45 protein-coding genes, 4 tRNA genes, 1 pseudogene and 1 riboswitch (1 of these 51 only partly in view) are annotated in these 57,671 nt (G+C 61.3%); of the genes and pseudogenes, 31 read left to right on the top strand and 19 right to left on the bottom strand.

Annotated elements, in window-relative coordinates; genetic code table 11:
* Positions 1–96 precede the first annotated feature (96 nt).
* The gene (locus tag NPX02_RS06055; protein WP_260292549.1) at positions 97–957 is read left to right on the top strand and encodes an HDOD domain-containing protein; all 861 of its coding nucleotides are present in this window, start codon (positions 97–99) and stop codon (positions 955–957) included.
* A 298-nt stretch (positions 958–1,255) separates the two neighbouring features.
* Here the strand turns inward: NPX02_RS06055 and NPX02_RS06050 are convergent.
* A tRNA-Gly gene (locus NPX02_RS06050) sits at positions 1,256–1,331 on the bottom strand.
* A gap of 242 nt (positions 1,332–1,573) precedes the next feature.
* A complete protein-coding gene (locus tag NPX02_RS06045) occupies positions 1,574–2,380 on the bottom strand; it encodes a TSUP family transporter (protein ID WP_305792765.1) in 807 nt (268 codons plus the stop codon).
* Between the two features lie 61 nt (positions 2,381–2,441).
* Here NPX02_RS06045 and NPX02_RS06040 point away from each other — a divergent pair, with 61 nt between their 5' ends.
* Positions 2,442–2,924, top strand: coding sequence for an asparaginase domain-containing protein (locus NPX02_RS06040; protein WP_260292548.1), 483 nt, complete (start codon positions 2,442–2,444; stop codon positions 2,922–2,924).
* A 283-nt stretch (positions 2,925–3,207) separates the two neighbouring features.
* Here NPX02_RS06040 and NPX02_RS06035 read toward each other — a convergent pair whose 3' ends face one another.
* The 5 genes from NPX02_RS06035 to phaZ all read right to left on the bottom strand — a co-directional run bounded on the left by NPX02_RS06035 (position 3,208) and on the right by phaZ (position 11,885).
* Complete coding sequence (locus tag NPX02_RS06035; protein ID WP_260292547.1) at positions 3,208–4,377, bottom strand: carboxylate-amine ligase; 1,170 nt, start codon at positions 4,375–4,377, stop codon at positions 3,208–3,210.
* 50 nt (positions 4,378–4,427) lie between these two features.
* Positions 4,428–5,231: an N-formylglutamate amidohydrolase gene (locus NPX02_RS06030; protein ID WP_260292546.1), complete on the bottom strand. Its 804-nt coding sequence runs from the start codon at positions 5,229–5,231 to the stop codon at positions 4,428–4,430.
* Between the two features lie 318 nt (positions 5,232–5,549).
* A complete protein-coding gene (locus NPX02_RS06025; protein ID WP_260292545.1) occupies positions 5,550–6,599 on the bottom strand; it encodes a Glu/Leu/Phe/Val dehydrogenase dimerization domain-containing protein in 1,050 nt (349 codons plus the stop codon).
* A gap of 31 nt (positions 6,600–6,630) precedes the next feature.
* Positions 6,631–10,083 carry an indolepyruvate ferredoxin oxidoreductase family protein gene (locus NPX02_RS06020; RefSeq protein ID WP_260292543.1) on the bottom strand — a complete coding sequence of 1,151 codons (3,453 nt, stop codon included), beginning with the start codon at positions 10,081–10,083 and terminating at the stop codon, positions 6,631–6,633.
* 641 nt (positions 10,084–10,724) lie between these two features.
* Positions 10,725–11,885 carry a polyhydroxyalkanoate depolymerase gene (gene phaZ, locus NPX02_RS06015; RefSeq protein ID WP_260292542.1) on the bottom strand — a complete coding sequence of 387 codons (1,161 nt, stop codon included), beginning with the start codon at positions 11,883–11,885 and terminating at the stop codon, positions 10,725–10,727.
* A 658-nt stretch (positions 11,886–12,543) separates the two neighbouring features.
* Here phaZ and msrB point away from each other — a divergent pair.
* The 6 genes from msrB to NPX02_RS05985 all read left to right on the top strand — a co-directional run bounded on the left by msrB (position 12,544) and on the right by NPX02_RS05985 (position 17,392).
* Positions 12,544–13,014: a peptide-methionine (R)-S-oxide reductase MsrB gene (msrB, locus tag NPX02_RS06010; RefSeq protein ID WP_260292541.1), complete on the top strand. Its 471-nt coding sequence runs from the start codon at positions 12,544–12,546 to the stop codon at positions 13,012–13,014.
* Positions 13,015–13,561: 547 nt separating this feature from the next.
* On the top strand, positions 13,562–14,746 hold the full coding sequence (locus NPX02_RS06005; RefSeq protein WP_260292540.1) for an O-succinylhomoserine sulfhydrylase: 1,185 nt from the start codon (positions 13,562–13,564) through the stop codon (positions 14,744–14,746).
* A gap of 4 nt (positions 14,747–14,750) precedes the next feature.
* Positions 14,751–15,329 (top strand): class I SAM-dependent methyltransferase, encoded by a 579-nt coding sequence (locus tag NPX02_RS06000; protein ID WP_260292539.1) that lies wholly within the window; start codon positions 14,751–14,753, stop codon positions 15,327–15,329.
* Between the two features lie 390 nt (positions 15,330–15,719).
* Positions 15,720–16,139: a CBS domain-containing protein gene (locus NPX02_RS05995; RefSeq protein WP_260292538.1), complete on the top strand. Its 420-nt coding sequence runs from the start codon at positions 15,720–15,722 to the stop codon at positions 16,137–16,139.
* Positions 16,140–16,149: 10 nt separating this feature from the next.
* Positions 16,150–16,368 (top strand): DUF2835 domain-containing protein, encoded by a 219-nt coding sequence (locus NPX02_RS05990; protein ID WP_260292537.1) that lies wholly within the window; start codon positions 16,150–16,152, stop codon positions 16,366–16,368.
* A gap of 40 nt (positions 16,369–16,408) precedes the next feature.
* On the top strand, positions 16,409–17,392 hold the full coding sequence (locus NPX02_RS05985; RefSeq protein ID WP_260292536.1) for a WD40 repeat domain-containing protein: 984 nt from the start codon (positions 16,409–16,411) through the stop codon (positions 17,390–17,392).
* 1,267 nt (positions 17,393–18,659) lie between these two features.
* Here NPX02_RS05985 and NPX02_RS21460 read toward each other — a convergent pair.
* Positions 18,660–19,550, bottom strand: a pseudogene (locus NPX02_RS21460) (ThiF family adenylyltransferase); the annotation flags it as partial.
* A 312-nt stretch (positions 19,551–19,862) separates the two neighbouring features.
* Positions 19,863–21,083, bottom strand: a complete 1,221-nt coding sequence (locus NPX02_RS05975; protein WP_260292534.1) for a cyclic nucleotide-binding domain-containing protein — start codon at positions 21,081–21,083, stop codon at positions 19,863–19,865.
* A gap of 702 nt (positions 21,084–21,785) precedes the next feature.
* On the opposite strand from NPX02_RS05975, the gene NPX02_RS05970 reads away from it, so the two are divergent.
* On the top strand, positions 21,786–23,027 hold the full coding sequence (locus NPX02_RS05970) for a PEP-CTERM sorting domain-containing protein (RefSeq protein ID WP_260292533.1): 1,242 nt from the start codon (positions 21,786–21,788) through the stop codon (positions 23,025–23,027).
* Positions 23,028–23,172: 145 nt separating this feature from the next.
* Here the strand turns inward: NPX02_RS05970 and NPX02_RS05965 are convergent.
* Together NPX02_RS05965 and NPX02_RS05960 are read right to left on the bottom strand one after the other, a co-directional pair.
* A tRNA-Asn gene (locus NPX02_RS05965) sits at positions 23,173–23,248 on the bottom strand.
* A gap of 120 nt (positions 23,249–23,368) precedes the next feature.
* A complete protein-coding gene (locus tag NPX02_RS05960; RefSeq protein ID WP_260292532.1) occupies positions 23,369–23,926 on the bottom strand; it encodes a GspH/FimT family pseudopilin in 558 nt (185 codons plus the stop codon).
* A 123-nt stretch (positions 23,927–24,049) separates the two neighbouring features.
* Between NPX02_RS05960 and uvrB the strand changes: the two genes are divergently transcribed.
* Positions 24,050–26,056: an excinuclease ABC subunit UvrB gene (gene uvrB / locus NPX02_RS05955; protein ID WP_260292531.1), complete on the top strand. Its 2,007-nt coding sequence runs from the start codon at positions 24,050–24,052 to the stop codon at positions 26,054–26,056.
* Positions 26,057–26,291: 235 nt separating this feature from the next.
* Here uvrB and NPX02_RS21455 read toward each other — a convergent pair whose 3' ends face one another.
* From NPX02_RS21455 to NPX02_RS05930, 5 genes are all read right to left on the bottom strand, one after another.
* Positions 26,292–27,062 carry a phosphatase PAP2 family protein gene (locus tag NPX02_RS21455; RefSeq protein WP_260292530.1) on the bottom strand — a complete coding sequence of 257 codons (771 nt, stop codon included), beginning with the start codon at positions 27,060–27,062 and terminating at the stop codon, positions 26,292–26,294.
* Positions 27,063–27,131: 69 nt separating this feature from the next.
* Positions 27,132–28,331 (bottom strand): ABC transporter permease, encoded by a 1,200-nt coding sequence (locus NPX02_RS05945; RefSeq protein WP_260292529.1) that lies wholly within the window; start codon positions 28,329–28,331, stop codon positions 27,132–27,134.
* A gap of 1 nt (position 28,332) precedes the next feature.
* Positions 28,333–29,538 carry an ABC transporter permease gene (locus tag NPX02_RS05940; protein WP_260292528.1) on the bottom strand — a complete coding sequence of 402 codons (1,206 nt, stop codon included), beginning with the start codon at positions 29,536–29,538 and terminating at the stop codon, positions 28,333–28,335.
* Entirely contained in the window at positions 29,538–30,224 is a 687-nt protein-coding gene (locus tag NPX02_RS05935) for an ABC transporter ATP-binding protein (protein WP_260292527.1), read from the bottom strand. Before NPX02_RS05935 ends, NPX02_RS05940 begins: the two co-directional genes overlap by 1 nt.
* Entirely contained in the window at positions 30,221–31,378 is a 1,158-nt protein-coding gene (locus NPX02_RS05930) for an efflux RND transporter periplasmic adaptor subunit (protein ID WP_260292526.1), read from the bottom strand. The genes NPX02_RS05935 and NPX02_RS05930 overlap by 4 nt, the downstream gene beginning before the upstream one ends.
* A gap of 181 nt (positions 31,379–31,559) precedes the next feature.
* Between NPX02_RS05930 and NPX02_RS05925 the strand changes: the two genes are divergently transcribed.
* The 18 genes from NPX02_RS05925 to NPX02_RS05840 all read left to right on the top strand — a co-directional run bounded on the left by NPX02_RS05925 (position 31,560) and on the right by NPX02_RS05840 (position 49,931).
* Positions 31,560–31,636 (top strand) — tRNA-Val (locus NPX02_RS05925).
* Positions 31,637–31,942: 306 nt separating this feature from the next.
* Positions 31,943–33,853, top strand: coding sequence for a threonine--tRNA ligase (gene thrS / locus NPX02_RS05920; RefSeq protein ID WP_260292525.1), 1,911 nt, complete (start codon positions 31,943–31,945; stop codon positions 33,851–33,853).
* Positions 33,854–34,130: 277 nt separating this feature from the next.
* Positions 34,131–34,622: a translation initiation factor IF-3 gene (gene infC / locus NPX02_RS05915; protein ID WP_260292524.1), complete on the top strand. Its 492-nt coding sequence runs from the start codon at positions 34,131–34,133 to the stop codon at positions 34,620–34,622.
* 283 nt (positions 34,623–34,905) lie between these two features.
* Positions 34,906–35,103, top strand: a complete 198-nt coding sequence (gene rpmI / locus NPX02_RS05910) for a 50S ribosomal protein L35 (protein ID WP_260292523.1) — start codon at positions 34,906–34,908, stop codon at positions 35,101–35,103.
* 21 nt (positions 35,104–35,124) lie between these two features.
* Positions 35,125–35,484, top strand: coding sequence for a 50S ribosomal protein L20 (gene rplT, locus NPX02_RS05905; RefSeq protein WP_260292522.1), 360 nt, complete (start codon positions 35,125–35,127; stop codon positions 35,482–35,484).
* A gap of 133 nt (positions 35,485–35,617) precedes the next feature.
* Positions 35,618–36,649, top strand: coding sequence for a phenylalanine--tRNA ligase subunit alpha (gene pheS, locus NPX02_RS05900; RefSeq protein ID WP_260292521.1), 1,032 nt, complete (start codon positions 35,618–35,620; stop codon positions 36,647–36,649).
* 59 nt (positions 36,650–36,708) lie between these two features.
* Complete coding sequence (gene pheT, locus NPX02_RS05895) at positions 36,709–39,126, top strand: phenylalanine--tRNA ligase subunit beta (RefSeq protein WP_418067318.1); 2,418 nt, start codon at positions 36,709–36,711, stop codon at positions 39,124–39,126.
* A 4-nt stretch (positions 39,127–39,130) separates the two neighbouring features.
* Positions 39,131–39,430 carry an integration host factor subunit alpha gene (gene ihfA, locus NPX02_RS05890; protein ID WP_260292519.1) on the top strand — a complete coding sequence of 100 codons (300 nt, stop codon included), beginning with the start codon at positions 39,131–39,133 and terminating at the stop codon, positions 39,428–39,430.
* Positions 39,411–39,770 (top strand): MerR family transcriptional regulator, encoded by a 360-nt coding sequence (locus tag NPX02_RS05885; protein WP_260292518.1) that lies wholly within the window; start codon positions 39,411–39,413, stop codon positions 39,768–39,770. Before ihfA ends, NPX02_RS05885 begins: the two co-directional genes overlap by 20 nt.
* Positions 39,771–39,835: 65 nt before the next feature.
* Positions 39,836–39,912 (top strand) — tRNA-Pro (locus NPX02_RS05880).
* A gap of 421 nt (positions 39,913–40,333) precedes the next feature.
* Positions 40,334–41,725: an aminodeoxychorismate synthase component I gene (gene pabB / locus NPX02_RS05875; RefSeq protein ID WP_260292517.1), complete on the top strand. Its 1,392-nt coding sequence runs from the start codon at positions 40,334–40,336 to the stop codon at positions 41,723–41,725.
* 221 nt (positions 41,726–41,946) lie between these two features.
* Positions 41,947–42,804, top strand: coding sequence for an energy transducer TonB (locus NPX02_RS05870; RefSeq protein ID WP_260292516.1), 858 nt, complete (start codon positions 41,947–41,949; stop codon positions 42,802–42,804).
* A 108-nt stretch (positions 42,805–42,912) separates the two neighbouring features.
* Positions 42,913–43,107, top strand: a riboswitch (cobalamin riboswitch).
* A 195-nt stretch (positions 43,108–43,302) separates the two neighbouring features.
* On the top strand, positions 43,303–45,138 hold the full coding sequence (locus tag NPX02_RS05865; protein ID WP_260292515.1) for a TonB-dependent receptor domain-containing protein: 1,836 nt from the start codon (positions 43,303–43,305) through the stop codon (positions 45,136–45,138).
* A 377-nt stretch (positions 45,139–45,515) separates the two neighbouring features.
* Positions 45,516–46,301, top strand: coding sequence for an ABC transporter substrate-binding protein (locus NPX02_RS05860; protein ID WP_260292514.1), 786 nt, complete (start codon positions 45,516–45,518; stop codon positions 46,299–46,301).
* A complete protein-coding gene (locus tag NPX02_RS05855) occupies positions 46,298–47,305 on the top strand; it encodes a FecCD family ABC transporter permease (RefSeq protein WP_260292513.1) in 1,008 nt (335 codons plus the stop codon). The genes NPX02_RS05860 and NPX02_RS05855 overlap by 4 nt, the downstream gene beginning before the upstream one ends.
* Positions 47,302–48,081, top strand: coding sequence for an ABC transporter ATP-binding protein (locus NPX02_RS05850; protein ID WP_260292512.1), 780 nt, complete (start codon positions 47,302–47,304; stop codon positions 48,079–48,081). Before NPX02_RS05855 ends, NPX02_RS05850 begins: the two co-directional genes overlap by 4 nt.
* 30 nt (positions 48,082–48,111) lie before the next feature.
* Positions 48,112–48,828, top strand: coding sequence for a 16S rRNA (uracil(1498)-N(3))-methyltransferase (locus NPX02_RS05845; protein WP_260292511.1), 717 nt, complete (start codon positions 48,112–48,114; stop codon positions 48,826–48,828).
* 464 nt (positions 48,829–49,292) lie between these two features.
* The gene (locus tag NPX02_RS05840) at positions 49,293–49,931 is read left to right on the top strand and encodes a LysE family translocator (RefSeq protein ID WP_260292509.1); all 639 of its coding nucleotides are present in this window, start codon (positions 49,293–49,295) and stop codon (positions 49,929–49,931) included.
* Between the two features lie 306 nt (positions 49,932–50,237).
* Here NPX02_RS05840 and NPX02_RS05835 read toward each other — a convergent pair whose 3' ends face one another.
* Positions 50,238–50,483 carry a hypothetical protein gene (locus tag NPX02_RS05835; protein ID WP_260292507.1) on the bottom strand — a complete coding sequence of 82 codons (246 nt, stop codon included), beginning with the start codon at positions 50,481–50,483 and terminating at the stop codon, positions 50,238–50,240.
* Between the two features lie 389 nt (positions 50,484–50,872).
* Between NPX02_RS05835 and NPX02_RS05830 the strand changes: the two genes are divergently transcribed.
* Complete coding sequence (locus NPX02_RS05830) at positions 50,873–52,822, top strand: methyl-accepting chemotaxis protein (RefSeq protein WP_260292506.1); 1,950 nt, start codon at positions 50,873–50,875, stop codon at positions 52,820–52,822.
* 36 nt (positions 52,823–52,858) lie between these two features.
* Here the strand turns inward: NPX02_RS05830 and NPX02_RS05825 are convergent, their stop codons facing one another.
* Both NPX02_RS05825 and NPX02_RS05820 read right to left on the bottom strand, forming a co-directional pair.
* Complete coding sequence (locus tag NPX02_RS05825) at positions 52,859–54,220, bottom strand: ATP-binding protein (RefSeq protein WP_260292505.1); 1,362 nt, start codon at positions 54,218–54,220, stop codon at positions 52,859–52,861.
* Entirely contained in the window at positions 54,213–54,887 is a 675-nt protein-coding gene (locus NPX02_RS05820; protein ID WP_260292504.1) for a response regulator, read from the bottom strand. The genes NPX02_RS05825 and NPX02_RS05820 overlap by 8 nt, the downstream gene beginning before the upstream one ends.
* A 129-nt stretch (positions 54,888–55,016) precedes the next feature.
* Between NPX02_RS05820 and NPX02_RS05815 the strand changes: the two genes are divergently transcribed.
* Both NPX02_RS05815 and NPX02_RS05810 read left to right on the top strand, forming a co-directional pair.
* Positions 55,017–56,948 (top strand): LTA synthase family protein, encoded by a 1,932-nt coding sequence (locus NPX02_RS05815; RefSeq protein ID WP_260292503.1) that lies wholly within the window; start codon positions 55,017–55,019, stop codon positions 56,946–56,948.
* Positions 56,945–57,671 carry the 5' portion of a phosphatase PAP2 family protein gene (locus NPX02_RS05810; RefSeq protein WP_260292502.1) on the top strand. 47 nt of this gene lie beyond the right edge of the window, so only the first 727 of its 774 coding nucleotides appear in the window; its start codon is at positions 56,945–56,947; its stop codon lies off the right edge, out of view. Before NPX02_RS05815 ends, NPX02_RS05810 begins: the two co-directional genes overlap by 4 nt.

Here is a 57,671-nt window from a genome sequence, read left to right as displayed (position 1 = left end):
GGGGCACTTTCCCGAAAGCGGAACCGTGTCATCGATCTGGCCGCGATCTACCGTTATAATCCACCGGTTGCAATTTCCACTCATTCTGGTTGCCGCATGAGTTCCAGTGACAGTCCCAAGTTCGATATGAAGGCCTTCGCCAATACCCTGGTGGGGGATATCGAAAGCAACCGCATCCGCCTCCCGACCCTGCCGGCGATCTCGCTGGAAGCCCTGCTGGTGGTGAACGACGCCTGCAGTTCCATGGCCGACGTGGCCCGGATCATCGGCAAGGACACCTCGATGGCGGCGCGCCTGGTCCGCTATGCCAACAGTCCCCTCTACCGGGGCGTAAACAGTGTCAGCTCCGTCAAGGCCGCCATCACCCGGATCGGTTTCGATGCGGTCAAAAACGCTATTCTCAGTCTGGCCATGCGGGATGTCTTCTCCACCGCCTTCAAACCGATCCAGTCGCGTATGGAACAGCTCTGGAAACACAGCGTGGATGTGGCTGCCAAGGCGACCCTGCTGGCGGCCCATTTTCCGCACCTGAACCGGGATGAGGCGATGCTGGCGGGTCTGATCCACGATGTCGGGGCGATCCCGGTGCTGATCAAGGCGGCCGAGTATCCGGTGTTGCTGGAGAAGGAGGAGAATCTCGACAAGGTGATCGACAAGCTGCACATGCCGGTAGGGAAATTCATGCTCTCCAAGTGGAACTTCGATCCCAGCCTGGTGGATGTCGCCGCCAGTCACGACAAGCTGGACCGAGTGCCGAAGGGTGACAAGGTTGACTATGTCGATATCACCCAGGTGGCCAATATCCTCAGCCACAGGGCAAATCGGAGTCGCTGGATGGATATGGACCTTAGCGAAAATCTGATCTGCAAACGGGTGGGGCTGGAGCTGATCGCGCGCCTGGAGAACCGTACCGAAGAAGATGATTCAGAGTCCGAACTGAGCAGCATGCTGAACTGAGCCGTTCCCCCCGATGCGAATCGCCTATCGTCGCAGGAGCGGCGCCTCGCCGCGATAATCAACCCAACGCGGGTGCCCCGGCCAATCGGCCCGGGGGCGGGCTTCCTACAGGTCGGGTGGGTGGCTCCCCGGCAGGAGGTGTTTTAGGAGTTGAAAAAGGTCGGAGTCAAGCCGCGGATTTTTACCGGTTGTCCCCGGAGACATGGACGGCCCGACTCCGACCCCGACCCCTCTTCCCACCTTTCGGCGATAACGCAAAAAAAGCCCGAAGCTTAACAGCTTCGGGCCTTTTCGTGTTTGGAGCGGGAAACGAGATTCGAACTCGCGACCCCAACCTTGGCAAGGTTGTGCTCTACCAGCTGAGCTATTCCCGCATCGATCGAAGGCCGGTATTCTATTGATTGTGGCTGTTATGTCAAGTGTTTCCTCCCGATTGGATCAAACCCCGAAAACTGCACCAGGGTCGGTTGTGCCGAACCGCCTCCCGGATTCCGCCGCCGTGGACGCACGTGGTTTATCCTGTTGGCACTGATCCGTAGGTTGGGGTGAGGAACGAACCCCAACATCATCGCGTACACCCAGGAAACCCCGTTGGGGTTCGCAGGATCACCCCAACCTACGGGCTATTGCTAAATGGTTTCAGCCAGTCAAGCAGTGCGGGATGGCTCTCCACTAGCAGCTTGAGGCTGATCAGCACGCAGATCAGCACGATCATGGGGCGGATCAGCCGCACTCCGCGCCGATGCACCAGGTGGGCGCCTGCGCGGCCACCGAGCAGCTGCCCCACGCCCATGATCAGGCCGATGGTCCAGACCACCTGGCCGCTGATAGCGAAAAAACAGAGCGAGGCGATATTGCTGGTCAGATTCAGCACCTTGGTGTGCGCCGTGGCCTTGGTCAGGCCGAAACCGAGCAGCCAGACAAAACCGATGGCGAAGAACGAGCCGGTCCCCGGCCCGAAGAAACCGTCATAAAAGCCGATGCCGAAACCGATGCTCAGGGAGAACAGCGGGGCGGAGATCCGGGGGCGGCGGTGGTCGTCGCTGATGGTGGGCGAGAGCAGGAAATAGAGTGCGATGCCGATCATTAGCAATGGAATGATACCGGCCAGCAACTGGGTGTCCACACCCTGTACGATCAGGGTGCCCGCGGCCGCTCCGACGAAGGTGCAGCCGATCATGAACTTGAGTTCACCGAGCCGGATCAGGTCGTTATGGATGAAATAGAGGCTCGAAGAGAAGGTGCCGAAGGTGCCCTGCAGTTTGTTGGTGGCCAGCGCCTGGGTGGGCGGTAGCCCGATCGACAGCAGTACCGGCAGGGCGATCAGTCCACCACCACCGGCCATCGCGTCCACCATACCGGCCAGCAGCCCGGTAAAAAACAGGAGTGCTAGAATATCCGGTGACAGCTCAATACCGGGCATGGTTGGCCACAGGTAACGATTCTTCGCTCATTTTTATCTCCCATAAAGGATGTACTTGTTTATGAAACTCAAGATTTATACCACCGGCGGCACCATCGACAAGATCTATTTCGATCAGAAGAGCGAGTTTCAAGTGGGGGAGCCACAGATTTCGGAGCTGCTGCGCGAGGCCAATATCACCTTCGAGTTCGAGGTCGAGTCGCTGATGCGCAAGGACAGCCTGGATATGGGGGATGCGGACCGGGCGTTGATCGCCGAACGTATCCGCAACGACCTCAACGAGCGCATCCTGTTGACCCACGGCACCGACACCATGGTGGAGACGGCACGGGCGCTGGTGGGTATCAAGGACAAGACCATCGTCCTGGTCGGCTCCATGCAGCCGGCGCGGCTGCGCTACAGCGATGCCGTGTTCAACATCGGCTACGCCGTCGCCACGGCGCAGATGATGCCGCCCGGCATCTATGTGGCGATGAACGGCCAGGTGTTCGACCCGCTACATGCGCGCAAGAATGTGGCCTGTCACCGGTTTGAGGTGGCTTGAATCCGAAACCTGGCGGTTTAAGATGGGCTACCTGTAGGATGGGTGGAGGCGCATAACTTCCGTTGTTGGAGATGCTCCGCAACCTGGGCGCGCCGTAACCCATATTCGGATAAGTGCGGGCGATGGCTGACATGCCGGAGGGTGCCGCTGGACCAATTGATGGGTTACGTCGTTCCTCCTCCACCCATCCTACAGGAGCGGTTTTTATAGCTCCGTAGCTCCGTAGGGTGGGCACGCTGTTTGTGCCCACGCGGATACACGGGGAGTTATTTTTGCGCGAGCCCTAAGCCTTGCGGCGGCGGCCGGTCGGCACCTTGCGCGGCTCGGTGCCGATCAGCGTCTCCTCGATCAGCAGATCCACCACGGCACGCAGCGCCTCCTCGTGGGCCATGCCCTCGGCCAGGGCCTGTTCATAGACCCTGACCTGGCGGTGCGCGCTGGTGCCTTCCCGGATAATGGTGCGCATGTGCCCCAGCTCCTGTTCACAGCCGAAGAATTCGGCGTCCTCCCGAAGCAGTTCCAGGATCTCTTCGACCAGCTCCTCAAAGCGGGTGATCTCCCCCAGGCCGAAATCCAGTAGTCCCTCGTCAATGCCGTAACGGTGGGCGCGCCAGCGGTTTTCGTTGATCAGGAACAGCGTGTAGCGGCGCCAGCGCTGGTTGGTGCGGCGCAAGCGGTAGAGCATGCGCAGCCAGCAGCGGTAGAAGGCGGCTACGCAGAGGGCATCGTCCAGCCGGGTACAGACATCGGAGATACGCATCTCCAGGGTCGGGTAGCGGGTGCTGGGGCGTATGTCCCACCAGATCTTGGTGGCGTCCTCGATCACGCCCGCCTTGACCAGTACGTCGATATGGCGCTGATACTCCCCGTAGCTGTCGAAGTACTCCGGCAGGCCGGTACGCGGCATGCCGTCCCACAGGGAGATGCGGTAGGACTTGAGCCCGGTATTGCGGCCGCGCCAGAACGGGGAAGAGGTGGTGAGCGCCAGGATATGCGGCAGGATGTAGGTGGTCTGGGCCATCAGGTCGGTGCGCAGGTCGTCATCCTCGATGCCGACATGGATGTGCATGCCGCTGATCACCAGCTGCCGCACCACCTCCTGCAGATCGTCGGCCAACTGGTCATAGCGCGCCTTGTGGGTGTGCTCCAGCTGGCTCGGCTTGCCGAACGGGTGGGTGGAGACCGCCACCACCGCCAGGTTGTGCCGCGCGGCTACGCTGGCCACAGTGCGGCGCAGGTAGGCGAGATCGTCCCGCGCCTCGCCCAGGGTGTCGCAGATCCGCGTACCGACCTCGATCTGGCACTGCAGGAATTCCGGTGACACCTGCCCCTGGAGCAGGGCCTCGCACTCTGCCAGCATGGTTTCGGGGGCATGGCTGATCAGATTCCGCGAATCCTTGTCGACCAGCATGTACTCCTCTTCGATACCGATGGTAAATGTCGGTTCCTTCATCATCGTTTCGGGTCACCCGTCTGTGGTTATCCTGTTCAGGCCTATTCTGTTCAGGGAAGCGTCACCCGGGCCAGTACCTGCCGCAGGTGGGTATGAATAATCCCGGCCCACTCGGCCACGCCGTCGTCGTGGCCGATCAGATCCTGGCGGATCTCCAGCAGCAGGTGGGGATAGCCGTTTTTCTCACCATGCACATCCATGGTGTAGCCGACCGGATTGCGCGCGTGGTACGGCTCGTTGTCGCCGACGCAATATTGCCGGGTGGTATTCAGGCTCTCCAGTAGCGGGGTGGAGAGCCGATGATCCCGGTCCCACAGTACGCCAATATGCCAGGGGCGCTGAAAGCCCCTGAATACCGGGGTGAAACTGTGAATGGAGCAGAGTATCGGGGTCTGACCGCGGCTGCAGATTCTGCCCAGGATCTGCTCGATCCGGTTATGGTAGGGCCAGAACAGGGCCGCTTCACGCTGTCGGATCTGTTCGGGCGTCAGGGCGTGGTTTCCCGGAATCTCGATGGAGTCGCTCACCTCCGGGATCGATGAGCCGTCGCCCGGATGGCGGTTGAGATCGATCACCAGGCGGGAATAGTGGGCCAGCAGCGCCGTGGCGTTGAACTGCTGGGAGAGCAGGCGGGTCAGTTTTTCACAGCCGATGTCATAGGCCACATGCAAGCCGAACACATTCAGGTCGAGACCGAGATGGCCCAGCTTGAGCGGCACCCGGTTGCTGGCATGGTCACACACCAGCAGCAGGGGCGAGGGGCTGTCGCTGTTCAGCTCCTCCCAGGCCGGCGGCTCTCCGGGTGAAAAGAGGCTCCGGGCGATCGAGTCGGGTGCTGTGTACGGTCGATCCAAGAGGGTTGTCCCAAGGCGATGGCGATTAACCGGAGTATATCCGATGGTGGATACCCGGGCCATCGGGCCCGCCCGAATTCAGGACTCGTAGACAGGTGCTTCGCCCCCGCTTATGACTGGTGCGGTTCGCAAGCTCACCGGCACCCTACGTCCGAGGAAATCATGATACGCGGAGTCAGATCCCGGGCCGGAACGCGTAGGATGCGGTGAGTGGAACGAACCGCATCAAGGCGGCGCACGGCGCTTCCTGCGGGGGCGGGTTCGGAACGGTCCGCGTATGCCAACTTGGAGTCAGATGGCGTCGTCTGTCACACCGACTCAGGCAAAGCGCTCCTCGGCCAGTCGGTCCGCCACCGCATCGGTGGGTTGGCGCTGGCGCTCGGCACGGTCGAAGATCTCCTCCAGGGTGTCGCCGATCGCATCCACTTTCTGCACGATCAGTTCCTGATCCCCGGCGCTGCGCTCGTAACAGACATCGATCACACCGCCGGCGTTGATCACATAGTCAGGGGCGTAGAGGATGCCCCGTTTCATCAACGCCAGGCCGTGCTGTTTTTCCGCCAGTTGGTTGTTGGCGGAACCGGCCACGATGCACGCCCGCAGGCGCGGAATGGTCTGGTCATTGAGAATGGCACCCAGGGCGCAGGGCGCGAACACATCCACCTCCTGATCGTAGATCGCCTCGTTGGCCACGGCGCTGGCCCCCAACTCGTCGACCAGGCGTTGCACCGCCGCGCGGTTGATGTCGCAGACCCAGAGCCGGGCGCCGGCGTCGTGCAGTTGTTGGGCCAGGTGGTGCCCCACATTGCCCACGCCCTGGATGGCCACCCGCACGCCCTCCAGGCCCTCCCGGCCCAGGCGGTGACGCACCGCCGCGCGAATCCCGACGAAGGTGCCGCGCGCGGTCATCGGGGAGGGGTCGCCGCTGCGCGGGTTGCCCTCGGCATCGAATTTTTCCGCGATACCCGAGACGTGCGGGGTGACCTCGCCGATCAGCTGCATGTTGGCGACGCCGGTGCCGGAATCCTCTGCCACGATATAGCGCCCGCCGAGGCGCTCCACCGCCTGGCCCATGGCGCGGATCAGGGCCGGGGTCTTGTCATGGCGCGGGTCGCCGATGATCACCGACTTGCCGCCGCCCAGGGGCAGGTTGGCGATGGCGGATTTGTAGGTCATGCCCCGGGAGAGCCGCAGCACATCGGTCAGTGCCTCCGCGTCACTGGCATAGGGATACATGCGGCAGCCGCCCAGGGCCGGTCCGCGGTGGGTGTTGTGAATGGCGATGATGGCCTTCAGCCCGGACGCCTTGTCATGGCAGAAGACCACCTGTTCGTGATGGTCGAATTCATGATGGGTAAACAGTTTCATGGTTTTTATCCTGCTTTGGTCACGGTTGAAGTCATGCCGCGCGGGTCTCGTCGACCGACGGTTGCAGGAGCTGCGCCAGCAGTTCCCGTTGTCTGGGGGCCGCCTGTTCGGCCGCCGCCTGCTTGATCTGGCCGAAGCCGCGGATCTCGCCGGGCAGCCGCGCCAGGGCGATGGCGGTCTCGATGTTGTCGCTGTTCAGGTGGGCCAGGATGGTCTCCAGGGTCGTTTCGTAATCGCTGATCAGGGTCCGTTCCAGGCGACGGTCGGGGTTGTTTCTGAACGGGTCCAGGCGGCTGCCGCGCAGCCCCTTGCAGCGGCTGAGCAGCCCCAGCATGCGCAGCATCCAGGGGCCGAAGCGACGCTTGCGGCGACGGCCGGTTTCGGCATCGGCCTTGGACAGGAACGGCGGATCGAAGTGGAACTCCAGGTGGAAGTCGCCCTCGAACTGGCTGGCGATCTGCTCGCGGAAGGCCGGGTCGCTGTAGAGCCGGGCCACCTCGTACTCATCCTTGTAGGCCAGCAGGCGTGCATAGTGGTCCGCCACCGCTTCGCCCAGTCCCCGCAGACCCAGGGCCTGCTCGCGCTCCCGGGTGAGCGTCACCAGCCGCAGATAGCGCGAGGCGTAGGCGTCATCCTGATAGGCACGCAGGTGAGCGCTACGATGGGCGATCAGCTGGTCCAGTGTCTTGGGTGTCGCCTCCGGGGTCCGGTCGGGCGCGGCCAGTCGCTGGACTGCCGCCAGATCCACGGCGGCACGGCGTCCCCAGAGCAGGGCGCGCAGGTTGTTCTCGATGGAGACATCGTTCAGTTCGATCGCCTTCTGCAGCGCCTCCAGAGAGAGCGGCAGATAGCCTTTCTGCCAGGCAAAGCCCACCATGAACAGGTTGGCGCCGATGGCGTCCCCCAGCAGGGATTCCGCCAGCCGGCTGGCGTCGAGGAACTGTGCCGTGCGAGTGGTGTTCCGCAGTTGCGACTCCAGGGCCTGGGCCGGGAAGGTGAGATCCTTTTGCTTGATGAAGCCCGAGGTCATGCTCTGGTGGCTGTTGACCACCGCGTCGGTGCGTTCCGGGTTCAGCTTGGCCAGCGCCTCGAAACCGGTGGCCACCGCCAGGTCACAGGCCAGCAGGGTGTCGGCCTGACCGGCGGCGATGCGCATGGCGTGGATATCCTCCGGTTGCCGGGCGATACGGATGTGACTGACCACCGCGCCGTACTTCTGTGCCAGGCCGGTCATGTCCAGCACGGTCACGCCGCGGCCGTCGATATGCGCCGCCATGCCCAGCAGCGCGCCGATGGTCACCACGCCGGTGCCGCCGATACCGGTCAGCAGGATGTTGCGAGGGTGTTCCAGCGCGGGCAGCACGGGCAGGGGCAGCTCCGGCCACTCCAGTCCATCCGGACGGCTGGCGGCGCGCTTCAGACGGCCGCCGTGCACGGTGACGAAGCTGGGGCAGTAGCCCTCCACGCAGCGCATGTCCTTGTTGCAGGCGGACTGGTCGATGGCCCGTTTGCGGCCGAACGGGGTCTCCACCGGGATTATCGAGAGACAGTTGAACTGGGTGCTGCAGTCGCCGCAGTTTTCGCACACCGCACGGTTGATGAAAGGCCGTACCTTGGGATCCTCCATCAGGCCGCGCTTGCGCCGGCGCCGTTTCTCGGCAGCGCAGGTCTGCTCGTAGATCAGCACCGACGTCCCCGGGGCCTCGCGCAACTCGCGCTGCACCCGGTCCAGGTCGTCCCGGTGGTCGAAGCTGGTGTGTGGGGCGAATTCGGCGCGGTCCTGGAACTTGTTCGGGTCGTCGCTCACCAGGGCGATGCGTTTGACCCCCTCGGCCGCCAGCTGTTCGCTCAGCTGCTGCACGCTGAAGGGCCCGTCCACCGGCTGGCCGCCGGTCATGGCCACGGCGTCGTTGTAGAGGATCTTGTAGGTGATGTTGACCCCGGCGGCCAAGGCGGCGCGGATCGCCAGTACACCGGAGTGGAAGTAGGTCCCTTCACCCAGGTTGGCGAAGATGTGCGGGGTCTCGGTAAAGGGGGCCTGGCCGATCCAGGGGACCCCTTCGCCGCCCATCTGGGTGAAGGTGTCGGTGCCGCGATCCATCCAGGTGGCCATGTAGTGACAGCCGATGCCGCCGGTGGCGCGACTCCCTTCGGGCAGCCGGGTGGAGCTGTTGTGGGGACAGCCGGAACAGAAGTGGGGCACCCGCTCCAGGGTCACCCGGGGCAGCGCCAGCGCGGTCTCCTTCTGCTGCAGGAAGCGCAGCCGTTTCTCGATCACTTCGCTCTGGTGGAAGCGCTCGATGCGCGCGGCGATGACCCGGGCGATGCGTGCCGGGGTCAGTTCGCCCGCCGAGGGCAGCAGCCACTGGTTGGCCTCGTCGAACTTGCCCAGCACCCGGGGGCGCACCGCCTCCTTCCAGTTGTAAAGCTGCTCCTTGAGCTGGTTCTCGATCAGGCCGCGCTTCTCTTCCACCACCAGGATCTCGTCCAGCCCCTCGGCAAACTGGCGCACCCCCTCGCGTTCCAGGGGCCAGCTCATGCCGATCTTGTAGAGGCGGATACCGATGCGCGAGGCCATCTCGCGGCTGATGCCGAGATCCTCCAGCGCCTGCATCACGTCCAGGTAGGATTTACCGGTGGTGGCGATGCCCAGGCGCGGTTGCGGAGTGTCGATGACGACGCGGTTCAGCTGGTTGACCCGGGCGAAGGCGAGGGCGGCGTAGAGCCGATGGTGGTGCTGCAGCGCCTCCTGGTCCAGCGGCCGGTGGGGCCAGCGGATGTTGAGTCCTCCCTCCGGCAGCACATAGTCATCCGGGATGGTGATGCGTACCCGCTCAGGGTCGATCGACACCGAGGCGGAGGTGTCGACGGTCTCGGCGATGGTCTTGAGCGCCACCCAGCAGCCGGAGTAGCGCGACAGTGCCCAGCCGATCTGCCCGTAGTCGAGGATCTCCTGCACCCCGGCCGGATTGAGCACCGGGATCATGGCGTCCATGAAGGCGTACTCGGTCTGGTGCGGCAGGGTGGAGGATTTGCTGTTGTGATCGTCGCCGGCGATCACCAGCACACCGCCGTGGGGCGAGGTACCGGCGGCGTTGGCGTGCTTGAACACATCACCCGATCGGTCAATCCCCGGCCCCTTGCCGTACCACAGGCTGAACACCCCGTCATAGCGGGCACCCTGGAACAGGTTGACCTGCTGGGTGCCCCATACGGCGGTGGCGGCCAGGTCTTCATTGAGTCCCGGCTGAAAGGTGATGCGGTGCCGCTCCAGGTGCTTTTTTGCCTTCCAGAGCTCTTTGTCGAGACCGCCCAGCGGGGATCCGCGATAGCCTGAAACGAAGCCGGCGGTATGCAGACCTGCCAACTGGTCGCGCTGCTGCTGCAGCATCGGCAGGCGGGTCAGCGCCTGCACGCCGGTAAGATAGACGCGACCGGCGTCTAGGGTGTACTTGTCATCGAGCTTGATATCAGCCAGCACCATGTGAGGATCTCCCAGGGCCTGATTCGGGCCCATGGCCCGGAATAGAGTCAGTCGCCGGCGCGCTGCCAATGCAACGGGCCAACCGCTGCGGAGCAGTCCGCGCGACGCGTGAAATCGGTCAGTGTTTGGCGGCTAGCTGATGGGCGCCGATCGGCCAAGGGCCTGCGCGGATTCGGGAGTGGTATGGCGGTACGCGGGCGGATTGCTCCACCGGGAGATTGAATAGTTCATTTTCCTTTCCTCCAATGCGGGGTCGCCGCATCTGGTTGGTGCCTGAACCCTCGGTTCAGGCTGATCGAAAACCCTTTTGGGGCCTCAAAATCAACGTTTTCCTGGTACTTTTCAGCATCTTTGTGAGACGCGTTGGGCGCAGACGATAGGATAACTCAGTAATTTCGTCAAGTTTGTTTGTGCCTGGCCCGGATTTGTTCACCATTGCTATCCATTATAGGCCATGGGGAATGGATTTCGGTGCAGGTTGCAGGCCAGGGATGGGCGTAGGGGCAACCCCCCGCGGTTGCCCTTCGCACGCGGGGGTCGGAGTCAAATCGAACCCCTGAGCCAAGTTTAACCATCCGGTGTCGAATCGATTTGACTCCGACCCCTCGGGATCCTACACGATGCGGTTCGCAAGCAGAATCCTAACGGTTGCTTGCCTGGTTCATGAAGGCGCGGATACGCGGGGCGATCTCCTCGCGGAAGCGGCGGCCGTTGAAGATGCCGTAATGGCCGACCTTGGTTTGGGTCAGGTGCTCGTGCAGCGGCGCCCCGGGACAGAGCTTGTGGGCGGCCCGGGTCTGGCCCTGGCCGGTGATGTCGTCCAGTTCCCCTTCAATGGTCATCAGGGCGGTGTCCGTGATCAGTTCCGGTTTCACCCGCCGGCCCTCGCACTCCAGGATCCCCTTGGGCAGGTGGTGCTCCAGGAAGACCTTCTGGATGGTCTCCAGGTAGAACGGGGCATCCAGGTCCATGACGGCGAGATACTCATCATAAAACGCCTCATGCTGGGCGGCGTTGTCACCGTCGCCCGAAACCAGGTGATCGAAGTACTCGTGGTGGGCGGAGACGTGGCGGTCGATATTCATGGCGAGAAAACCGGCCAGCTGCAGGAAACCGGGATAGACGTGTCTTCCCGCGCCCCGGCGGTTGAGCGGCACCCGATGGATGGTGTGGCGCTTGAACCAGGCGAGGTTGCGCTTCTCGGCGAAATCGTTGACCTCGGTGGGGGTGTGGCGGGTATCCACCGGACCGCCCATGAGGACCATGCTGCGTGGCACCGCTTCCCTGTCTTCCGACATCAGGGCGACCGCGGCTAGTGCCGGAACCGAGGGCTGGCAGACCGCCATCAGGTGCACATCGCCGTCGAAATAGCGAATGAACTCGCGCAGGTAATCGACATAGCTGTCGAGGGTGAAGCGGCCATCGGTGAGCGGCACACTGCCGGCATCATGCCAGTCGGTGATATAGACGTTGTGATCCCGGATGAACTCCCGCACCGTCCCCCGCAGCAGGGTGGCGAAATGTCCCGACATAGGCGCCACCATCAGCAGGTTGGGTTTTTTCGCGTCGGGGGTGCCGAAGCGCAGCAGGTCGCCGAACGGATTGCAGATCACCACGCTCTCTTCGATCTCAAGTTCGAAGGAGGGCCTGGAGTAGGGGCGGGTAGAGCGTTCCAGCAACCGGTTCGCGGCATGCCACTGCTTGAGCCAGGGGATGTCCTTGCTCAGGGAGGCGTTGAGGAAGGCGTAGAAATTGACCGAGCGGGCCCAGTAGGAGCCTATGGCATGGAGGTTGTAAAGCATAACGATAACTCGACTGATTAGATCAGATGTTCTGTACAGTAGCGTCATTAGTGCGGTGCAGCAACCGAAAATACACGCGTTGTGGCTTGAAAAATGCGTTAAAAATATGACGATTCAATGGTAACAAATGTAACCGATTGAATTGCCAATGGATGTGATGTCGGGTCTGGGTGGCAACCGTTGATCACATTTTTTCGATTTTGTCGGCGGAGGAGCCCGGTCGTCCGATGCTATTTCATTGTTTTATAAGTGGAAATAGGCGATTTTAACGCCTGGCTCCCGTTGCTGTGCACGGGAATTAACTTTGGAATCCCGGGTTTTTATCGGCCTGTTTTTAGGCTATAGATTTACCTGATTACCCATCTAGCCCATCCGTACCCTGGGCCGTGCTGTGGGCCGTACACTGGAAAAATATTAGCCGCGAGGAGTAGTGCAAGAGGAGTGGTACAGGGATGTACCGTTTACGGAGCCGAGGATGCAATGCACCGTTTACGGACCTAAGGATGGAATGAACGCAAATGAACGCGAATAAGCCCGATGCTCAGAATAGGATGCTGGTGAGGCACGAACCGAATCAAGCCTTGGGGCGAATGATGCGGTTCGCAAGCTCACCGGCATCCTACGGCGTCGGCAAGCACGGTAGCAACGGGAGAAGACCATGAGTAGTGATAATCCGTCCAAGAGCGTTGCGGACTTTCAGCGGCCCCCGGATGATGAACTGCGCCACAGACTGACCGAGCTGCAGTATCAGGTAACCCAGCAGGAGGGAACCGAACGGCCGTTCCAGAATGAGTTCTGGGATGAGAAGCGTGAGGGGCTGTATGTGGATGTGGTCAGCGGCGAGCCGCTGTTCTCTTCCCGGGACAAGTTTGATTCCGGCACCGGCTGGCCCAGCTTCAGCCGCCCGGTGGAGCAGGTGCATATTGTCGAACACAAGGATCGCAAGCTGTTCATGGAGCGCACCGAGGTGCGCAGCCGGGATGGTGATTCCCATCTCGGTCATCTGTTTGCCGATGGACCGGCACCTACCGGGCTGCGTTACTGTATCAACTCGGCCGCGCTGCGATTCATCCCGAAGGAGTCGCTGGAGGCTGAAGGCTACGGCGACTATCTCGCGCTGTTCGAGTGATCGGGGCCTGTGGCCTGATACCGCAAAATCAGTCATTGGGCGCCCCGTGGGCGGGCCCGCCCCGCCCTAGGGTTCTCGAACATTGCGGGCATGGGATGGCGGTGGGTCTACGGGTTATTAAATCGCAGTTATTATTTGCACAATTGCTGGTCCGGGTTCAGCAATTCTGAATATGGCCTTCAATAGCCGTTTAATTATCAGCGGTTTAGTTATCCCGGGCTGGTTAGTAAGGAACCACGGATGGACACAGATTCACACAGATAGGAGGTCAGAATTCTGAATCCGTGTTTATCTGTGTGCATCAGTGGTTCTCCAGGGTTCCGCCCAGCCAGTATGCACGGTGTCAATTAATTTGAGTCAATTCGTCCGCGTCACAATCGCTTGACAATACCACCGCTGCCGACCTAGTCTTAGCCGAAGCGCCGATTTATCTCAGATTGCGGGCGCTATAGAAATGCGGCTAAAGCGAGGAACACCTGCTTTGGCTGTGCGGCCAGGCGGGTTTTTTCATGCCCGTGGTTTTTTATACAGGTAAAGGTATTCAGCAATGACAGAAGCGTATGATGACTGGGGTCTGGCAACCCGGGCGATCAGGGCGGGCCACATCCGTACCGCGGAGGGGGAGCACTCGGAGCCGATATTCACCACCTCCAGTTTTGTCTTCAAGAGTGCCGCCGAGGCGGCCGCCCGCTTCAGTGGGGACGAACCGGGCAATATCTACTCCCGCTTCACCAATCCGACAGTGGCCTGTTTTGAGCAGCGGCTGGCGGCCTTGGAGGGGGGCGAGGCCTGTGTGGCCACCGCATCCGGTATGTCGGCCATTCTGGCCACCTGCATGGCGCTGTTGCAGGCGGGTGATCACATCGTCTCTTCGCGCAGTATCTTCGGCACCACCAATGTGCTGTTCAACAAGTTCCTGGCCAAGGTAGGCATTCAGACCAGTTTTGTGGCCCTGAGCGAGCTGGCTGCCTGGGAGGCGGCTATCCGCCCCGAGACCCGGATGCTCTATGTGGAGACCCCGTCCAATCCGCTGACCGAACTGGGCGACATCGCCGCCCTGGCCGATCTGGCCCACTCCCGGGGGCTGTTGCTGGTGGTGGACAACTGTTTCTGTACGCCGGCGCTGCAGTTGCCGCTGGCGCTGGGGGCGGACATCGTGATCCACTCCGCCACCAAGTACCTGGATGGGCAGGGGCGTTGTGTCGGCGGGGCGGTGGTCGGGGATGCGAAGTTGGTGGGCGAGGAGGTGTTCGGCTTTTTGCGCACCGCCGGGCCGACCATGAGCCCGTTCAACGCCTGGGTGTTTCTGAAGGGACTGGAGACCCTGCAGCTGCGAATGAAGGCCCATTCCGAGAATGCCCTGACCCTGGCGCGCTGGCTGGAAGATCAGCCGGGGGTGGCGCGGGTCCATTACCCCGGCCTGCAGAGCCATCCACAATATGCACTGGCGCAACGGCAGCAGAAGGCGGCGGGCGGCATCGTCTCCTTCGTGGTCAAGGGGGGGCGGGAGTCGGCCTGGCGGCTGATCGATGCCACGCGGATGCTCTCCATCACCGCCAACCTGGGCGACACCAAGAGCACCATCACCCATCCGGCCTCGACCACCCACGGCCGCCTGACCGACGAAGAGAAACAGCTCTCCGGTATCGAAGAGGGGCTGATCCGGGTTGCCGTCGGGCTGGAAGATATCGAGGATATCCAGGGCGATCTGGCGCGCGGACTGGCCGGGTGAACCGATGAAGGACAACGAACTGCTCGCCAAGTGGGATAGCCGGCACGCCGAGGCGGAGAGTCTCGGCCGGGTTGCCACGGTGCTGGAGCAGAACATTCATCTGGCCACCGCCGGGTGCCGGGCGCTGGATCTGGCTTGTGGGCGTGGGGCCAACGCCCTGTTCATGGCCACCAGCGGATTGGAAGTAACCGCCTGGGACCTGTCGCCGGTCGCCATTGGCCGGCTGGAGCGGGCGGCCGGGGAACAGGGGCTTGTAATCAACACCGCCGTGCGCGACGTGATTGCAATCCCGCCCGAGCCGCGAAGCTTTGACCTGATCCTGGTCAGTTTCTTTCTTGAGCGGTCACTGGCCCCGGTCATTGCCGCCGCACTAAGGCCGGGTGGGCTACTTTTCTACCAGACCTACAGCCGCGTGGCGGTCAGTGACGAGGGACCTTCATCGGAACAATTCCGGCTGGATGACAACGAACTGCTGACGCTGTTTCCCACCCTCAAGGTCCGGGTCTATCGGGAAGAGCGCCTGCTGGGCGATACCCGTCGCGGTTGGCGTAACATGGCCATGCTGGTGGCGCAGCGGGTCTGAATTGTCGTCCTGGGAGTGAACCACGGATGGACACGGATAAACACGGATTTCCGGTTAAGGACGCATCGCAACAGGCGGACTGTTGTACCCATGGAGGTCATGAATGTGCATGGCCACGCGTTGCGTGACCTATCCGATCCGTGTCCATCTGTGTGTATCCGTGGTTCGGCGCCAGGTTCGTAGGGTGGATAAGCCGGTAGGCGCATGCCATCCTCAGGTCCGTAAACGGTACATCCCTGTACCACTCCTCACCATTACAGCGGTGGGCGAACGGGTATGAGTCGCCGGGTGAGTCAAGATGACCTAGAGTTCAAATCGGTGTTGGATAATAATGGCGGTTGATCGCACCGCATCACCGGCGCGAAATCGCGCTAACCCGAGGAGTGAGGCATGAGTGAAACAACCCCCCGTATCTGTGTGCGGGATGTCATGAAAACCGAGTTCGGCCTGATCGAAGGCAGTGCCACGATTTATGAGGCGTTGCTGCTGATGAAGAAGCTCCGCACTTCGCTGCTGGTGGTGGACAAACGTCATGACGATGACGAGTATGGCCTGTTGCTGGTATCGGATATCGCGCGTCAGGTGCTGGCGCTGGATCGCTCGCCCAAACGGGTCAATGTCTACGAGGTGATGGCCAAGCCGGCGGTCTATGTCGATCCGGAGATGGACATCCGCTACTGCTCCCGCCTGTTCGCCCGCTTTGATCTGATGCGTGCGCTGGTGGTGGAGGAGAAGAAAATCCTCGGCACCATCAGTCCCAATCTGCTGGTGCTGGACGGGATGTTCCTCGGACTCGAACTACAAAAATGAAGACCCTGCGATGCCGCGTCACCGTTTTCAACTGAATATCAGCGCTGAAGCCTACCTGCACTACTACCGCGGCGTCGCCCGTGCGGTGATTGTCCAGGCCGAGGATGGACGCACCATCCAACTTCCGGCCGATAGTTTCAGGCCCTTTGTCACCGCCGAGGGTATCGCTGGTCGTTTTGAACTGACCCTGGATGGCAACAACAAGCTGGTCGAGCTGCGCCGCCTGTGACCCGGATCAGCGCATGGTATGGAATTTTATCGGGTGACGAATGCGTAATCATGTTTGTCTGATACTGCTGCTGGGTTTGCTGCTGGGCGGTTGCGCCGGACTCCAACCGGCGCAGCCGCCAGATTTGACTATCCCCGACAGCCATCTGTTTGGTGTCACCCGACTCGCCTTTGATCCGTCAGGGGAGCGCATCGCGTCCGCCGGCTTCAAGGGCGATCTGGCCGTCTGGGGAGTGCCAGGCGGCGCGGCAATCAGCCGCTTCAAGTGGCATCGCACACCGGTGCGGGGGCTGTTGTGGATCGGTGATGAGTGGTTGTTGAGCGCCGAGGAGGCCGGTACCCTGATCATTTCATCCCCGGCCGACGGTCGGCTCGTCACGCAACGCGAGACGGTGGCGGGATTGACTTCCATTGCCTATGTTGAACAATCCCGGCTGATTCTTGCCGGCTACGAGGATGGGCGAATAAGGGCCTTCAGCTATCCGGAGCTGGGGCCGGTGAAACAACTCAATCTCGGATCTGAAGTAGTGGCGCTGGCCAGCGATCACCGCGGTGGCCGGCTGGCGGTCTCGACCGCTGATCGCCGGATGCGGTTGTTGGACCCGGCACTCACGGAGATCCGGCAGCTGGAGGTACCGCCGCGGCGAGCCCTGGAGCTGCGATTCTCGCCGGATGACACGGAACTCGCGGCCGGCGCCTGGTACAACCTTCTCTACTGGGACTTGAACAGCGGCCGGCTGCGCATTCAGCAGACCGAACATTGGGGCGCGGTCACCTCGATCGACTATCATCCGGCAGGCGGGCGCCTGATTAGTCTCGGTCGTCATACCGATGCCAACCTGCGCTTGGTCAGCGTCGATGAGGGAGACGTGCTGCGCCGACTGCAGGGTCACCGGCTCTGCGGTGCTGCCGTGCGCATCAGCCCGAACGGGCGCTACGTGGCCAGCGGCAGCGATGACGAGAGTATCCGCTTCTACGACCTGGACAAACCCTATCGTCCACAGCGGGTAGGGGACCACTGGTGATGCCGTTGCCCCCCCGCGGTTTCCGATCGGACCGCAGGCGGTGGCGAGTTAAACGAACCGCATCCATGATGCAGCTGATCGGCCCGGGAGCGCTCCTCCTCCGGTCCGGGCGGAATTCCGGGTTGGCGACTCAATTGTAGAAGCGGCGCCCCGCCGCGATTGGAAAAATTCAGCACTGTCGGGATTCGTCACCTGGTTCCAGGATCAATTCCTTCAGTTCGTGCCGCAGCGACCGCGCCGCGGGCGCATTGCCAAAGCCGACCCGTCCCATGAACACGGCGCCCCCAAGCGTGTCCGCGCCAGCCAGTTTTTCGAACTGGTGCTTCAGGTGGACGGCATTCCGCTGTGCCGCCTGCTCGCCGGTGAATGTTTTCGACTCCGCGACATAACGGGAAAAAATAAGCGGCGTCAGTTCCGGCTGAAACTGCAATCCCAGCTTGGTGGCCGTCAGCCAGAAGCGCTGGGTGGCACGTCCGCCGTCGAGGTAATCATCGATATGTTCCACAGGCTGCCTGGACACGAGGATGAAATGCGCGGCACAACGCAGCGCAGGGATCAGGTCCAGCTGAATTCGCGGCATCAGGGTGCCGGCAAAGTACTTGTTCAGTAGCGCGACCCGCTCCCAGCTTTTCATCGCCCACTTCATCAATTTCAGGGCAACCGGGTCCAGCCCCACTGCCTGGTCCGGTATCCGGTCCGCGCTGAACTGGGAATCCCACTGGATGATGCGTTTATGCACTGCATACGCCTCGGGTATGGTGAGTCGTATGTGCGCATTCTTGAACATCAACTTCGCCATCCGCCATCGCTGCTCCCGGCCTTCCAGCCACAGGACCCGGTAATGCTCACCTACGGATTGCTCCAGCGCTGCTTTCTGCGCTGGTGACAGGGGGCGGGTGGAAAGGGGCCTTCGCTGGGTCACTCGTGCCCGTATGAACGGGAGCAGCGGGTCGTGCTCTCCTCCAGGTGCCGGCTCCAACATAACCTCGATCAGCGGTTGTGTTTCCGGGACATCGGGCAACCGGGTGAAGCGGGCTCGCAGACCCTCGCCGGTCGCCGCGATCCCGATCGTCTCCAGTAGCGTTCCCACAGCGATCTGGCTCGCCCGGCCGTCCAGGTCATACAGGCACCAGTCACGGGTATCACTGGCATGGATGATGAACCGGCTCTCGGAGTGGATTTCGAAGCGCCAGGGCTGGGTGTTGTCACCGCTCGGTGACCAACGGGCGAGATCCAGAATGCGCTGCAAGGGGCTCCCTGGCGTCGGCTCCGTCCCGTCCGCTACCGGGTGGGACGGTTTTCCCGATAACCGTTTGCGGGCGATGCTCAATCCCAACCTCTGGATGGGATTGGCGTTGCCCCAGGGGCGCCAGGTGTGGTTCAGCCTGTTCCGGTAGGCGTCGAAATGCACCCCCCGGGGAGCGGCGGGCACAGGCCCGCGCCCGAGCAGCACCTTCAGACTGTGGGTGGCCGCCATCCCCGCACACAGATCGCAGGCCATCGGCGTGGAGGGTCCCTTTTGGGCCTCCAGGTCAACCCGGGTGCGGTCGACCAGGTAGGGCATCTGCAGCATGGACGGTGACAGGCCGAGCAGAAAGCGCAGCAACTGCTCGTCGGTGGTCTGCCCGTCGAGTCGGAAATACTCCTCAAAGGTCATTTTTCCGGGAATAAAATTGAGCAAGGCCACCCCCATACCCAGCGGGGCGGCGGTGATCGCCGGAATACCCTTGTCTGCGCAGGCGGCAAACACCGCTCGCCTGGCCTCGACGGCAAAGAAATCGAGGCCGTCGATGTACAGATCCACCGCCTCGAGAAACCTATCGAGGTTGGTCGAGTCGATCTCCTGGGGATATTTGGCCAGCTCGAGATCGGGATTGATATCGCGGGCCATCGCCGCCAGCACATCCACCTTGGGCTGATCGATATGACTGAGGCTGGCACCGGCCTGCCGGTTGAAATTGGCCAGCTCGAAGATGTCCGGATCGGCGATGCTGAATTTGCCGATGCCGAGCCGGACATGGGTCAGGAGATGGCTGCCGCCGACCCCCCCCAATCCGGCAATGGCGACGCGCTTGTTTTTCAGGATTTCCTGTTCGGTCTCGGTAACCCAACCGAGGTTCCGCGAGAAGGCCTCATGGTAGGCAAATTTTTTGTCCACTAACCACTCCCCTGAGGAACCGCTGACTTAATCAGGGGTTCCGGCGGTACGGAAATGTGCAGTCATCGGTGACGGCGGCAAACCTTGAATATGCAGAATACAAGTAACTACTTACGCGGTCGGTAAATGATTGGTCTGCCTTGTTGGCCGGATTCGAGGAGATAAGCCATCGTGTGAGGCCGGCAAGGTAGACCAATCACTCCGTGAGTAGTTACGAATACAAAATGCATTTTTGTTTCGTGCCCGGATCCAATACCAGACATGGCCTCAATTTGGGTGTCCCAAGACAACTCACAGGGTGAGTAGTTACGATCACTGAATCTTGGACGGCATGGAAAAGAATCGGACACTGTTTTTTCCATATTCGAGCGTTCCCTTGACCTTCTCCGATTCCAGCACCGCCAGAACATCGTGCTCGCGGATCTGGGCCGACTTGGCAATCTGTGCCGGGCCCACCTTGGCTACGCGCAGGCCCGGATTTTTCCTGTCCACCACCGCCGATCGCCACAACTGATTCAACGCGAACATCACTCGATTGGTCTGCGGTGCAAAGGCCTGCACCATGGCCAGTTCATCCAGGGCGCGAACACGTTTCGAGAAGTGGGTCAGCAGCTGGATCAGCTTTTCGGGATGGTCGCGGATCATGTCCAGCAGGTAGCGCTTGTTCAGGACAATCAATCCGACATTGGAAATAGCTGTTGACGTGGCGGATCGGGGCTCGTTGTCAAACAACGCCAGTTCGCCGAACAACTCCCCCCGGGAGAGATTGGCGAGTACCATTTCATTGCCCTCCCGGTCGGTACGCGATATGGAAACCCAGCCCTCATCAATAGCATAGGCGTTCTCCGCCATATCGTTCTGCGAAAAGATGACGCTGCCCGGGGGCAACAACAGGCGTTCAAACTTGCCGCAGAAATTGTCCAGCCAGAAGGGTGCCATTTTTCTGCTGATATCCCCGTAGGCCCAATCGAACACCCGTTCGAACGGGGCGAGAATTGGCACCAGGGTATCCTTGACGTGCTCGTTCCAGGTTGGTTCATCCACGGTATCGAAGCCGATGCGGCCGTACAGACTAAGGGTCTCCTCGCTGATCGAGCCGATGATATGGGTAGCCTCCCAGTCGTGCATGACTCCGGCCGCCGTCTTGAACAGGGCGAATATCACATTGCGCTTGTTTCGCCACTCCTTGTGTATGGCGAGCATGCTGCCGCTGACCAGTACCGGCCTGCGGACGTGCTGTTCCAGTGACTGTTGTTCGAGTTCCGTGCGGATCGGGGAGAAATCGAAATACTCTTCCGCCGGCAGGCCGATGGGCGAGTCCTTGTTGATGCGCATCGAGGCAATAGCCGTGTCGCCGTAGTAGGCCACGATATTGGCCACGTTGGGCATGGCGTCGTAACGGTCGACTATTTTTTTTTCGTTGGAGGTGTCGCCGGAGAATTTTCCCCGTTCGGCCACATAGACCATGTATCGAAGTGCGAAGACATCATCGAGTTGTTTTTCTGTTCGTGCAACCTGCAGCCTAACGAACATGGATGGACTCCGATTCATTCTCTATATCCGTTTACCCACCAGACCCAGCCAGGGTTGGATTCCGCATCTGAAACTACCGCGGCCTGGAGAGGTGAAGCGTGTCCACCGGATAACGGTTTTTGGTGGATGCGCCCTTTGGGCTTATCCAGCCAACGGCTTGTTCGATTCCCTAAACCTGTCGCTACGCGTGCTGTCCCGCGGAAACAGGTGGATGTTCTTGGGGAGGCGAGGGACGACCAACGCTGCTTTTTCCTGTTATTGAACTCCGCCACCCCTGTTATTGCTGAACACGAATTAAACACCCGGTTCATTCTGAATGGTGATCATGGGATAACAATGCGTCTAATTGAATTATTGGCCGTCAGTCCGAAAAAACAAGAGGTTTTCGCATACGACGTGACCGGCTCCACTTGTCGGACTGGCATTTTGAAAGTTGGTTTGTGTCAGTGAAAGGCGGTGGCACGGATTGCCCCGGGCTTTTTTGCGCCATCCCATTCCCCTGATAATGTTTCCCTTTACGCGTTGCCTTCCTGGAGGCTGTCAGTAAATTTTACACGCGGGATTTTTAATCTATCGAGAGGCGCGTATGTCATTGATTTTTTAGACAGTAGTTTTGCTGGCGCGATTTATGCGTTGTTCCAGGCAGAGAACAAGAGTCACGAGTCATGGACGTAAAGTATTTAAGGAAATAGGAGAAAAGCGATGAGTATCCTGAAAAAAAGTTGTGCCGCCGTCGCCGGGCTGTTGTTGCTTTCCACGGCCCACGCCGCCACCATCGACCTGACCGGACTGGGGTTTGTGACTTATGGCGACGGCCAGTCCTACTCCCTGCCCATCGCTAACTACCAGTACGGCTTCAGTACCAACAACGGCCCCTACGCCATCCCTTCAACACCCGGCCAGATTCAGGATCTGGTGGTGCTGAACACCGGCTCCGAAGGTCAACAGGTGACGACCAATTTTGCCGGGATGGATGACGCCTACTCTACCCCGACGGGCTCCACCGGCGGCGAGACCTTTTTCTACAGTTCCACTACCACCGACAGGGGGTTCTCAGCTCCCGAGCCCACTGGTAACCTGGATACCACCTGGGACACCTCGCTCAGTGCCCTGCAGACCTTCACGGCGGGTGAAGAGCTGGTCTTCTTCTTCAACAACAACCAGACCAACAGCGGTACTGCAGCGGACCAGACCCTGGCTGCCTGGGCGCGTCTGTGGATAACCGCTGCTGATGGCACGACGGTGGTGGCCGGTTCCACGTTTGAGTTCACCAACGACGACAGCCCCTATGCGATTGTAACCGAAGGCGGAGGCGGCACCTTCTTTGGCGATCCGACCCTTTATACCGCCACGGGAAGCGGGGCCGGGGATCCCACTAACGATTTCCCCCTCTCCGGCGATACCGACTGGGTGGTTTCGGGTGGACAGTTGTGTGTTGCATCCAATGGCTCCAATCCCATACCTATCCCGGTCTCCTGCGGCATCAGCCAGGGGGATTTGAGCTTGCTGGGTGACGGAACCCTGCTGCTGGCGGATGTCTCCGCGGCCATCAACCACAATCTGGGTGCGGATCACGTCGCCTACGCGGTGATATTCCCGGAACTCAATGCGTTGCTGACCTCCCTGTACGGCAGTATCGCTGATCTGTCCGATTACACCCTGCACGTGGATGTCCGCTACGGCTGTGAGGGTGACGCCGGAGGCGGATGGATGGATTGCCTGGATACCAGCGTAGCCCAGTGGGGTAATGGCCTGAACAACGGTTATGAGCAGCTGTTTATCGGCACGGCGATCACCGGTGTCTGCCCGCCCGATGACACACTGTGTAACCCCACGGTACCTGAGCCCGCCACGCTTGCCCTGATGGGTCTTGGCTTGGCCGGTATCGGCATCGGCTACCGGCGTAGAAGAGTTAAAGCGGAGCCCGAAAATAAGATCGAATAGAACAGAAGTAACCCAACTCCACCCCACCATGATTCGCTCTGGTGGGGTTTATGATTTCCGGCGACCCAGATTAGTAAAAGGTGGATATGCAAACGGGAGATAAGCAAAAGGGTTAGCAACCACCGGTTGCTAACCCTTCTTTGTATGGCTCCTCGGGACGGGCTCGAACCGCCGACCTAGTGATTAACAGTCACCCGCTCTACCAACTGAGCTACCGAGGAATGTGTCGAGGCGCGTATACTAATCAGCTATCCCTGTGTGGTCAAGGGTGCGGAGGAAAAAGTTTTCGTTCGCAGCGCGGGCCGTAATTGCCCCTGTTCTGGCCTCGTAAGGTTCCGAGCTCACGGGCAGTCGATCGGCGAGCCATCGGGTTTGGTCTTCGACAGGCGTGGACGGCCGGTGTTGGAGACGATCACCGCCTTTGGTTCGGTTATTTGCTGTTGATCGCAGAAACTGAGGGTCAGATTGTAGCCGGGTGACATGCCCAGCGGGTTGAACAGGATGCGCTTGCGATTAACCGTGGAGTGGATCGTAATCCGCTGGTCCAGACTCTGAAACACCCGCAGCAACTGGTCACCGGGGTCAACCATTTTGCTATTGTTGCTGTCCTCGACCAGGATATAGCCCCGATCCCAGGTGGTGCTGTCGTAGCAGGTCTGACCGTCCAGGCTGGGACAGAGTATGGTGCGCCTGGCCCGGGTTATCGCCTCGCTGCGGGCCAGCTGGATATGGCTGACCAGGGTGTTGATTGAGCCGCTGCGTGCGGTGTTGCCGGTAAAAGTGGCCATGGCGGGTACGGCCAGGGAGAGGGTAATGCCGCCGATGGCCAGGGTGGTCAACAGCTCCAGCAGGGTTACCCCCTTGCCATGGGTTATGCTCCCAATAACATGAGATTTCACGATGACACTCCTTTGTCTGGTTGTGGCACAATTCCTTTGTACCCCAAGGGTGAAATCTAGCGTGACCGGAAACGGTTCAGGATAGGATTATCGCGAACTCCCCGTAGGAATTTTCCGATTTATATGACCAAGAGCTTCCAACTTGTATCCGATTTCGCGCCGGCCGGTGATCAGCCGGAGGCGATCCGTCGGCTGATTGAGGGGCTGCGGGACGGCGAGGCGGGGCTGACCCTGCTGGGGGTGACCGGTTCGGGCAAGACCTTCACCATCGCCAACGTGATTCAGGAGCTGCAGCGGCCCACCCTGGTGCTGGTGCACAACAAGACCCTGGCGGCCCAGCTGTACGGCGAGATGAAGGAGTTTTTCCCCAACAATTCGGTGGAGTACTTCGTCTCCTATTACGACTATTACCAGCCAGAGGCCTACGTTCCCTCCTCGGATACCTTCATCGAGAAGGACGCCTCGATCAATGAGCATATCGAGCAGATGCGGCTCTCCGCCACCAAGGCGCTGCTGGAGCGGCCGGACACCATCATCGTCACCACCGTCTCCTGTATCTACGGACTGGGGGATCCGCGCTCCTATCTCAGCATGGTGCTGCACCTGGTGCGCGGCGATGTGCTGGATCAGCGCGCCATTCTGCGCCGCCTGGCGGAACTGCAGTACACCCGCAATGATGTGGAGCTGCATCGCGCCACCTATCGGGTTCGCGGCGAGCTGATCGATATCTATCCGGCGGAGTCGGACGGGGAGGCGGTGCGGCTGGAGCTGTTTGACGGCGAGGTGGAGTCCATCGCCCTGTTCGATCCGCTCACCGGCGAGATCCTGCGCAAGGTGCCGCGCTACACCATCTATCCCAAGTCCCACTACGTCACCCCGCGCGAAACCCTGCTGGCCGCGGTGGAGCTGATCAAGGTCGAGCTGAAGGAGCGCCTGGAGCAGCTGCGGGAGGCCAACAAGCTGGTGGAGGCGCAGCGCCTGGAGCAGCGCACCCGCTTCGATATCGAGATGATCCTGGAACTGGGCTACTGTTCCGGCATCGAGAACTACTCCCGCTACCTCTCCGGACGCCAGACGGGCGAGGCGCCCCCGACCCTGTTCGACTACCTGCCGGAGAGCGCCCTGCTGGTGGTGGATGAGAGCCATGTCTCCATCCCCCAGGTGGGCGGCATGTTCCGCGGTGACCGCTCACGCAAGGAGACCCTGGTGGAGTACGGCTTCCGCCTGCCCTCGGCCCTGGACAACCGGCCGCTGCGTTTCGAGGAGTTCGAGCAGCGCTCGCCCCAGACCATCTATGTCTCCGCCACCCCGCGCGCCTACGAGCTGGAGCACTCCGGCGCGGTGATCGAGCAGGTGGTGCGCCCCACCGGACTGGTGGACCCGGAGCTGGAGGTACGTCCCGCCGGCACCCAGGTGGATGATCTGCTCTCGGAGATCAATCTGCGTATCGCGGTGAAGGAGCGGGTGCTGGTCACCACCCTGACCAAGCGCATGGCGGAGGATCTGACCGACTACCTGAATGACCACGGCATCCGGGTGCGCTATCTGCACTCGGATATCGAGACGGTGGAGCGGGTGGAGATCATTCGTGATTTGCGCCTGGGCGAGTTTGATGTCCTGGTGGGGATCAACCTGCTGCGCGAGGGGCTGGACATGCCGGAAGTCTCGCTGGTGGCGATCCTGGATGCGGACAAGGAGGGCTTCCTGCGTTCGGAGGGGGCGTTGATCCAGACCATCGGCCGGGCGGCGCGCAATATCAACGGCAAGGCGATTCTCTATGCCGACCGGATGACCGGCTCAATGCAGCGGGCGATCGATGAGACCAACCGGCGACGCGAGAGGCAGGTCGCCCACAATATCGCCCACGGCATCACCCCCCAGAGCATCCGCAAGTCGGTGGCCGACATCATGGAGGGGGCGCGCGTCGGCGGCCCCATGTCCGCCAAACGTTTCGCCAAGGTGGCCGAGGAGACGGTGGAGTACGCTGCCTTGTCGCCGAAGCAGATGGCGAGGCGTATCCAGGAGCTGGAAAAAGAGATGTATCAGCACGCCCGCGACCTGGAGTTCGAAGAGGCCGCCCGGCTGCGCGACCAGATCAAGTCACTGCAGGGGAAGGGGCTGCTGGCCTAAGGGTTCGCGCAAAAATAAGTTCCGGTATTCGGTCGCCATTGGATCCCGCCTGCGGCGTTCCGCTTTTTGCCAAGGTAGCGGCTTTGTCCATGGATGGACTTATGCCGCGGAGGCCATGAGGAGTGGTACAGGGATGTACCGTTTACGGAGCCGAGGATGCCATGGCCGGGAGCGGCCATTGTCTGCGAAGCGCGCCTTGCCGGCGTGGCCCAGTGACGCCCTCGGTACTACGAAATTATTCTTGCGCGAGCCCTAAGCGGTTGGTACCCCAACTGTCCGGCAACAGGAAACCGAGGATTCGTTCCCCGAGTCGCTGCAGGTAGTAACCGAGCGGGGTGCAGAGGATCCACGCCACCATCAACAGCGCCAACAGGCTGGAGCCGACCAGGTTGTCCGACAGCCAGTGGGCGCCGGCCACCATGCGCGGCAGCAGGATCAGCGTGCCGATCAGGATCGTCGCCACGCCCCAGCGCCAGCCGGCGAAGAACCAGATAGAGCCGACCCAGAGCAGGGTGACGATGCCGTGATCACCCGGAAAGCTGCCGTGGGAGGCGTCCTTGGCCTTGATCTGGGGGACCAGTTCACTCAGCCGGTAGACCGGCTCCAGCACCAGGGACGGGCTGGCCCGCTCCACCGCGATGGTCTGTTTGTAGAGATCCACCAGGCCGCCATCCTGACTCAGCAGGATCATCCCGGCCATCACGCCGAACATACTCAGGCGTTCGATACGCGACGCCTTGGGGCCGCTGAAAATGAACAGGAAGAAGAACAGGATCATCCCCAGTCCGGTGAGCATATCGGCGGTCTTGGTATTGGCGGCCGCCCAGAACAGGCGTCCCCAATCCCCCTCGGCCAGCAGGCCGTTGAGCAGAAAGAACAGGCGGCTGTCCAGGGCATCCCAGAGCGCGCGGGTCGGTTCGAACAGCCAACTGGTGTAGATCAGCAGGCCGGCAACCTGGCAAAGGAGGAAGGGCAGGGGGTACCAGATGCGCGGATTCTGCGGCACGAAAACACTCCGGGGAAAGAAAGAAAACGGTTTTTAGCCCCTATCCCCCGGGAAGTCAACCGGACCCGACTATTCGGTGCGCAATGCCTCGATGGGGTCGAGACGGGCGGCCCGCCAGGCCGGCATCACCCCCGCCGCCAGGCCGATCACCGCCGCGATCCCCTCGGCCGCCAGCACGTAGCCCCAGGAGGTGTGGGTCGGCAGCGCCGGTACAGCCACATGCAGCAGCCAGGCGCCGCCAGCGCCGATCAGCAGGCCGGCCAGGCCGCCCAGACTGGCCAACACCACCGCCTCGCCCAGAAACAGCCAGAGAATCTGTTGCCGGAGTGCCCCCAGCGCCCGGAACAGGCCCACCTCGGCGGTGCGTTCGTTGACCGAAATGGTCATGATGGTGAGGATGCCGACCCCGCCCACCAGCAGCGAGATGCCGCCCAGGGCACCAACCGCCAGGGTGAGGATGTTGAGCACCGAGCCCAGGGTCTCCAGCATCTGGTCCTGGGTCGTGATGGTGAAATCCTCGTTGCCGTGGCGGGAGATCAGGTGCTGCTTGACCTGTTCGGCGACCACCGCGCTGTCGACGCCGCTGCGATAGAGCAGGTCGATCTCCAACAGTCCCTCCTGATCGAACAGGGCCATCGCCTTGTGGGTGGGGATATAGACCGCGTCGTCCAGGTCGAAGCCGAGCAGCTGGCCCTTCGATTCCATCACGCCGATCACCCGGAAGCTCTCGCTGCCGATGCGCACCCGCTTGCCCAGCGGATTCTCCTGCTTGAACAGCTCGTCACGGATCTTGCTGCCGAGCACCACGAAGGCACGGGCGAAACGTGGATCATCGGCCGGCAGGAAACGGCCCAGGGCCGGCTTCATCCGCCACACTTCGGGTACGGCATCGCTCACACCATAGACATAGGTGCGGCGGGATCGCCGGTCGAATTCCACCGCGGCATTGCCCTGCACCATCGGCACCACCGCCTGGATATGGGGCAGGCGGGCGAGGGTCTCGGCATCCTCCAGGCTGAGTGGGCGGACGCTGTTGATCAGCGCCCCGGAGATGCCGAAGGTCGCCGACTTGCCCGGATTGATGGCAATCAGATTGGTACCGAACTGGGTGAATTCGGAGAGTACGTACTTGTTGATCCCTTCGCCGATCGAGGTGAGCAGGACCACCGCGGCGATTCCCACGGCGATACCCAGTGCGGTCAGCAGGCTGCGGGTGCGATGGAAACGTACCGAGCTCAGGGAGAGGCGGACGAAGTCCCGGGTCAGCATCTCAGCGTCCCGCCAGGGCGACGACCGGATCGAGCCGGGCGGCATGCCGGGCGGGCAGGATGCCGAACAGCAGGCCGGTGGCCAGGGAGATGCCGAGCGCCGCCCCCAGGGACCAGAGCGGGATGAGCAGCGGAAAATCGGGATAGATCCGCCCCATGAGCCAGACCCCGCCATAGGCAACCATCAGCCCGATCGTCGAGCCGGCTACCGAGAGCAGACCGGCCTCGATCAGGAACAGGGACAGGATCTCTCCCCGACGTCCGCCCAGCGCCTTCAGCAGGCCGATCTCGGCGGTACGCTGGGAGACTGCCACCAACATCACGTTCATGATCAGGATGCCGGCCACCGCCAGGCTGATGGAGGCGATGCCGGCTACGGTGTAGGTGAGCGAGCGGAAGATGTCGTCGAAGGTGGAGAGCAGGGCGTCCTGGGTGATGACGGTGATATCCTCTTCGTCGTCGTGGCGTTGCCTGATGATATCGATGACCGCCTGCCGGGCGCGGGGAACCGCCTCGCGGCCCTCCGCCTGCACCAGGATGCGGAACAGCCCCTCGGTGTTGAACAGGCTCTGGGCCGAGGCCACCGGAATCACCGCAATGTCACCGATATCCATGCCGAGCGACTCCCCCAGCGGTTTCAGGATGCCGATCACGCGAAACCGGCGGTCATGGATACGCACCCACTCGCCAATGGCACGACGATTGCCGAACAGCTCCTTTTTCAACTTGTCTCCTATCACGGTGACCGCGCTCTCCCGGGTCGGGTCGGTTTCGGGCAGGAACTTGCCGCGGGCCAGTTCCAGATTGCGTATCGGCATCAGTTCGGCCGTGGAACCCATCACCGTGATGTCACGCTCCAGCTGTCGGTAGGAGACGGGGGCGGCGCCCAGCACCAGTGGGGCGATCCGCTGGATGGCGCTGCTGCGCTCCAGGGCCAGCGCATCTTCCAGCGTCACATCCCGTGGTGTGCCGCCCACCAGCGGCGGGGTGTCGCCGGTGGTCTCGACCTTGCCGGGGATGACGATCACCAGATGGGAGCCGAGGCTGGAGAATTCGTTGGCCACGAAACGCCGGGCGCCCTCGCCCAGGGCCGTCAACACCACCACCGAGGCGACGCCGATGGCCATCGCCAGTAGCATCAGCCAGGTACGGCTGCGGGCTCCGGTGAGGGCGCGCAGGCCGAAACCGAAGGCGTCATTCAGCCGCATCAGCCGCTCCCCGTTAGCGGGTGCCCAGGATCAATGGCGCCGTCCACCATGCGGATCCTGCGTGACGCCCGGCCACCGATCTCGGGGTCATGGGTGACCACCACCAGGGTGATGCCGCGGCTGTTCAGCTGTTCCAGGGTCTGCACCACCTCATCGCCGGAGTGCTTGTCCAGGTTGCCGGTGGGCTCGTCCGCCAGCAGCAGGGCGGGTTGCATGATGGTGGCCCGGGCGATGGCGACGCGTTGGCGCTGGCCGCCGGAGAGCTGGTCCGGCCGGTGTCGGGCACGGTCGCCGAGTCCCAGTTGTTCCAGCACCGCGGCGACCCGCTCCGTTCGCTCGGTCGGTTCGACCCCGGCCAGCATCAGCGGCAGTTCGATATTCTGCGCCGCGGTGAGACGCGGGATCAGGTGGAAGGACTGGAACACAAAGCCGATATGGTCGCGGCGGGCAACCGCCTGTTCGGTCTCGTTCAGGGCGGTGGTCTCCGTGCCTTGCAGAAAGTAGCGGCCGCTGTTTGGCTGATCCAGCAGCCCAAGGATATTCAGCAGGGTGGATTTGCCCGAACCGGACGGTCCCATGATGGAGAGGTAATCGCCCGCCGCCATCTCCAGGTCAATGTCGCGCAGGGCGTGGACCGTCTCGCCACCCACCACGAAACTGCGGTTGATCCGCTCGAGTCGAATCACTTTTGTGGGTCCTTCTGCTGGATCGCCGGCGCGCCATCCTCAAGGCCCTCGATATCCACCGAGGTGATCACCAGGTCCCCCTCCCTCAGGCCGGAGAGTACCTCGGTGTGATCCCAGTTGGAGAGGCCAGTCTCGATTTCTCGCTGCTCGATCAAGCCGCTGTCGGGGCGCAACAGATAGATCCGGTTTTCGTCGATCACCGCGTCGGTGGGTATGCGCAGGGCGTTCGGTTTGGTCTCGAGAATAATCTCCACATCCGCCGAATAGCCGGCCAGCAGTTGGCGTATATCCTCGGGATTGCTGAATTCCACCTCCACATCGACGGTCCGCGCCTGTTTCTCCTGATCCAGCACATAGGGTGCGATACGCCGCACCTGGCCCGGGAAGCCGCGTTTGTCGAAGGCGTCCAGGGTGATCCGCGCCGGCTGACCGACCGCTATCCGCGCCGCGTCCACCTCGTCGATCGGTGCCTCCACGAAGAAACAGCTGTTATCAATCAGGTCCACAGCCGGCGGGGTGGGGATGCCGGGTGGCGAAGGGGTGACATATTCGTTCAACTCGCCGTTGATCTCCGCCACGATGCCGTCGAAGGGGGCGAACAGTTGGGTCCGCTCCAGGTTGCTGCGGTTGACCTCCACCCGGTCGGACGCCACCCGGGTGGAGGCGTTGGCCGCCTCGCAATCCGCCAGCCGTGCCTGGGCATCGGTCTGGGACTTGTCGATCGCCTCCTCGGAGACCACCCCTTTCTGGTGCAGGCGCTGCATGCGGTCGGCTTCGCGTTTCGACACCTGCGCCTGCAGACAGGCCGCCCGGGCGCGGGCCGCCGCCGCCCGGGCTTCCGATTCACTCAGTCGGATCTGGGCCATTAGGTCCTTGTTCCAGAGCTGCAACAGCAGGTGACCCTGCTGCACCAGATCGCCTTCGCGAATATCCAGTTGGGCGATCTGACCGCCGGTGCCGGGCGACAGCTTGGCCCGCCGGCAGGCCTTGACCGTGCCGGCGCGGGTGTTGGCGACGGTTTTTTCAACCAGGCCGAGCTGCGCCGCGGACGTGGTGACGGCAAGCGCTTCGGGGCGGCTGAAGTACCAGATGAGGGTGGCGCCGACGGCCGCTATAATCAGCAGTGCAATGAGGGGTTTGGATTTGAAGGTCACATCGATATCCTTGTTTTTATCCCGCTACAGCCCGTCCGGTTGAGTGTAGGAGTCTGTCGTACACTGTATAGGCTTGCAACCGGTACAAAATCAATCCTTATATTCCCCTTTTCAGGTCATAGGACCTGTTTTTCGCACTTGCACTATACGCCGCACAGCGTGTATTATTCGCGCTCTTTACAGGCGCGTAGCTCAGTTGGTTAGAGCACTACCTTGACATGGTAGGGGTCGTTGGTTCGAATCCGATCGCGCCTACCAACACCCAAAAAAGCCTCCGCTGAAACGGAGGCTTTTTTGTCTAGGGACAGACTTATCCAGCGAAGCACAGGGAGGTGCGGGAGCGGATTTGTCCCGCCCATGCAGGATGGGTGGAGGAGGAGGTACGACGTAACCCATCACTATGTGGTGAGGAGTTAGCCGGCCTGCATCAGGGTGGGTAAGCGAAAGCGCGTCCACTGACGCCCTATACAACGACATGTTGCGCATGTCGATTTGGTGGATCAACTAGGATCTGTTTTAATTCATGTGGCCTCTCGTATGGGTCACCACTGAGAGAGAGAAAGAATGCCTGTCATTACCCTCCCCGACGGCTCCCAACGGAGCTTCGATAATCCGGTTTCTGTACACGACGTTGCCGCCTCCATCGGTCCCGGCCTGGCCAAGGCCGCCCTTGCCGGGCGTGTCGATGACCGGTTGGTGGACACCGCCTTTCTGATCGAGCAGGACAGCCGGCTGGCGATCATTACCGATCGGGATGCCGAGGGGCTGGATGTGATCCGTCACTCCACCGCCCACCTGCTGGCCCAGGCGGTCAAGCAGCTGTTTCCCACGGCCCAGGTTACCATCGGGCCGACCATCGAGGACGGCTTCTATTACGACTTCTCCTACGAGCGCCCCTTCACCCCGGAGGACCTCAAGGCGATCGAGGAGAAGATGAAGGAGCTGGCCAAGGCTGACCTGCCGGTGGCCCGTTCCGTGGTGTCGCGGGACGCGGCGGTCAAGTTCTTCCGCGACCTGGGCGAGCTGTACAAGGCGGAGATCATCGAGTCGATCCCGGCGAACGAAGATCTCTCCTTATATACCCAGGGAGAGTTTACCGACCTCTGTCGCGGCCCCCACGTGCCGAGCACCGGGCATCTGAAGGCGTTCAAGCTGATGAAGCTGGCCGGCGCTTACTGGCGCGGCAACTCCGACAACGAGATGCTGCAACGGGTCTACGGCACCGCCTGGCGGGACAAGAAGGACCTGAAGGACTACCTGCGCCGGCTGGAAGAGGCGGAGAAGCGCGATCACCGCAAGCTGGGCAAGGCCCAGGACCTGTTCCATATCCAGGAAGAGGCGCCGGGCATGGTGTTCTGGCACCCCAATGGCTGGACCATCTACCGCGAAGTGGAGCAGTACATCCGGGAGAAGATCCGGCGCGCCGGCTACCGGGAGATCCGCACCCCGCAGATTGTCGATCGCAGCCTGTGGGAGAAGTCCGGCCACTGGGACAAGTACCGGGATGACATGTTCACCACTCACTCGGAAGAGCGTGATTTCGCCATCAAGCCGATGAACTGCCCCTGCCATGTGCAGGTGTTCAACCAGGGGTTGAAGAGCTATCGCGACCTGCCGCTGCGACTGGCCGAATTCGGTTCCTGCCATCGCAACGAGGCCAGCGGCACGCTGCACGGCCTGATGCGGGTGCGCAACTTCGTCCAGGATGACGCCCATATCTTCTGTACCGAGGACCAGATCCAGGGAGAGGTCTCGGCCTTCGTCGACCTGCTGTTCGAGGTGTATGCCGATTTCGGCTTCAGCGATATCCAGATCGCCCTCTCCACCCGACCGGAGAAGCGGGTCGGCAGTGATGAGGTGTGGGACAAGGCGGAAAAAGCCCTTGAACAGGCGCTGAACGCCAAGGAACTGGATTGGCGGTTGCAGCCGGGCGAGGGCGCCTTCTACGGGCCGAAGATCGATTTCTCGCTACGCGACTGTCTGGGCCGGGTCTGGCAGTGCGGCACCATGCAGGTCGATTTCTCCATGCCGGGCCGGCTGGATGCCAGCTATATCGCCGATGACAACAGCCGTCAGGTGCCGGTGATGCTGCACCGCGCGATCCTCGGCTCGCTGGAGCGTTTCATCGGCATCCTGATCGAGGAATCGGCGGGGGCGTTGCCGCTCTGGCTGGCCCCGAAACAGGCCGTGATCATGGATATCACCGACCGCCAGGCCGAATATGTGAAAAAAGTGGCGGAAAACCTGGATAATCAGGGGTTCAGGGTGCAAATAGACTTGAGAAACGAGAAGATCGGCTTTAAAATTCGCGAACATACTCTGGCAAAAGTTCCCTACCTGTTGGTGGTGGGCGACCGCGAGATGGAAGAGGGGACGGTGGCCGTCCGCACGCGCACAGGTGAAGACCTCGGTAGCATGAGCATCGAGGATTTCTCACAGCGCATGCGGGATGAAATCAACCGCCGTTCAAATTAAAGGCTTACCAGTTGAAAGCACCGGTTATCGGTGCTTTTTGTATTGGTAAGGGCCTGGAAAGAGATAACTGTCACAGATTACGCCGGCCACAGATTTTATTGAAGCGGCCGTTTGCCTTCAAGGCACGGCAAGGCGCGCATAGTTGTTCTATGTAAGTCTTGCCGTAACGCCGAAGGCGGACGAAAAGACCAGCAAGATGTGATAGTTATTGATTGATAGGCCCTAAGCTTTGGTTCTGTGGAGGAACTGAATTATCGCTGCACCAAAAAGAAACCGGATGAACGATGAGATCGATGTCCGTGAAGTCCGCCTGATCGGCGCCGATGGCGAACAAATCGGCATTGTCACAATCGAGGAGGCGATGTCTGTCGCGGCCGAGAGTAATCAGGATCTGGTCGAGATTCAGCCCAATGCGGAGCCACCGGTATGCCGTGTAATGGATTACGGCAAGTTTGTCTTCGAGGCGAAGAAGCAGAAGTCCGCCGCGAAGAAGAAACAGAAGCAGGCGCAGGTAAAGGAGATCAAATTCAGGCCAGGGACTGGTGAGGGGGATTATCAGGTCAAACTACGCAACCTGATACGTTTCCTGAGTGACGGGGACAAGACCAAGGTAACCATGCGGTTCCGCGGTCGTGAACATGCCCATCGGGAACTCGGTCTGGGGTTGTTGCAACGTGTTGAGGCGGATCTGTCTGAGTACGGTGAAGTCGAGCAGCAGCCACAGATGGAAGGCCGGCAGATGGTGATGGTTCTGCGTCCCAAAAAGTGAGGGCCCGGAAAGAAATAACTGCTATGTATTGCGTCGGCCACAGATTTTATTGAAGTGGCCGTTTGCCTTCAAGGCACGGCAAGGCGCGCATAGTCGTTCTATGTAAGTCTTGCCGTAACGCCGAAGGCGGACGAAAAGACCAGCAAGACGTTGTAGTTATTTATTGACTGGCCCTGGATATCTTAAAATCAAGATCCAAGGAGCGAGATTGGTTGTCATGGCGGGCCCGCAAGGTCCGGAATGTCGACCCCGGTTCGCGGATTAAATAGCGGAGTTGCAGGTAATGCCAAAGATCAAGACAAATCGAGGCGCCGCCAAACGGTTCAAGGTAACCGGTACCGGCACCATCAAGCGTGGTCAGTCCCACCGTCGTCACATCCTGACGAAAAAGAGCACCAAGCGTAAGCGTCAGCTGCGTTGTCCCGCACAGCTGCACAAAGCCGACGTGGCCGTAGCCCGTCGTATGATTCCGTACGCTTAATCCCGATAGGAGACTGAACAGATGCCTCGCGTAAAACGTGGTGTACAAGCACACGCCCGACACAAAAAAGTGCTTAAAGCGGCCAAAGGTTATTATGGTGCCCGCAGAAAGGTCTACCGCGTAGCCAAACAGGCGGTCATCAAGGCCGGCCAGTATGCCTACCGTGACCGCCGCCAGAAGAAACGGGTGTTTCGTGCGCTCTGGATTGCCCGTATCAACGCCGGAGCCCGCACCAATGGGCTCTCCTACAGCCGCATGATCAATGGGCTGAAGAAGGCGGGCGTGGAGATCGACCGCAAGCTGCTGGCCGACCTGGCCATTTTTGACAAGCCGGCGTTTAGCGCCCTGGCAGAACAGGCCAAGGCCAGTCTCTCCAGCTGATAGCTTGTCATTGCGGCCGGGAATTCCGGCGCATGCGTGTGACAACGACAGGGGAAAGGCCTTTTGGTCTTTCCCCTTTTGTTTTGTGTGCAGTGTTAAGTCCTGGCACTGATCCCAGATGAGGACCCTTTTAATGGATTCTGAATCCGATATTGAACTCTCCAAGCTGGTCGATGAGGCGACCGGCCTGATCGCGGCGGCGGAGAAACTGGCGGTGCTGGATGAGGTGCGGGTGCGCTTTCTCGGCAAGCAGGGACTGTTGACGGCGCAACTCAAGCAGCTGGGGAAACTCCCGGCCGCGGAGCGGCCGCTGGCCGGGCAGGCCATCAACAAGGCCAAGCAGCGGCTGCAGGGGCTCATTGAGCAGCGCAAGAGCGCGCTTGAGCAGCAGGAGCTGGCTTCCCGGCTCGGTTCGGAACGGATCGATGTGACGCTGCCCGGCCGTGGTCAGGGGCAGGGTGGCTTGCATCCGGTGACCCGGACCCTGCAGCGCATCGATGAACTGTTCTCCCGTGCCGGCTTCGCCATCGAAGAGGGCCCGGAGATCGAGGACGACTACCACAACTTCGAGGCGCTGAATATTCCGGCTCACCACCCGGCACGCGCCATGCACGACACCTTCTATTTCGATGCCCACCTGTTGTTGCGCACCCATACCTCGCCGGTACAGATCCGCACCATGGAGAGTGCCGGGCCACCGCTGAAGATCATCGCCCCGGGCCGGGTCTACCGCTGTGACTCGGATCTGACCCACACCCCGATGTTCCATCAGGTGGAAGGTCTGCTGGTGGACGAGGACGTCTCCTTCGCCGATCTGAAGGGTGTGCTCTATGACTTCCTGCAGAGCTTCTTCGAGCGTGATCTGAAGATCCGCTTCCGCCCCTCCTACTTCCCCTTTACCGAGCCCTCGGCCGAGGTGGATATCGAGTGCGTGATGTGCGGCGGTGCCGGGTGCCGGGTGTGCAGTCATACCGGCTGGCTGGAGGTGTTGGGTTGCGGCATGGTGCATCCCGAGGTGTTCCGCCATGTGGGTATCGACAGCGAGAAGTATACCGGTTACGCCTTCGGTATGGGGGTGGAGCGGCTTACCATGTTGCGCTATGGAGTCAATGACTTACGGCTCTTTTTTGAGAACGATTTGAGGTTTCTCAGGCAGTTTGCCTGATCATCCGCCGACTGTTTCAGGGCCGGTAGGTATAACACGATTTTCGGTGCGCCCTGATTATCAATCGGCAGCACCCTAACAGGATTGGATACGAGATTATGAAATTCAGTGAAGCCTGGTTGCGTGAGTGGGTGAACCCAGCGGTGACGACCACTGAACTGGCGGATCAGCTCAGCATGGCGGGTCTGGAGGTGGATTCGGTTACGCCGGTCGCCGGCGAGTTTGCGGGGGTTCTGGTGGGAGAGGTGCTGACTCGCGAGCCGCATCCCAACGCCGACAAACTTAGCCTCTGTACGGTGAGTGTGGGGGCGGCCGAGCCGTTGCAGATCGTCTGTGGTGCCGCCAATGTGGCGGCGGGCCTCAAGGTCCCGGTGGCGGTGATCGGTGCGGTGTTGCCGGGCGATTTCAAGATCAAACGCGCCAAGCTGCGCGGGGTGGAGTCGCAGGGCATGATCTGTTCCGCGGCGGAGCTGGGTCTGGCCACCGCTTCCGACGGCATACTGCCACTGGCGGTGGACGCCCCGGTCGGCGAGGATTTCCGGGCCTACCTGGCCCTGGATGACCAGGCGATCGACGTGGATCTGACCCCGGACCGGGGGGACTGTCTCGGGCTCGCCGGTATCGCCCGGGAGGTGGGGGTGATCAACCGCACTCCGGTTACCCCGCCGGCCATGGAGCCGGTGCCGACGGTCAATGAGGAGCGCTTCCCGGTCTCCCTGGAAGCCCCCGAGGGCTGTCCCCGTTATCTGTGCCGTGTGATCCGAAATATCGATCCGGCGGCACACACCCCGCTGTGGCTGCGGGAGCGACTGCGCCGCAGTGACCTGCGCCCGATCAGTCCGGTGGTCGACGTGACCAACTACGTAATGCTGGAGCTGGGTCAGCCGATGCACGGCTTCGATCTGGCCAAGCTTGAAGGCGGGATCCATGTGCGTATGGCGGAGGAGGGCGAGCCGCTGGTGCTGCTGGACGGCCAGGAGATCACCCTGCGCAGTGATACCCTGGTGATTGCCGACCGGGTCAAGCCGGTGGCCATCGCCGGGATCATGGGCGGGGAGCACTCGGGCGTGACGCAGGAGAGCCGGGATATCCTGCTGGAGAGCGCCTTCTTCAGCCCCACCATCATTACCGGCAAGGCGCGCAGCTACGGCCTGCATACCGACTCGTCGCACCGCTTCGAGCGCGGGGTCGATCCCCAGCTGCAACGGCGCGCCATCGAGCGCGCCACCCAGCTGCTGCTGGCCATCACCGGCGGCGAACCCGGACCCGTGGTGGAGGCCGCCGCGGAGGCCCATATCGAGCCACGCCCGGAGATCCTGCTGCGCCACGATCGGGTTACCCGGGTGCTGGGGTTGGAGATCGGCGACGAGACCATTGCCGACATCCTGACTCGCCTGGAGATGCGCGTCGAGCCGGTCGCACAGGGCTGGAAGGTGGTGGCGCCCAGCTGTCGCTTCGATATCAGTATCGAGGAGGACCTGATCGAAGAGGTGGGGCGGATCTACGGTTATACCCGGATTCCTACCCGCCGCAGTGCCGCGGCCACGGTGATGCGGGCCGAACCCGAGGTGACCTTCAATCTGCAACGGGCCAAACAGCTGCTGGTGGACCGGGATTACCAGGAGGCGATCACCTACAGCTTCATCAGCCAGGAGATGCACGATCTGATCGACTTCGGCCACGACTCGGTGGTCCTGGCCAACCCGATCTCATCGGATATGTCGATCATGCGCACCACCCTCTGGGCGGGGTTGCTGCAGACGGCGATGTACAATCAGTCGCGTCAACAGGCGCGTGTCAGAATATTCGAGTCAGGTCTTAGGTTTATTAAGCAAGATTATGAAATTAAACAGGAATTAATGATAGCAGGCCTGCTATCAGGCAACGCGGAGCCCGAGGGGTGGGGCGCCCCGGCGCGGGCGGTCGACTTCTTCGACGTCAAGGCGGACCTGGAGGCGCTGTTCGCGCTGACCGGCTGTCCCGGGGAGTTCCGGTTCCAGGCGGCCACACACGGTGCCCTGCATCCGGGGCAGAGTGCGGAGATCTTCCGGGACGGCGCCGCCGTCGGCTGGATCGGCAAGCTGCACCCGGAGCTGGAGCGGAAACTGGATTTGACCTCAGGGGTCTATCTGTTCGAGATCGGGGTCAACGGACTCCTGGAGGGGCGCTTGCCTGCGTTCAGCCCGCTCTCCAAGTACCCCTCCATCCGGCGTGACATCGCGGTGGTGGTGGACCGTGAGGTGGGATTCGAGGCGATCCGCGAGACGATTCGCGAAACAGTGCCCGAAATTCTGAGAGAAATCCTGCTTTTTGATGTCTATACTGGTGAGAAGGTAGACTCAGGACGAAAAAGTCTCGCTTTGGGCTTGATTTTACAGGAAAGTTCCCACACTCTTACCGATGAAAAAGTGGAAAGCGTGATGGCGCGGGTGATCGCTGCGCTGGCGGATCGCTACAACGCACAATTGAGAGACTGAACATATGGCTTTGACCAAGGCGGATATTGCCGAAAAACTTTTCGATGAGCTTGGCCTGAACAAACGTGAGGCCAAGGAGATGGTTGAAATGTTTTTTGAGAAGGTGCGCATCTCACTGGAGGAGGGTGGACAGGTCAAGTTATCCGGGTTCGGAAACTTTGATCTGCGGGAAAAGAAGGAGCGGCCGGGGAGAAACCCGAAAACCGGCGAAGAGATCCCCATCTCCGCACGTAGGGTAGTCACTTTCCGCCCGGGTCAAAAATTGAAGGCGAGGGTTGAAGCTTATGCTGGAAGCAAGCAGTAACACTGCGGATCTGCCGGCGATACCGGGCAAGCGTTATTTCACCATTGGTGAAGTGAGCGAGCTGTGCGGCGTCAAACCCCATGTGCTCCGATACTGGGAGCAGGAGTTTACCCAGCTGAAGCCGATCAAGCGACGGGGCAACCGCCGTTATTACCAGCGCCATGATGTACTGATGATCCGCCAGATACGCAGCCTGCTCTATGATCAGGGTTTCACCATCGGCGGGGCGCGGCAGCAGCTCTCCGGCGAGGGCGCCAAGGACGATCAGGATCAGAGCCACCAGATCGCCCGGCAACTGCGGACCGAGCTGGAAGAGGTGTTGCAGATACTCAAGCGCTGAGCCTCAGCGGCTAAGGGTGGCATTGACAATGGGGTGCATACCGCCTAGTATGCGCGCTCAGTTTTCGGGCGGTGGCGCAGTCTGGTAGCGTGCTTGTCTGGGGGACAAGTGGTCGCAGGTTCAAATCCTGTCCGCCCGACCAATTGAAAAAAGGGGGTGTCCGTGAGGACACCCCCTTTTTCTATTCTGGATGCCTGAGGGGACAATCCGTGGGCGGCCGTTTATCCTGAATTTCTTGATTCAACCACGAAGAACGCAAAGTGCGCAAAGCGATGCAATGGGTTACCTTCATTTCCGTCCTTAGGTCCGTAAACAGTGCATTGCATCCTCGGCTCCGTAAGCGGTACATCCCTGTACCACTCCTCCTGCACCACTCCTCCAGCCCAACCCGGCAGGTGAATGAACGGGAGAATACAAGTCAGTGTTTTCCTTCGTGTTCTTTGCGTACTTAGCGGTTCAAATGGGGTTTTTAGGTTTGATCCACGGACGGCGCCTGTAGCGGCAAGTGCTATACTGCCCGGCCCGAATCCACGACACCGTTTTCAGATATCGATCCCACCCCGATGACGAGCCAGACGCCAACACTGTTGCGGGAACTCCCCTACATCAAGGAGACCAGCCGGCTGTTTGAGCCGCTTGCCGGGCAGCCCTGGGCGGTGTTCCTGGACAGCGGCGGTCAACGCCTGCCCCATGGCCGGTATGACCTGATCGCCGGCGACCCGATGCTGACACTGGTTACCCGGGACGGAGAGACGAGGATCAGCTCGGCGGACGGTGCCGTGACCATCTCCCGGGAAGATCCACTGCGTCTGTTGCAGTCGCTGCTGCGGCAATACCGAATCGACAGCCGGGATTCACTGCCTTTTTCCGGCGGGGCGCTGGGTTATTTCTCGTATGACCTGGGACGCTCCCTGGAGCGGCTGCCGGTGATCGCCGGGGACGAGGATCGGCTGCCGGAGATGGCCATCGGGCTCTATGACTGGGCCCTGGTGGTGGACCACCAGGCGCGGCGCAGTCACCTGGTCGGCGGCGGCTTTGATCCGCGGACGGCGGCCCGCTGGTCACACCTGGCGGAGCGTTTCAGTACCCTCCCGGCCGCCATGCCACGGGTCCCCTTCCGGGTAACCGGGGCAGTCGAGTCCAATATGACCCGACAGCAGTATGCCGATGCCTTCCACCGGGTGCAGCGCTATATTCGGGCCGGGGACTGCTATCAGGTGAATCTGGCGCAGCGCTTCTCGGTGACCACCCAGGGCGATCCCTGGCTGGCCTACCGGCAGTTGCGACGGCTGAATCCGGCCCCCTTCTCCGCCTATCTCAACACCCCGGCGGCCCAACTGCTCTGTTCATCACCGGAGCGTTTTCTACAGCTCAGGGCGGGTGCCGTGGAGACCCGGCCAATCAAGGGCACGGTGGGGCGGGGTGTGAATCCGACAGAGGACCTGAAGCTGGGGCAAGGTCTGCGGCAGAGCGACAAGGACCGGGCGGAAAACCTGATGATCGTGGATCTGCTGCGCAATGACCTGAGCAAGAGCAGCGCCCTGGGGAGTGTCGAGGTGAGCGAACTCTTCGCCCTGGAGAGTTACGCCACCGTGCACCACCTGGTCTCCACCATCAACAGCCGGCTGGCGGAGGGGCGGGATGCGCTGGATCTGTTGCGGGGCTGCTTCCCGGGGGGCTCCATCACCGGTGCACCGAAGCGACGGGCGATGGAGATCATCGAGGAGCTGGAGCCGGACCGCCGGGGTGCCTACTGCGGTTCCATCGGCTATATCGGTTTCGACGGCAATATGGACAGCAATATCGCCATACGCACCCTGGTGCATATTGATGGTAGGATGCGCTTCTGGGCGGGTGGCGGCCTGGTGGCGGATTCTGAGCTCGACACCGAATACCAGGAGACCTTCCACAAGGCGAAGGCGATGTTGCAGCTGTTAGGCGATTTCTGTCAATGAACATCCCGACTTGCTGGTCTTTTCGTCCCCCTGCGGTGTTGCTCCAGGCATCACATAGTCCGACTATGCTTCGCCTGGGGCGCCTTGCAGGGAAACGAAAATCCTACGCAATCCAGGATGTTCATGTCCGGCAATCGCCTTACAATCGGAATACTTACCTCCCGGGTCTGATGCGGGCGGCGCTGTTCCGGATCTGAAAACCGGTTGAATCGAAGAGTCCGATGTCGATACGCATAGCTAGCGTGTTCCTGTCACTGCTGGCCCACGGAACAATTTTTTTCTATCTCGGCGGCTTCACCCCGCACGACCGCGCGGACGCGGCGGCGGGCGAGAGTCTGCGGGTCGCCCTTGTGCGCGCGGAAAACCGGGAGCCGGCGGCGCCTGAACCCACCCCGGCGGGGCCTGAACCCGCCCCGGCGGGGCCGGCCCCGGCCGCATTTGAACCCCTGCCGCAGCCGCAGCCCGAGGAAGTGGTCTCCCGAGCCACGCCGCCACCGGACGTCTCCCGGGTCGAACCCGAGCCGGTGAAGATACCCCAGGCGGTGCTGGCCAGCCGGTCGCCCGACAGGGCCGTGCGACCTGTCGCGAGGCCGCCCGAACCCGTATCGAAAGCGCGCAAGGAACCCCCGGTATCGCGTACCCAACCGCCGGCCACGGAGCCCGTGCTGCCGCAGCCCCCTCCCGCCGTGGAGCCCCCCGCGCCGCGCCTGGCCAGCACCGCGCCGGTTAACGGGCGGGAACCGCATGAGACCTCGAAGTCGCCATCGCCATCCGCGGAGGCGTTGCGGGAAATCGAACGCGCCTACATGGATGCCCTGGTCGCGGCGATCGAGCGCCACAAGCGTTACCCGTTGCGGGCACGGAAGAGGGGCTACGAGGGTGAGGTTCTGGTACGCTTTACCGTGCTCAGGGACGGCACTATCTCGCGCATCGAAATCGGCAGCAGCTCGTTCCAAACCATTCTCGATCAGGCGGCCTCGCGCGCGGTGCGGGATCTCGGTCGCTTTGCCCCCATCCCGCCCCAACTGGGGCGCGATCGCTGGGAGTTTCGGGTGCCGATCCGCTTCGCCATGAATTGAATGGACCACCACGCCGCGCCCATCCTGTCCCGTCCACCACCTTGAGCCTCTTTCGCCCCGCGCAACGTTAGGGGATAAATTCCCTTGTGGATTTCCTCCCTTGGCTTACAATAGCCGCCTCTGAAAGGTGCCCAGCACGGGTTAAAAGGGAACAAGGTGAACCTGATACAGGCAACTCCTTGACTGTCCTCGCAACTGTAAGCAAGTAGTCCGGTCTCATGAAGCCACTGATCCAACGATTGGGAAGGCGACACCGGGTGTCGATCTGCAAGTCAGGAAACCTGCCTTTCATGCGTCGCATTTCTACCGAACGGGGTATTCAGTAGAGCGGTCTTCCGTTAGCTGACGCATTCAGGCAGGTCGGAAACACCTGTACTTGTATGCAGTCGCGCCGCGCCGCCCGGTCTGATTCGGGCAGTCGGCATCCGCAAGTATCTCTTTCCGTCCCGCATTCGTCATCTATGCACTCCCACCGCGGAGTAACGGAGAGACCCGATAATGATTCGGCACAAGTTCTACCCGACAGCCGTTCTATCCACCGCCCTGACCCTGGTGCTGCCCGTCGACTCCAGCCAGGCCGCGACCTCCCTGGACAGGGTCAATGTGACCGCCAACCGTATGGCCCGGACCATCGATGAGACCCTGGCGGCGGTCACCGTCATTACCCGGGAAGATATCCAGAACAGCCAGGCCAAGGACATCACCCAACTGCTGGATGGCACCCAGGGGGTGACCATGAGCAGCAACGGGGGATTGGGCAAGGCGACGGGGATCCGTCTGCGGGGCACCGACTCCAAACACGTGCTGGTGTTGATCGATGGCGTGCGCATTGGCTCCGCCACTCTCGGTACCACGGCGTTTCAGGATATCCCCCTGGCCCAAATTGAGCGGATCGAAATCGTCAGAGGACCCCGCTCCCAGCTGTACGGTGCCGATGCGGTGGGCGGCGTGATTCAGATCTTCACCCGCAAAGCCAAGGCCGGGGAGGGCATTTCGGCCGAGGCGGAGTATGGCTCGCACAATACCCGCCGGCTCGCGCTGGGGGTCGCCGGTGGCCGGGAGCGCGTGGATTACAGCCTGCGGGTGGCCGATCTGCGCTCGGACGGTTTCAGCGCGCTGAAAAACAATAATCCCGATGAGGATGGGTACAACAATCGCTCCATCTCCGGACATCTGGGTTATCGCTTATCCGACGAGATGAAACTGAGCATCACCGCCCTGCGGGCGGCTGGGGAGAACGAGTACGACAGCGCCTGGGGACCGACCGATCTATACGAAACCGACTTTCTGCAGCAGGCGGTGAGCGGCAGGCTGGAGTACGCGCCCGGCGAGATCTGGGATATCACCCTCTCCGCGGGCGAGAGCCGGGATGAGACGACCAATTTCACCAACAGCAGCTTCGATTCGACCTTCAATACCAAGCGCCGGCAGCTCTCCTGGCAGAACGATATTGCGCTGAGTGACGAGAGCATACTGACGCTCGGCTTCGATTTTCTGCGCGACCAGGTGGAAGGTACCAGCAGTTACAGCGTGAATCAGCGGGACAACCGGGCGTTGTTCGCCCAGTACCAGACGATGCTCGGCCTGAACGACTTTGTCATCGGGTTGCGCCACGATGATAATGAGTCGTTCGGTGACCACAATACCGGCAATATCGCCTGGGGGCGGGCGCTGACGGAAAACCTCCGGCTAGTCGCCTCCTACGGCACCGGATTCCGCGCCCCGACCTTCAACGATCTCTATTATCAGGATCCCTGGGGATCCAGTGGCAATCCCAATTTGACCCCGGAGGAATCGGAAAGCCTGGAGCTCTCGTTGCGCGGCCGGCAGGCCTGGGGCGAATGGAACGTCAACCTGTTCCGCACCGATATTGAGGGGTTGATCGACTGGGTGGAGATCGCCCCCTTCACCTATCAGCCGCAGAACGTTGACCAGGCCCGGATCGACGGTCTGGAGGCGGGTGTGAGTACGGAGCTGGCCGGCTGGCATCTTGGCGCCAACCTGACCCTGCTCGATCCGCGCAATCGTACCACCGGCAAGCTGTTGACCGACCGCAGCGAACGCACGTTGCGGTTCGACATCGACCGGGCATTGGGCAACACCGAGGTGGGTGCCACGCTGCAGGCCCGCAGTCACAACTTCAGCAATGCCACCAACACCCTCGGGACGGCCGGTTTTGCCACCCTGGATTTGCGGGTGGCACGCCACCTGAGCCCGGAGTGGACCCTGCGCGGCCAGATCCGCAACCTGTTTGATCGTGACTACGAGACCGTTCGTACCTATAACACCGGCGGTCGTGAACTGTTCGTCTCGGTTCACTATCAACCGAAGTAGCCCGGGTATTCTTCGGTCCCCATGGACAGTTTTGTAGGGTGGGTTGGACGCGCCCCGCACAGGAGGTGGCCGTTTGCATGGCACCGTGTGCGCGCCGTAATCCACCGTTTGGCGGTCGGGGAGTCGGTGGGTTACGCGGCGCCTGGGCGTCGTCATGGTGTGGAAGTGTCGTGCCTGTGCGCCGCTAACCCACCCTACGGTTCTGCCCGTTGATATATCTTGCAACGATGCCAAGAACGCCAAGATTTATTGCGCATTTTCTTTGCGATCTTGGCGTCTTTGCGAGAGTATTCTTTTAACGAATTCGGCAAATTTGGATGGGTAGTCAGGAAACAATATTGCACCGGGGATTACTCACTTGTCTGTTATTGATCGGTATGATCTCGACGGTCGGCGGCAGCGAACATCCCCGCCGCGTCGTCTCCGTCAATCTCTGCACCGACCAGTTGCTGTTGATGCTGGGCGAACCCGAGCAGATCGCCTCGGTCAGCCACCTGGCGCTGGAACCCAACAGCTCTTACATGGCGCGGCAGGCCGGGAGCTACCCGATCAACCACGGCAAGGCGGAGGAGATCCTGGCCCTGAAGCCGGACCTGATCGTTGCCGGGGCCTATACCGACCGGTCGCTGATCGCGCTGTTGAAGAAACTCGGTTACCGGGTGGAGCAGTTTCCGCTCTCATCCAATATTGGCGATATACGTGACAACATCCGACTGATGGCCCGACTGATCGGCAGGGAAACAGAGGGGGAGGCGCTGGTCACTGGCATGGACCGGCGACTGGAACGGGTCAGGCAGCATCGACCTGCCGTACCTCCCAGGGCGGCGTTCTATCAGCCCAACGGCTATACCGGGGGCATCGACACCCTGCAGCACAGCGCTCTGGAGCTGGCCGGCTGGGAGAATATCGCCGCCTCGGAGGGGGTGGTCGGTTATGGCACGATCGATCTGGAGCGGCTGGTACTGGCGCGGCCGGAACAGCTGTTCACCTCCTCCTATGCCCCCGGCACCCGTTCCCGGGGACAAGACCAGCTGGAACATCCCGTGCTGCGGCGGCTGACCCGGGGCCGGGCGCCGGTCGAGGTGGGGTACAAGTACTGGATCTGCGGTGGACCGATGATTGCCGACGCCGTGGAGATACTGCACCGGAGCCTGCCTCGATGACCCCTCTGCTGAAACTGCATCAGGGGACCCTGGCGGCGATCCTGGGGAGTCTGGTCTGTCTGCTGTTTGTCGTCTCCCTGTTTATCGGTTCCAATCCCTTGCCGGTGTGGCAGGCGGCGCGCGAGAGCCTGCTGGATACGCCCACCGTGATCGGTCTGATCTTCAGCGAGATCCGCCTGCCGCGGGCATTGATCGCGCTGTTTACCGGGGCCACCCTGGGGCTGGCCGGTGCCGCCATGCAGGGGTTGTTGCGCAATCCGCTGGCCAGTCCGGGGCTGATCGGCAGTGCCAGCGGCGCCGCGCTGGGGGCGGTGGGGATGCTCTATTTCGGTTTCGGTACCCTGTTGCCGCTGGCGGTGCCGATGGGTGGCATGGCCGGTGCGCTGCTGGCCACCTTCCTGGTCTACCTGATGGCCGGTCGCGAGGCCGGTTCCCTAACCCTGATCCTGGCGGGCGTGGCCATCAATGCCCTGGCCCTGGCGATGATCTCGCTGCTGTTGAATCTGGCGCCCAGTCCTTATGCGGTGCGCGAGATCGTGCTCTGGATGATGGGTTCCATCGCCAATCACAGCATGCACGATTTCTGGGTCCTGCTGCCCGGGGTCCTGCTGGGCTGGCTGATGCTGCTGGGTACCGGGCGCGCCCTGGATGCGCTGACCCTGGGGGAGGAGACGGCGAGCACCATGGGCATCTCGCTGATCGGGCTGCGCTGGCGCATCTTTCTGGCGGTGGCGCTGTCGGTGGGCTCGGCGGTCTCGATTACCGGTTCCATCGGTTTTGTCGGCCTGGTGGTGCCCCATCTGCTGCGGCCGCTGGTCGGTTACCAGCCCTCGCGACTGCTGCTCGGCAGCGCCCTGGGCGGTGCCGCGCTGCTGCTGGCAGCGGATATCGCCACCCGGCTGTTTCCGGCCGGTACCGACATCAAGGTGGGCGTGCTGACGTCCCTGGTGGGGGCGCCGTTCTTCCTCTATCTTATCCTCAAGAGCCGGCGCTACCAGCTATGAACAGGCTGCACGGTACCCATCTGACCGTTGCCCTGGGCGGGGCCTCTATCCTCAAGGGGGTCGACTTCAATCTGCAGGCGGGGGAGATGCTGGGACTGATCGGTCCCAACGGCGCCGGCAAGACCACGCTGCTGCGGGTCTTGGCCGGCCTGCTGGAACCCCGCTCGGGAAGCTTGCGCTGGGAGGAGTCGGACTATCTGCAGCTGCCGCCCCGGGAGCGCGCCAAGCGGCTCTCCTACCTGGCCCAGAACGGCACCGCCCACTGGCCCATGAGCGTGGAGCGGCTGGTCGCCCTGGGACGCCTGCCCCATCTCTCCGACTGGCAGCGGCCCGGAGCGGGGGACGCGACCCTGATCGACCAGGTGATGGTCGAGACCGACCTGAGCCACTTCCGGGAACGTCAGTTCAACACCCTCTCCGGGGGCGAGCGTTCCCGGGTACTGCTGGCCCGCGCCCTGGTGGCAGAGCCCCAAGTGCTGCTGGCGGACGAGCCGGTCGCCGCCCTGGACCTGGCCCACCAGATCGAGGTGATGTCGCTGTTGCAATGTTATTGCCGCAAGGGCGGGGCGGTGGTGGTGGTATTGCATGACCTGCGCCTGGCGGCCCACTATTGCGACCGCCTGATGTTGCTGGTGGGGGGCGAAACCCTGGCCGAGGGGAGTCCCGGGTCGGTGCTGACCGGGGAGAACATGGCGCGCGCCTTCGGGGTGCGTCTCAACCCTCAGGCCACCTCGATCGCCGACACCCTGAAGCTGCCCTGGGAGTTAAGCCGGTGAACGGCCTGACTCCGACCCCGATGTCCCCCGATGAACCTGCTGCTGCTCAAACCGGAGGACCTGACGGAGACCGACATCGCGGTGATCCGCGATCACCGGCTGCGGCATGTCATCGAGGTGCACCGTGCCCACCCGGGCGACACCCTCAAGGTGGGGCTGCTCGACGGCAACATGGGGCAGGCCGAGATCCTGGTCCTGGATCGACAGCAGGCGACCCTGCGGCTGACGCTGACCGAACCGCCTCCCGAGGCGCTGCCGCTGACCCTGGTCCTGGCCCTGCCGCGACCCAAGATGCTGCGCCGCTGCCTGCGCATGGTGGCGGAACTCGGCATCAAACGGCTTTACCTGATCCACAGCTTCCGGGTGGAGAAGAGCTACTGGCAGAGCCCCCTGCTGAGGGACGGGGAGATACACCAGAGCCTGCTGGAGGGGCTGGAGCAGGCGAAGGATACCCGCCTGCCACGGATCGTTATCAGGCGACGCTTCAAGCCTTTCGTCGAGGATGAACTGCCCGCACTGCTGCTAGGCCACCAGGGCCTGGTGGCCCATCCCTATACCGCCACCGCCGGCGAGCTGCTGCTACCGCCGCCGCAGCCGCTGGTGATCTGCATCGGACCCGAAGGGGGGTTCATCCCCTACGAGGTGGAGAAGCTGCTTGCGGCCGGCTGCCTGCCGCTGGACCTGGGCGAGCGGATCTATCGGGTGGAGACGGTGCTGCCGCTGCTGGTGGGGCGCCTGTTCCGGTGATTCTGATCGAAATAGGTTCCTAATTAGAAAGAAAGGTCGGCCAAGTTCCGTCATTCCCGCAGAAGCGGGAACCGCAACCCGAGGTGCCCGCTTCCCGGATTCCGCCGTCGCAGGCGCATACCACCCTTGCTGTTTGGGTGGCCACGGCTCCATCCGGGCTACGGCACTTGGTCATAGGGCGCCCAGTGGACGCCGACGGCCCGCCCTATGGATAGTTTGTAGCCTGGATGGAGCCCATACCATGGAACCGGACAGAGGCACGGCCCCGAATGGGCGGAATCCGGGGCAGTGGATCGAGCCCACTTCCCGTCTTCGCGGGAATGGCGGGCGCGGATGCTCCGCTCCGATTCGCGTAGCTGACGTTCATTGCTAATCAGGAATAGGTTTGTATCAGATGCAACTGTTCATGCTAGAATATCAGTCGGTTTTATTTCACATAACTGTTTGAATTAATAATATATTGTATGTTTTTCGACAGCTATCTCTGGGCCTACCTGCTGGCCATCACCCTGCTTACGGTATCGCCCGGCGTGGATACCCTGCTGGTGATCAGAAATACCGTACGTGGCGGCTTCCGGGACGGGGTTTTGACCAGTTTCGCCATCTGTCTCGGCCTGTTCGTGCATGCGGCGGTCTCCGCCGGGGGGATCTCGCTCATCCTCATGCAGTCGGCCTGGGCGTTTTCGCTGCTCAAGCTGGCCGGCGCCTGCTATCTGGTCTGGCTCGGCGGCAGGAGCCTCTACGCCGCTTATCGCGGGGTGAGCGGTCTGAAGCTGGAGGAGGGGCGGATCCGGCACCGCCGGGTGTCCGCCTGGACCTCGCTGCGCGAGGGATTTCTCTCCAATGTACTGAACCCCAAGACAGTCGTCTTCTACATGGCGTTCCTGCCCCAGTTCATCCAGCCGACCGATCCGGCCCTGGTCAAATCCCTGTTCCTGGCCGGGCTGCATTTTGTCATTGCCAATATCTGGCAGCTGATCCTGGTGCTGATGGTGCGGCGGGCCTTCAACTGGCTCTCGCGTCCGCGGGTCGGGCGCACCTTCGACAGCCTGACCGGAACGGTCATGGTCTTCTTCGGTGTTCGGCTCGGATTTGATTCCTAGCCATCACTCCGTTTCAGTAATTCTAAATTTGACGAGGCTTAACCTCAGCATCTCTCGGCAAGGATTTATTTTTAGCCGCATATGAACGGGAATTAATTTACCGCAACCCTCTCCGGCGGTTTGGTGGTGCTAGAGGGGTGGGGCATTACGGACCAATTAATTGACACCGGGCATATTGGCTGGGTCGGACCCTGGAGAACCACGGATTCACACAGATAATCACGGATTCAGAATTCTGATCTCCTATCTGTGTGAATCTGTGTCCATCCGTGGTTCCTTACTAACCGGACTGGGATAACTAAACGGCTACAGCCACTCGATCAGGTAGTAGAGACGGAAACCCTCGGATGACCGGGAGGGACCGTAGACTAGCGCCGGATAGCGCTGTTGCGCCACATCCGCTCGGGTGATGGCACTGGCGTGGGAATCCATGATCTCGACACAGTTCTCCGGGAAGCGGGCGCGCTTTTTCCCCGGCACATAGATCACCGCATAGTGTTTTTCTACCACCGAGCTTTCCGGGTCGGTGCCGTGGGTTCTTGGGAAATCCATAAGTTGACCGCCAGTTCCGCTCGACCGGCTGAGCTTAACCCGATCCGAAACCGATGAACAATCAGTGCGGCTAATCCCCGGATAGTGCCGGTGGATCATTCGCGGCGGATACCCTTTCGTGGAACGGGTCACAACGGCGGGGTCGGAGTCAAGCCGCCCTGTCACCGGGGAGAAGTTCGCCGGGGTGGACGGCTGACTCCGACCCCGGTGTGATTTTACCTTTGTTACTAAAGGATCAAGCCTCCGGGTCGATACATCAGGGAGTGCTAATTTGTCCTCCGGGTGAGCGTGGGGTGGTTGTTCGGGATTCCCCCACACCGCCAGTTCGGGAACCGACATCGCCACCCGGTTGGCATCAATGGAAATATTCAATTGTCTGGAATTTTCTCATGCGTGAGTCCATAACCTACCTCATCCGCTGGCTGTTATCCGCTATCGGTATCCGCTCCATCAACAGCCAATTTCTGTTCTCTTATATCCTGATCTTCCTCTGCGCACTCATCTCGGTGGTCACTATCTATCTGAGCCTGGGGGTCAACTCCAGCTCCATTGATGTGGCGGGAAGGCAGCGGATGCTGAGTCAGCGGCTGGCCAAAGAGGCGATCCTGGTAGCGCAGCAGGTCGAGAGTCGTGAGGTGATGGAGAAGACCATCACGCTGTTCGAGTCCTCTCACCGGGCGCTGCTTGACGGCGATGGCGCGCTAAATATTCTACCGGTCAAGGATGCCGGAATTCTCCAGCAACTCCAGCTGGTGGAGCAGCTCTGGTCAGGCTACAAACAGGTGATCACCAGCTACGCCGCCAGCCCCGACCAGGCCGGCCTGGAGGCGATCCAGAAACAGTCCGTGCAGGTGTTGAAGGAGATGAACAAGGCGGTTGGGATGATGGCGACAGAGGCCAATGACGCGGTCGCCCTGCAACAGACCATCGCCTTTATCATGACGTCAGTCATTCTGCTGCTGGTGGTACTGGGCCGGGTGTTCGGTATGACGGTACTGATGAATGAGATTGATCACCTGCGCAGCCATCTGGGCGAAGTGAGCAAGGGCGATTTCTCGAAACCGCTCGCCTGTCTGGATGATAAAAATGAGATCGGCCAGGCCTACGCTGCCTACAACAACATGCTGCAGCAGGTGGGGCAGATGATCAAGGGGGTGTGCCAGGTTGCCGACCAGATAGGCCATGCGACTGTCACGGCGACCGAGACACTGGACCAAACCGACCAGGGGGTTACCCAACAGCAGCAGGAGATTACCCAGATTGCCACCGCGATCAATGAAATCAGCATGACTGTGCAGGAGGTAGCGCGCAATACCGGCCAGGCGGCCGAGGCGGCCGCACAGGCGGACCGGGAGGCAAGGACCGGACAGACCATTGTCAATCATACCCGTGATGGCATCCAGAACATGGCCAAACAGGTGGAGGAAGCCGCTTCTACAATCAATGTGCTGGAGAGCGATACCCAGCAGGTAGGGCAGGTACTCGAGGTGATTACCAGCATAGCCGAACAGACCAACCTGCTGGCCTTGAATGCCGCCATCGAGGCGGCCCGGGCCGGTGATCAGGGGCGGGGCTTTGCCGTGGTGGCGGATGAGGTCCGTACCCTGGCGCAGCGCACCCAGGAGTCTACCGGCAAGATACGCGGTATCATTGAACGGCTGCAGAATCAGGCCGCGGTGTCGGTCAAGGCGATTGGCAAGAGTAGCGAAATTGCCCATCAGAGCGTCGAACAGACCGAAAAGGCCGGGGATGCCCTGGAGAAGATCGTCGGCATGGTGACCACGATCCGCGACATGAGTACCCAGATCGCCACGGCTATTGAACAACAGAGCCAGGTGACCGCCGAGGTGGACCGCTCTATTGTCAGTATTGCCGAGGTTGCCGAGAATACCCGCCTGGCGGCGCGCCAGACCGTCAACTCCAACTCGCGTATCAGTGAAGAGATACAACAGTTGAACCACGTCATGTCCCAGTTCAATACCCGGGCCGGGGTGGATCTATCGGTTGCCAAGGCGGCACACCTGGCCTGGAAGGGACGTCTGCGCGCCTATCTGGACGGCGAGGGTATGCTGACCGAAAAGGAGGCGGTCTCACATCATGACTGTGTTTTCGGCAAGTGGTATTACAGCGACGGCCTGAAGAACTATGGCCAGTTGCCGGTGTTGAAGCAGATCGAGGCCCCGCATGCCGAACTGCACCAGACGATCAGAAACATCGTCGCGGCCAAAGAGGCGGGACGGGAGGGGGATGCCCAGATGCTGTTTACCCGGGTTGAGCCGCTGTCCCAACAGATCGTCGGCCTGATTGACCGGCTCGAACAGGAGATCAATGGTCGTTGATACCACAAGTATCGGTCAAAACTCTGGGCATGTGGCTCAGGCGGTGGCGGGTTTAAACACAACCCCGATGCGGAAGCCCCCGCCAGGCACGCTGTAATCCACCTCGATCTCGGCATCGTGTATCTCCGCGATGCGCTTGACAATGGAAAGCCCCAATCCACTGCCGCTGGCGCTGCCATGATCCCCGCGGCGGAAACGTTGGAACATCAGATCCAGCGCCTGCCGGGAGATGCCCGCGCCCGAATCCCACACCTCCAACCGCACCCGGTCGTCATGCTCGGTGACGCGGATACCGGCCCTACCCGGGGCGGGGGTGTATTTGATGGCGTTTTCCAACAGGTTTCGCAGCATGATCTGCAGCATGGTCGGCTCGCCGTTAATCCGGTGCCCGGGCTGGTCGGTATCCAGGGTCAAGTCGATCCGCTGTTGTTCGGCCGGTTCCCGCAGGCCGGCGATCACCTCCCCGGCAAGCCTGACCAGGTCGACCGGCCGAAACGTCAGCGTGGTGGCGCTCTCCCGGTCGGCCCGCGCCAGGGTCAGCAACTGATTGACCAGGTGGGTGGTTCGGTCGACCCCCTCCAGCGCCTTGTTCATCGCCTTGGTCTTTTGCCGCTCATCCGTGGCGCGCAACGCAACCTGCAACTGTACCTTGAGACCGGCCAGCGGGGTCCGCAGCTCATGGGCCGCATCCGCGGTAAAGCGTCGCTCATTTTCAATCGCCCGGTCGAGTCGTTCCAGCAGCCGGTTGAGTGCGATGATCAGCGGTGCGACCTCGGCCGGTGCGTCATCGATATTGAAGGGGCGGAGCGAGCGTGGATTCATCGCCCCAGCCTCGCTCACCAGTTGATTCAACGGCCTGAGACTGCGACTGATGCCCAGCCAGATAAACAGGCCCAGTAACGGCAGAATCAGCATAATGACCGAAAGTGTGTCCTTGACCAGATAGGCGACCAGCTCCTCGCGGGCCTGCAACTTCTGCGCGGTATGGACCACCAGCCCGGTCTCCCCGTCGCTGAGGGTGAATACCCGCCATTTCTTTCCGTCGGAGGTGTAATCGCTGAAACCCTCGGGCAGCACGGTGAGGAAATCAGGGGCATCCTTCGACTGGATAATGAGGCCACCCAGTTTTGCCACGAAGGCGATATTCAGTTCATAGGTGTGTGGAAAACTGTCGCTCAGTTCAATGTTGCGAACCAACTCGACCTCGCCCTCCTTGATCTCCTGTTGCAGGAGCCCGAACAGGATGCGGGCGTTCTGCGCGAGACTGGCGTCGTAGATCTCCTCCAGCTCATGGGTCGTGTCCTCGTTGACCAGGATAAAAATACCGAGCCAGGTGATGCCGATCAGCCCGATCAGGCTGAGCAGCAGGCGTTTGCGGATGGAAACCTGCCTAGCCATCGCAATCACTGGATTTCGGTATCATGTAGCCCACCCCGCGGACGGTCTGGATGGTGGACTTGCCCAGCTTCTTGCGCAGGTGGTGTATATAGACCTCGATGGCATTGCTCTCCACCCCGTCGTCCCAGCCGTACAACGCCTCTTCCAGACGCTGCCGGGACAGCACCTGGCCGCTGTTCATCAACAGCGCTTCCAGGATGGCATATTCCCGCGCGGTACAGCTCACCGGCTGGTCATCGAGCAGTACGGCGCGGCCGGCCGGATCCAGGGTGACAGCGCCATGCCTGAGCAGGGGGGTGGAGCGCCCGGCGCGGCGGCGCGCGATGGCGCGCAGGCGTGCCGCCAGTTCCTCCAGGTCGAAGGGCTTGGGCAGATAGTCGTCGGCACCGGAATCCAGCCCCAGGACACGGTCGTTCAGGCTGTCCCGCGCCGTCAGCAGCAGGACCGGAATCGGATTGTTCTGCTGGCGGATCTTGCGCAGCAGGGTCAGGCCGTCCTGGCCCGGGAGCGAGATATCCAGGATCACCAGATCCAGAGAGGGGTCCCGCAGGGCGATTTCCGCCTGGTTGCCGTCGGTTATCCAGTCGACGGTGTAGCCCATCTGCTCCAGGGCGACGTTTAGTCCGTCGCCCAGTAGTTGATCGTCCTCTACCAATAATACCCGCATGCTTCCACTCTGCTCTTGCTGTGACCCGGTGAGGTGCCATTAAGCGACAGTCGGCTTAAGTTTTCCTTAATCTTTTGCAAGTAGTCTCGCCGCACCGGATCCATGATTTTTACACTGGGATAAGTTCTGATGCAGCTACGACTCTCCAACAGCCGTTATGCGTTGATCGGCTATGTGCTATCAATCGCACTGATCTATTTTTTTCTCACCCGCACCCTGTTGCTGGTGGCGGCGTTCCCCGAAGCCGACTTGTCGATCATAGCATTTCTGAAGGTCTACCTGCTGGGTGTGATATACGATCTGGCATTCTACGGCTATGCGCTGATACCGGTCACCCTGTATCTGCTGCTGGTGCCGGAGAGGCTCTGGAAAACAGGTCTGAACCGCGGTTTTGTGCGATTGGCGATCTTCGCGACCATCTACGGCCTCGGCTTTATCCTGGCGGCGGAGTTGCTGTTCTGGGATGAGTTCAGTGTCCGTTTCAATTTCATCTCCGTGGATTACCTGGTATATCGGCGCGAAGTCACGGATAACATCCGCGAATCCTATCCGTTGCCGCTCTACCTCAGTGCCATCCTGCTTGTGACCCTGTTTGTCTACTGGCTGGTGGTCGACAAGATCAAGGTCGCCCTGGATGTACGGGAGCCATTCCGGCAGCGGCTGACCCATGCCGGCGGACTGATGCTGCTGCCGGTGGTGAGTTTTCTGCTGGTTAACCAGGATCTGCGCGAGCTGTCCAATAACAGTTATCAGAATGAATTGGCCAGCAACGGCCCCTATCAGTTCATCGCGGCGTTCAAGAACAATGAGCTGGATTATTACAAGTTCTACCAGACCCTGCCCGACGCCACGGCCGCTGCACTCCTGCAGAAAGAGATTTCCGCCGGGGAGGTGACCACATCCGGTTTTGATATCCGCCGGTCGATTGACAATCCGGGACGAGAGCGTCGTCTGAACATCTTTCTGGTGATGGTCGAGAGTCTGAGTGCCGATTACCTGCAGGTATTCGGCAATAGCGAGCGCCTGACGCCCAATCTGGACCGATTGGCCGCGGACTCCATGTTGTTCACCAACCTGTATGCCACCGGTACCCGGACCACCCGCGGATTGGAAGCGGTGACCCTGTCCATCCCACCCACCCCGGGGCGTTCCATTGTCAAGCGCGTCGGGCACGAGACCAATCTCTGGTCGATCGGCAATGTGCTGAAATCGAAGGGCTACGATGTCCGGTTCATCTACGGCGGGCGCGGCTATTTCGAGAACATGAACGCCTTTTTTGCGGGCAACGGATACGGCATTATCGATCAGTCAAGTACCCCGGACAGCGAGATGGGCTTTACCAACGCCTGGGGGATGGCGGATGACGATCTCTATACCCAGGCCCTGAAGGCGGCGGATGCCGCCCATCAGGCGGACCAGCCGTTCTTTTTCCATCTCATGACCACGACAAACCACCGCCCTTACACCTATCCGGAAGGTCGTATCGACATGCCTTCCGGCAGTGGCCGCGCTGGTGCGGTGAAATATACCGACTGGGCGATCGGCGAGTTGCTGGAGAAGGCGCGGAACAAGCCCTGGTTCGGTGATACCCTGTTTGTCATCGTCGCGGACCACACCTCCGGCAGCGCCGGCAAGGTCGCCCTGCCGGTCAGCCAGTACCACATACCCATGCTGATCTACAGTCCGCAGCATATCCCGGCGCAGAGAGTGACCGCGCTGGCGAGCCAGATCGATGTGGCGCCGACCCTGCTGGCACTGCTGAACATGGATTATGAGTCGGCCTTCTTCGGCAAAAACATTCTCACCATGCGGCCTGCCGATGAGCGTGCCCTGATCGGCAACTACCAGAAGCTGGGCCTCTATACCGGGAACCGGTTGTCGATCCTCAGTCCGAAACAGCGCATGACTCAACAGCTCAACCCCACCGCAGCGGATCCACTTGAGATCAGCGTAACCGAGCCGGATACCGCAATTGAACGGGACATCGCCTACTACCAGGGCGCCAGCTACATCTACTCCCAGCACCTGAATGCCTGGGAGCCGCCGGCGCTTGCACGATGATACGACACGACGGCCGATTCTGGCGTAACCACCTGCTGCTGCCTTTGCTGCTGTTCATCCTGTTGGCGGGCCTGCTGGAGAGCGGCACACTCGATATTCAGCTGGCTGATCTTATCTATCAGGCGGGAGGGGGCGGCTGGACATTGCAGAACAGCACCTTGTTTTCGACCATACTGCATGATCAGGCCAAGATGCTGGTGAAGCTGCTCGCGGGCCTGCTGTTTGTGCTGGCGATACTCAGTCAGTTCATCGGGCGGATGCGGCCCTACCGCCGGGCGATCTGGTATCTGGCCCTGGTGATGCCCCTGTCCGGCCTGCTGGTCGGCATCGGCAAGGAGGTCACTCACGTCGACTGTCCCTGGGACCTGCTGCGCTATGGCGGCGAGCATCCCTACATCCGGCTGTTCGAACCGGATGCGGGTGGTTTCCGTTACGGCAAGTGCTTTCCGGCCGCCCATGCCGGAGCCGGCTATACCTTCCTGGCGCTCTATTTCTTTCTCGCCGTCGCGCGTCCTGAGTGGCGGGGTTATGGCCTGCTGTCCGGCCTCGTCCTGGGCCTGGTCTTCGGCTTAACCCAGCAACTGCGCGGTGCCCACTTTCTTTCCCACGACCTGTGGACCGCGGCGATCTGCTGGTTCAACAGCCTCGGCTGGTACTGGTTCGCCTTTGGCAGAAAACCGCGGCTTGCACCGGCGTCGCGGGGTGTCGCCAATGACCCGGAAT

Origin of the sequence: Sedimenticola hydrogenitrophicus, from assembly GCF_025175675.1 — a bacterium.
GTDB classification, from domain to species: domain Bacteria; phylum Pseudomonadota; class Gammaproteobacteria; order Chromatiales; family Chromatiaceae; genus Sedimenticola; species Sedimenticola hydrogenitrophicus.
This window is presented reverse-complemented; position numbering and strand designations above follow the sequence as displayed.

Excerpts from the sequence above, each read along its gene's own strand:
- NPX02_RS05845 (WP_260292511.1), top strand. The coding sequence starts at position 48,112 with ATGAACCTGCTGCTGCTCAAACCGGAGGACCTGACGGAGACCGACATC.
- msrB (WP_260292541.1), top strand. The coding sequence starts at position 12,544 with ATGAGTAGTGATAATCCGTCCAAGAGCGTTGCGGACTTTCAGCGGCCC.
- thrS (WP_260292525.1), top strand. The coding sequence starts at position 31,943 with ATGCCTGTCATTACCCTCCCCGACGGCTCCCAACGGAGCTTCGATAAT.
- NPX02_RS05865 (WP_260292515.1), top strand. The coding sequence starts at position 43,303 with ATGATTCGGCACAAGTTCTACCCGACAGCCGTTCTATCCACCGCCCTG.
- rplT (WP_260292522.1), top strand. The coding sequence starts at position 35,125 with ATGCCTCGCGTAAAACGTGGTGTACAAGCACACGCCCGACACAAAAAA.
- NPX02_RS06045 (WP_305792765.1), bottom strand. The coding sequence starts at position 2,380 with ATGCCCGGTATTGAGCTGTCACCGGATATTCTAGCACTCCTGTTTTTT.
- NPX02_RS06000 (WP_260292539.1), top strand. The coding sequence starts at position 14,751 with ATGAAGGACAACGAACTGCTCGCCAAGTGGGATAGCCGGCACGCCGAG.
- rpmI (WP_260292523.1), top strand. The coding sequence starts at position 34,906 with ATGCCAAAGATCAAGACAAATCGAGGCGCCGCCAAACGGTTCAAGGTA.
- uvrB (WP_260292531.1), top strand. The coding sequence starts at position 24,050 with ATGACCAAGAGCTTCCAACTTGTATCCGATTTCGCGCCGGCCGGTGAT.
- NPX02_RS05940 (WP_260292528.1), bottom strand. The coding sequence starts at position 29,538 with ATGCGGCTGAATGACGCCTTCGGTTTCGGCCTGCGCGCCCTCACCGGA.
- NPX02_RS06055 (WP_260292549.1), top strand. The coding sequence starts at position 97 with ATGAGTTCCAGTGACAGTCCCAAGTTCGATATGAAGGCCTTCGCCAAT.
- NPX02_RS05840 (WP_260292509.1), top strand. The coding sequence starts at position 49,293 with ATGTTTTTCGACAGCTATCTCTGGGCCTACCTGCTGGCCATCACCCTG.
- NPX02_RS05975 (WP_260292534.1), bottom strand. The coding sequence starts at position 21,083 with ATGTTCGTTAGGCTGCAGGTTGCACGAACAGAAAAACAACTCGATGAT.
- NPX02_RS06005 (WP_260292540.1), top strand. The coding sequence starts at position 13,562 with ATGACAGAAGCGTATGATGACTGGGGTCTGGCAACCCGGGCGATCAGG.
- NPX02_RS05830 (WP_260292506.1), top strand. The coding sequence starts at position 50,873 with ATGCGTGAGTCCATAACCTACCTCATCCGCTGGCTGTTATCCGCTATC.
- NPX02_RS05870 (WP_260292516.1), top strand. The coding sequence starts at position 41,947 with ATGTCGATACGCATAGCTAGCGTGTTCCTGTCACTGCTGGCCCACGGA.
- NPX02_RS05990 (WP_260292537.1), top strand. The coding sequence starts at position 16,150 with ATGCCGCGTCACCGTTTTCAACTGAATATCAGCGCTGAAGCCTACCTG.
- NPX02_RS06020 (WP_260292543.1), bottom strand. The coding sequence starts at position 10,083 with ATGGTGCTGGCTGATATCAAGCTCGATGACAAGTACACCCTAGACGCC.
- NPX02_RS06025 (WP_260292545.1), bottom strand. The coding sequence starts at position 6,599 with ATGAAACTGTTTACCCATCATGAATTCGACCATCACGAACAGGTGGTC.
- NPX02_RS05945 (WP_260292529.1), bottom strand. The coding sequence starts at position 28,331 with ATGCTGACCCGGGACTTCGTCCGCCTCTCCCTGAGCTCGGTACGTTTC.
- pabB (WP_260292517.1), top strand. The coding sequence starts at position 40,334 with ATGACGAGCCAGACGCCAACACTGTTGCGGGAACTCCCCTACATCAAG.
- NPX02_RS05815 (WP_260292503.1), top strand. The coding sequence starts at position 55,017 with ATGCAGCTACGACTCTCCAACAGCCGTTATGCGTTGATCGGCTATGTG.
- NPX02_RS05825 (WP_260292505.1), bottom strand. The coding sequence starts at position 54,220 with ATGGCTAGGCAGGTTTCCATCCGCAAACGCCTGCTGCTCAGCCTGATC.
- NPX02_RS06040 (WP_260292548.1), top strand. The coding sequence starts at position 2,442 with ATGAAACTCAAGATTTATACCACCGGCGGCACCATCGACAAGATCTAT.
- NPX02_RS05860 (WP_260292514.1), top strand. The coding sequence starts at position 45,516 with ATGATCTCGACGGTCGGCGGCAGCGAACATCCCCGCCGCGTCGTCTCC.
- NPX02_RS05820 (WP_260292504.1), bottom strand. The coding sequence starts at position 54,887 with ATGCGGGTATTATTGGTAGAGGACGATCAACTACTGGGCGACGGACTA.
- NPX02_RS05855 (WP_260292513.1), top strand. The coding sequence starts at position 46,298 with ATGACCCCTCTGCTGAAACTGCATCAGGGGACCCTGGCGGCGATCCTG.
- ihfA (WP_260292519.1), top strand. The coding sequence starts at position 39,131 with ATGGCTTTGACCAAGGCGGATATTGCCGAAAAACTTTTCGATGAGCTT.
- NPX02_RS05985 (WP_260292536.1), top strand. The coding sequence starts at position 16,409 with ATGCGTAATCATGTTTGTCTGATACTGCTGCTGGGTTTGCTGCTGGGC.
- NPX02_RS05835 (WP_260292507.1), bottom strand. The coding sequence starts at position 50,483 with ATGGATTTCCCAAGAACCCACGGCACCGACCCGGAAAGCTCGGTGGTA.
- NPX02_RS05885 (WP_260292518.1), top strand. The coding sequence starts at position 39,411 with ATGCTGGAAGCAAGCAGTAACACTGCGGATCTGCCGGCGATACCGGGC.
- NPX02_RS05850 (WP_260292512.1), top strand. The coding sequence starts at position 47,302 with ATGAACAGGCTGCACGGTACCCATCTGACCGTTGCCCTGGGCGGGGCC.
- pheS (WP_260292521.1), top strand. The coding sequence starts at position 35,618 with ATGGATTCTGAATCCGATATTGAACTCTCCAAGCTGGTCGATGAGGCG.
- phaZ (WP_260292542.1), bottom strand. The coding sequence starts at position 11,885 with ATGCTTTACAACCTCCATGCCATAGGCTCCTACTGGGCCCGCTCGGTC.
- NPX02_RS06035 (WP_260292547.1), bottom strand. The coding sequence starts at position 4,377 with ATGAAGGAACCGACATTTACCATCGGTATCGAAGAGGAGTACATGCTG.
- infC (WP_260292524.1), top strand. The coding sequence starts at position 34,131 with ATGAACGATGAGATCGATGTCCGTGAAGTCCGCCTGATCGGCGCCGAT.
- NPX02_RS05970 (WP_260292533.1), top strand. The coding sequence starts at position 21,786 with ATGAGTATCCTGAAAAAAAGTTGTGCCGCCGTCGCCGGGCTGTTGTTG.
- NPX02_RS05995 (WP_260292538.1), top strand. The coding sequence starts at position 15,720 with ATGAGTGAAACAACCCCCCGTATCTGTGTGCGGGATGTCATGAAAACC.